The sequence below is a fragment of the Kribbella koreensis genome (assembly GCF_039525325.1).
Taxonomy (GTDB): domain Bacteria; phylum Actinomycetota; class Actinomycetes; order Propionibacteriales; family Kribbellaceae; genus Kribbella; species Kribbella koreensis.
The window spans coordinates 169,806-226,738 of the sequence record NZ_BAAAHK010000011.1; the positions used below are offsets into that span (position 1 = coordinate 169,806).

At 66.4% G+C, this 56,933-nt stretch carries 55 protein-coding genes, 2 tRNA genes and 1 pseudogene (2 of these 58 cut by a window edge); 20 read left to right on the forward strand and 38 right to left on the reverse strand.

Annotation, left to right across the window (positions count from 1 at the left end; genetic code table 11):
* The 10 genes from ABD116_RS22760 to ABD116_RS22805 all read right to left on the reverse strand — a co-directional run.
* Positions 1-171, reverse strand: partial view of a LuxR C-terminal-related transcriptional regulator gene (locus ABD116_RS22760; RefSeq protein WP_343973647.1) — the start only. It extends 816 nt beyond the left edge of the window; 171 of the gene's 987 nt are visible here — the first part of the coding sequence; it begins with the start codon at positions 169-171; the stop codon falls past the left edge of the window.
* A 129-nt stretch (positions 172-300) separates the two neighbouring features.
* Positions 301-711, reverse strand: a complete 411-nt coding sequence (locus ABD116_RS22765; protein ID WP_343973650.1) for a hypothetical protein — start codon at positions 709-711, stop codon at positions 301-303.
* A 431-nt stretch (positions 712-1,142) separates the two neighbouring features.
* Positions 1,143-2,084, reverse strand: coding sequence for an alpha/beta fold hydrolase (locus ABD116_RS22770; protein WP_343973653.1), 942 nt, complete (start codon positions 2,082-2,084; stop codon positions 1,143-1,145).
* Between the two features lie 195 nt (positions 2,085-2,279).
* A tRNA-Ala gene (locus ABD116_RS22775) sits at positions 2,280-2,355 on the reverse strand.
* A 79-nt stretch (positions 2,356-2,434) separates the two neighbouring features.
* The gene (gene sepX / locus ABD116_RS22780; protein WP_343973656.1) at positions 2,435-3,250 is read right to left on the reverse strand and encodes a divisome protein SepX/GlpR; all 816 of its coding nucleotides are present in this window, start codon (positions 3,248-3,250) and stop codon (positions 2,435-2,437) included.
* A 98-nt stretch (positions 3,251-3,348) separates the two neighbouring features.
* The gene (locus ABD116_RS22785; RefSeq protein WP_343973659.1) at positions 3,349-3,960 is read right to left on the reverse strand and encodes a GNAT family N-acetyltransferase; all 612 of its coding nucleotides are present in this window, start codon (positions 3,958-3,960) and stop codon (positions 3,349-3,351) included.
* Positions 3,960-4,448, reverse strand: coding sequence for a MogA/MoaB family molybdenum cofactor biosynthesis protein (locus ABD116_RS22790; protein WP_343973662.1), 489 nt, complete (start codon positions 4,446-4,448; stop codon positions 3,960-3,962). The genes ABD116_RS22785 and ABD116_RS22790 overlap by 1 nt, the downstream gene beginning before the upstream one ends.
* Positions 4,445-4,927 (reverse strand): cyclic pyranopterin monophosphate synthase MoaC, encoded by a 483-nt coding sequence (moaC, locus tag ABD116_RS22795; protein ID WP_343973665.1) that lies wholly within the window; start codon positions 4,925-4,927, stop codon positions 4,445-4,447. Before moaC ends, ABD116_RS22790 begins: the two co-directional genes overlap by 4 nt.
* Positions 4,924-6,150 (reverse strand): molybdotransferase-like divisome protein Glp, encoded by a 1,227-nt coding sequence (gene glp / locus ABD116_RS22800; RefSeq protein WP_343973668.1) that lies wholly within the window; start codon positions 6,148-6,150, stop codon positions 4,924-4,926. Before glp ends, moaC begins: the two co-directional genes overlap by 4 nt.
* Before the next feature lie 24 nt (positions 6,151-6,174).
* Complete coding sequence (locus ABD116_RS22805; RefSeq protein ID WP_343973671.1) at positions 6,175-6,627, reverse strand: alpha/beta hydrolase; 453 nt, start codon at positions 6,625-6,627, stop codon at positions 6,175-6,177.
* 27 nt (positions 6,628-6,654) lie between these two features.
* On the opposite strand from ABD116_RS22805, the gene ABD116_RS41840 reads away from it, so the two are divergent.
* Complete coding sequence (locus tag ABD116_RS41840) at positions 6,655-6,897, forward strand: ArsR/SmtB family transcription factor (protein WP_425552118.1); 243 nt, start codon at positions 6,655-6,657, stop codon at positions 6,895-6,897.
* On the opposite strand, the gene ABD116_RS22810 is transcribed toward ABD116_RS41840, so the two are convergent.
* Both ABD116_RS22810 and ABD116_RS22815 read right to left on the reverse strand, forming a co-directional pair.
* On the reverse strand, positions 6,857-7,327 hold the full coding sequence (locus ABD116_RS22810) for a GNAT family N-acetyltransferase (protein WP_343973674.1): 471 nt from the start codon (positions 7,325-7,327) through the stop codon (positions 6,857-6,859). The genes ABD116_RS41840 and ABD116_RS22810 overlap by 41 nt on opposite strands.
* Positions 7,320-8,708: a UTP--glucose-1-phosphate uridylyltransferase gene (locus ABD116_RS22815; protein WP_343973677.1), complete on the reverse strand. Its 1,389-nt coding sequence runs from the start codon at positions 8,706-8,708 to the stop codon at positions 7,320-7,322. The genes ABD116_RS22810 and ABD116_RS22815 overlap by 8 nt, the downstream gene beginning before the upstream one ends.
* A gap of 70 nt (positions 8,709-8,778) precedes the next feature.
* Here ABD116_RS22815 and ABD116_RS22820 point away from each other — a divergent pair, with 70 nt between their 5' ends.
* Positions 8,779-9,336: a 5-formyltetrahydrofolate cyclo-ligase gene (locus tag ABD116_RS22820; RefSeq protein WP_343973680.1), complete on the forward strand. Its 558-nt coding sequence runs from the start codon at positions 8,779-8,781 to the stop codon at positions 9,334-9,336.
* Here ABD116_RS22820 and ABD116_RS22825 read toward each other — a convergent pair whose 3' ends face one another.
* Complete coding sequence (locus ABD116_RS22825) at positions 9,337-11,886, reverse strand: penicillin acylase family protein (RefSeq protein ID WP_343973683.1); 2,550 nt, start codon at positions 11,884-11,886, stop codon at positions 9,337-9,339. It lies immediately after the preceding gene.
* A gap of 170 nt (positions 11,887-12,056) precedes the next feature.
* On the opposite strand from ABD116_RS22825, the gene ABD116_RS22830 reads away from it, so the two are divergent.
* The 3 genes from ABD116_RS22830 to mscL all read left to right on the forward strand — a co-directional run bounded on the left by ABD116_RS22830 (position 12,057) and on the right by mscL (position 13,645).
* Positions 12,057-12,410: an FmdB family zinc ribbon protein gene (locus tag ABD116_RS22830; protein WP_343973685.1), complete on the forward strand. Its 354-nt coding sequence runs from the start codon at positions 12,057-12,059 to the stop codon at positions 12,408-12,410.
* 55 nt (positions 12,411-12,465) lie between these two features.
* Positions 12,466-13,089 carry an SAF domain-containing protein gene (locus tag ABD116_RS22835; RefSeq protein WP_343973687.1) on the forward strand — a complete coding sequence of 208 codons (624 nt, stop codon included), beginning with the start codon at positions 12,466-12,468 and terminating at the stop codon, positions 13,087-13,089.
* Between the two features lie 148 nt (positions 13,090-13,237).
* Positions 13,238-13,645 carry a large conductance mechanosensitive channel protein MscL gene (mscL, locus tag ABD116_RS22840; RefSeq protein ID WP_343973690.1) on the forward strand — a complete coding sequence of 136 codons (408 nt, stop codon included), beginning with the start codon at positions 13,238-13,240 and terminating at the stop codon, positions 13,643-13,645.
* Positions 13,646-13,849: 204 nt separating this feature from the next.
* On the opposite strand, the gene ABD116_RS22845 is transcribed toward mscL, so the two are convergent.
* From ABD116_RS22845 to ABD116_RS22855, 3 genes are read right to left on the reverse strand one after another with little or no spacing between them, the layout of a single operon-like run.
* A complete protein-coding gene (locus tag ABD116_RS22845) occupies positions 13,850-14,368 on the reverse strand; it encodes a GNAT family N-acetyltransferase (RefSeq protein ID WP_343973693.1) in 519 nt (172 codons plus the stop codon).
* Positions 14,368-14,988, reverse strand: coding sequence for an alpha/beta fold hydrolase (locus ABD116_RS22850; RefSeq protein WP_343973696.1), 621 nt, complete (start codon positions 14,986-14,988; stop codon positions 14,368-14,370). The genes ABD116_RS22845 and ABD116_RS22850 overlap by 1 nt, the downstream gene beginning before the upstream one ends.
* A 15-nt stretch (positions 14,989-15,003) precedes the next feature.
* Positions 15,004-15,141 (reverse strand): hypothetical protein, encoded by a 138-nt coding sequence (locus ABD116_RS22855; protein WP_343973699.1) that lies wholly within the window; start codon positions 15,139-15,141, stop codon positions 15,004-15,006.
* 114 nt (positions 15,142-15,255) lie between these two features.
* Here ABD116_RS22855 and ABD116_RS22860 point away from each other — a divergent pair, with 114 nt between their 5' ends.
* The 5 genes from ABD116_RS22860 (at position 15,256) to ABD116_RS22880 (ending at position 20,225) form a co-directional block, all read left to right on the forward strand.
* A complete protein-coding gene (locus ABD116_RS22860; protein ID WP_343973703.1) occupies positions 15,256-15,864 on the forward strand; it encodes a hypothetical protein in 609 nt (202 codons plus the stop codon).
* A 195-nt stretch (positions 15,865-16,059) separates the two neighbouring features.
* Entirely contained in the window at positions 16,060-16,554 is a 495-nt protein-coding gene (locus ABD116_RS22865) for a SigE family RNA polymerase sigma factor (RefSeq protein ID WP_343973706.1), read from the forward strand.
* Positions 16,551-17,168: an META domain-containing protein gene (locus ABD116_RS22870; RefSeq protein WP_343973710.1), complete on the forward strand. Its 618-nt coding sequence runs from the start codon at positions 16,551-16,553 to the stop codon at positions 17,166-17,168. Before ABD116_RS22865 ends, ABD116_RS22870 begins: the two co-directional genes overlap by 4 nt.
* Before the next feature lie 200 nt (positions 17,169-17,368).
* Entirely contained in the window at positions 17,369-18,568 is a 1,200-nt protein-coding gene (locus tag ABD116_RS22875) for a chymotrypsin family serine protease (RefSeq protein ID WP_343973713.1), read from the forward strand.
* Positions 18,569-18,767: 199 nt separating this feature from the next.
* Positions 18,768-20,225, forward strand: a complete 1,458-nt coding sequence (locus tag ABD116_RS22880; RefSeq protein WP_343973716.1) for a tyrosine-type recombinase/integrase — start codon at positions 18,768-18,770, stop codon at positions 20,223-20,225.
* 28 nt (positions 20,226-20,253) lie between these two features.
* Here the strand turns inward: ABD116_RS22880 and ABD116_RS22885 are convergent.
* Positions 20,254-20,326: transfer RNA gene (locus ABD116_RS22885), tRNA-Arg, on the reverse strand.
* A gap of 311 nt (positions 20,327-20,637) precedes the next feature.
* Positions 20,638-22,593, reverse strand: coding sequence for an SIR2 family protein (locus ABD116_RS22890; protein ID WP_343973719.1), 1,956 nt, complete (start codon positions 22,591-22,593; stop codon positions 20,638-20,640).
* A gap of 237 nt (positions 22,594-22,830) precedes the next feature.
* On the opposite strand from ABD116_RS22890, the gene ABD116_RS22895 reads away from it, so the two are divergent.
* Positions 22,831-23,085, forward strand: coding sequence for a type II toxin-antitoxin system RelE/ParE family toxin (locus ABD116_RS22895; RefSeq protein WP_343973722.1), 255 nt, complete (start codon positions 22,831-22,833; stop codon positions 23,083-23,085).
* Between the two features lie 46 nt (positions 23,086-23,131).
* Here ABD116_RS22895 and ABD116_RS22900 read toward each other — a convergent pair whose 3' ends face one another.
* A complete protein-coding gene (locus ABD116_RS22900) occupies positions 23,132-23,446 on the reverse strand; it encodes a hypothetical protein (RefSeq protein ID WP_343973725.1) in 315 nt (104 codons plus the stop codon).
* Between the two features lie 618 nt (positions 23,447-24,064).
* Between ABD116_RS22900 and ABD116_RS22905 the strand changes: the two genes are divergently transcribed.
* From ABD116_RS22905 to ABD116_RS22930, 6 genes are all read left to right on the forward strand, one after another.
* On the forward strand, positions 24,065-24,511 hold the full coding sequence (locus tag ABD116_RS22905) for a hypothetical protein (RefSeq protein ID WP_343973728.1): 447 nt from the start codon (positions 24,065-24,067) through the stop codon (positions 24,509-24,511).
* Positions 24,512-24,904: 393 nt separating this feature from the next.
* Positions 24,905-26,041: a Gfo/Idh/MocA family protein gene (locus ABD116_RS22910; RefSeq protein WP_343973731.1), complete on the forward strand. Its 1,137-nt coding sequence runs from the start codon at positions 24,905-24,907 to the stop codon at positions 26,039-26,041.
* Between the two features lie 1,276 nt (positions 26,042-27,317).
* On the forward strand, positions 27,318-28,106 hold the full coding sequence (locus tag ABD116_RS22915) for a hypothetical protein (protein WP_343973734.1): 789 nt from the start codon (positions 27,318-27,320) through the stop codon (positions 28,104-28,106).
* A gap of 196 nt (positions 28,107-28,302) precedes the next feature.
* Positions 28,303-29,607, forward strand: a complete 1,305-nt coding sequence (locus ABD116_RS22920) for an AAA family ATPase (protein ID WP_343973737.1) — start codon at positions 28,303-28,305, stop codon at positions 29,605-29,607.
* An 11-nt stretch (positions 29,608-29,618) separates the two neighbouring features.
* Positions 29,619-30,290, forward strand: a complete 672-nt coding sequence (locus tag ABD116_RS22925) for a DUF4276 family protein (protein WP_343973740.1) — start codon at positions 29,619-29,621, stop codon at positions 30,288-30,290.
* A 243-nt stretch (positions 30,291-30,533) separates the two neighbouring features.
* The gene (locus tag ABD116_RS22930; protein WP_343973742.1) at positions 30,534-32,306 is read left to right on the forward strand and encodes a prenyltransferase/squalene oxidase repeat-containing protein; all 1,773 of its coding nucleotides are present in this window, start codon (positions 30,534-30,536) and stop codon (positions 32,304-32,306) included.
* Positions 32,307-32,505: 199 nt separating this feature from the next.
* Here the strand turns inward: ABD116_RS22930 and ABD116_RS22935 are convergent, their stop codons facing one another.
* On the reverse strand, positions 32,506-35,967 hold the full coding sequence (locus ABD116_RS22935; RefSeq protein WP_343973744.1) for an error-prone DNA polymerase: 3,462 nt from the start codon (positions 35,965-35,967) through the stop codon (positions 32,506-32,508).
* 64 nt (positions 35,968-36,031) lie between these two features.
* On the opposite strand from ABD116_RS22935, the gene ABD116_RS22940 reads away from it, so the two are divergent.
* Both ABD116_RS22940 and ABD116_RS22945 read left to right on the forward strand, forming a co-directional pair.
* Positions 36,032-36,382 (forward strand): hypothetical protein, encoded by a 351-nt coding sequence (locus ABD116_RS22940; RefSeq protein WP_343973747.1) that lies wholly within the window; start codon positions 36,032-36,034, stop codon positions 36,380-36,382.
* 19 nt (positions 36,383-36,401) lie between these two features.
* A complete protein-coding gene (locus tag ABD116_RS22945; protein ID WP_343973750.1) occupies positions 36,402-36,695 on the forward strand; it encodes a hypothetical protein in 294 nt (97 codons plus the stop codon).
* A 576-nt stretch (positions 36,696-37,271) separates the two neighbouring features.
* Here the strand turns inward: ABD116_RS22945 and ABD116_RS22950 are convergent.
* From ABD116_RS22950 to ABD116_RS22960, 3 genes are all read right to left on the reverse strand, one after another.
* Positions 37,272-37,823 (reverse strand): hypothetical protein, encoded by a 552-nt coding sequence (locus ABD116_RS22950; protein ID WP_343973753.1) that lies wholly within the window; start codon positions 37,821-37,823, stop codon positions 37,272-37,274.
* Positions 37,824-37,832: 9 nt separating this feature from the next.
* Positions 37,833-39,113, reverse strand: a complete 1,281-nt coding sequence (locus tag ABD116_RS22955; protein WP_343973756.1) for an ATP-binding protein — start codon at positions 39,111-39,113, stop codon at positions 37,833-37,835.
* Between the two features lie 181 nt (positions 39,114-39,294).
* The gene (locus tag ABD116_RS22960) at positions 39,295-39,858 is read right to left on the reverse strand and encodes a hypothetical protein (protein WP_343973759.1); all 564 of its coding nucleotides are present in this window, start codon (positions 39,856-39,858) and stop codon (positions 39,295-39,297) included.
* 193 nt (positions 39,859-40,051) lie between these two features.
* Between ABD116_RS22960 and ABD116_RS22965 the strand changes: the two genes are divergently transcribed.
* Positions 40,052-40,486, forward strand: coding sequence for a hypothetical protein (locus tag ABD116_RS22965; RefSeq protein ID WP_343973762.1), 435 nt, complete (start codon positions 40,052-40,054; stop codon positions 40,484-40,486).
* Between the two features lie 653 nt (positions 40,487-41,139).
* On the opposite strand, the pseudogene ABD116_RS22970 reads toward ABD116_RS22965, so the two are convergent.
* The 15 genes and pseudogenes from ABD116_RS22970 to ABD116_RS23040 form a co-directional block, all read right to left on the reverse strand.
* A pseudogene (locus tag ABD116_RS22970) lies at positions 41,140-41,337 on the reverse strand (sigma factor-like helix-turn-helix DNA-binding protein); the annotation flags it as partial.
* 62 nt (positions 41,338-41,399) lie between these two features.
* Complete coding sequence (locus tag ABD116_RS22975; protein WP_343973765.1) at positions 41,400-41,690, reverse strand: hypothetical protein; 291 nt, start codon at positions 41,688-41,690, stop codon at positions 41,400-41,402.
* A 309-nt stretch (positions 41,691-41,999) separates the two neighbouring features.
* On the reverse strand, positions 42,000-42,878 hold the full coding sequence (locus tag ABD116_RS22980; RefSeq protein WP_343973768.1) for a bifunctional DNA primase/polymerase: 879 nt from the start codon (positions 42,876-42,878) through the stop codon (positions 42,000-42,002).
* A gap of 35 nt (positions 42,879-42,913) precedes the next feature.
* Positions 42,914-43,135 carry a hypothetical protein gene (locus tag ABD116_RS22985; protein ID WP_343973770.1) on the reverse strand — a complete coding sequence of 74 codons (222 nt, stop codon included), beginning with the start codon at positions 43,133-43,135 and terminating at the stop codon, positions 42,914-42,916.
* Positions 43,132-43,488 carry a hypothetical protein gene (locus ABD116_RS22990; RefSeq protein ID WP_343973772.1) on the reverse strand — a complete coding sequence of 119 codons (357 nt, stop codon included), beginning with the start codon at positions 43,486-43,488 and terminating at the stop codon, positions 43,132-43,134. The genes ABD116_RS22985 and ABD116_RS22990 overlap by 4 nt, the downstream gene beginning before the upstream one ends.
* Before the next feature lie 2 nt (positions 43,489-43,490).
* Entirely contained in the window at positions 43,491-44,333 is an 843-nt protein-coding gene (locus ABD116_RS22995; protein ID WP_343973774.1) for a hypothetical protein, read from the reverse strand.
* A gap of 82 nt (positions 44,334-44,415) precedes the next feature.
* Entirely contained in the window at positions 44,416-46,158 is a 1,743-nt protein-coding gene (locus tag ABD116_RS23000) for a DNA cytosine methyltransferase (protein ID WP_343973776.1), read from the reverse strand.
* An 83-nt stretch (positions 46,159-46,241) separates the two neighbouring features.
* Positions 46,242-46,499, reverse strand: coding sequence for a hypothetical protein (locus tag ABD116_RS23005; RefSeq protein ID WP_343973779.1), 258 nt, complete (start codon positions 46,497-46,499; stop codon positions 46,242-46,244).
* 415 nt (positions 46,500-46,914) lie between these two features.
* Positions 46,915-48,759 carry a hypothetical protein gene (locus ABD116_RS23010; protein ID WP_343973781.1) on the reverse strand — a complete coding sequence of 615 codons (1,845 nt, stop codon included), beginning with the start codon at positions 48,757-48,759 and terminating at the stop codon, positions 46,915-46,917.
* A gap of 25 nt (positions 48,760-48,784) precedes the next feature.
* Positions 48,785-53,440, reverse strand: coding sequence for a MobF family relaxase (gene mobF, locus ABD116_RS23015; protein ID WP_343973784.1), 4,656 nt, complete (start codon positions 53,438-53,440; stop codon positions 48,785-48,787).
* A 238-nt stretch (positions 53,441-53,678) separates the two neighbouring features.
* A complete protein-coding gene (locus tag ABD116_RS23020; protein ID WP_343973787.1) occupies positions 53,679-55,115 on the reverse strand; it encodes a DUF2637 domain-containing protein in 1,437 nt (478 codons plus the stop codon).
* On the reverse strand, positions 55,112-55,861 hold the full coding sequence (locus ABD116_RS23025; protein ID WP_343973790.1) for a hypothetical protein: 750 nt from the start codon (positions 55,859-55,861) through the stop codon (positions 55,112-55,114). The genes ABD116_RS23020 and ABD116_RS23025 overlap by 4 nt, the downstream gene beginning before the upstream one ends.
* On the reverse strand, positions 55,861-56,049 hold the full coding sequence (locus ABD116_RS23030) for a hypothetical protein (RefSeq protein WP_343973793.1): 189 nt from the start codon (positions 56,047-56,049) through the stop codon (positions 55,861-55,863). The genes ABD116_RS23025 and ABD116_RS23030 overlap by 1 nt, the downstream gene beginning before the upstream one ends.
* Positions 56,046-56,714 (reverse strand): RRQRL motif-containing zinc-binding protein, encoded by a 669-nt coding sequence (locus ABD116_RS23035; protein ID WP_343973796.1) that lies wholly within the window; start codon positions 56,712-56,714, stop codon positions 56,046-56,048. The genes ABD116_RS23030 and ABD116_RS23035 overlap by 4 nt, the downstream gene beginning before the upstream one ends.
* Positions 56,711-56,933, reverse strand: the end of a protein-coding gene (locus tag ABD116_RS23040) for a hypothetical protein (RefSeq protein WP_343973799.1). 359 nt of this gene lie beyond the right edge of the window; 223 of the gene's 582 nt are visible here — the last part of the coding sequence; its start codon lies off the right edge, out of view — the gene reads right to left on this strand; it ends in the stop codon at positions 56,711-56,713. Before ABD116_RS23040 ends, ABD116_RS23035 begins: the two co-directional genes overlap by 4 nt.

Below are 56,933 nucleotides of genomic sequence, written 5' to 3' on the forward strand. Positions count from 1 at the left end.
CCCCACGTAGAAGGTGTCCACCCGGGCGATCTTGGCGCAGACCGCCCGCACATAGTCGTACAGACCGTAGTGATCGCCCCGGTAGAGCGATTGGATCTTGTGGTACGCCTCGCGCAGGATGATCGCCGTCTCGGCGTCCACCCGCAGCGGAGCAGGCTTGTCGGAATTCACCGGCCGCCGTCCCCCTAGCTAGTCCTTCCTTGCAAGCAGGACTATGCCGCCGTCACGCTCGGTTGCCAAGGGCTCGGCCGGGAACAGGGCAGATGCCAATAGCTGCAAGTGACGACGACGCCAGGTGGATCAGCTCAGTGTGTCGACCAGGTCGCGCACGCTCGCGACGGTCTTCTCCCCTCGCCCTGAGGCCAGCTTGGTCAACGCCGCGACCAGTTCGGCGTCACACTGCGCGACCTTCACCATCCCGTCGGCAGCGACTACTTTGAGTTCGCCATGGCCCAGCGCCCGGCTCCGGTGAATCGGCCGCACCGCGCCCGCCCGCAGGTCGAACACCAGACCGCCCCGCCGGCGCTCGACCTCCGCCCGCACCTGCCCGACCGCTCCACGCTCGCCGACGACGAGTACCGAAGCCATCACCGGCTGGATCCCACGAAACGGCGGCACCTCAGCCGTTTGCACCCCGACCCGCTCGGCCGTCTCCCGGATCGCCTGCAGATCGACGGGATCGATCACCACCACTTCCCGAACGGCCTCCACCGTTTCTCCTTCTCAGCCAAGACCGTTGGCGTGAACGCGGGGGTGGCGACCAGTGTGACCAGTCAGATGCGGACCGCCCGATGTACCGCCCCCAGTACACCCGGCGATCGATCGTTTGGAGTTCACCACCTGGTTGAACTCAACCGACCCTTACGACACATCCCCAACCTGGAGCCCTGCGCTCCCCGGCCACACCGTCCACCACCACCCACGCCCACGGTTCCGAGACCCGCTCGAGCGCTCAGACCACCCGTCCCCAGTGCCCCCACCGGAACAAGCAACCACTGAACGACCGAACCATCGGCCTCCTCCATCCCCCTGACGCAAAGACTGTCACTCTCCGCACTCCCCGCCCATCCCCCACCGAATGAGCCTTCAACCACCGAGCCCTCACCCCAGGGATGAGACCCCAAGCTCACCTCACCCGGGGTTTACCGTGCCAGCCATTTCAGGATCGCGCGGTTGGTCTCGTCGGGCTTCTCCTGGTGGATCCAGTGGCCGCTGTCGAGGTGGATCTCCTCGACGTCGGGCACGAATGCTGCGAGGTTCTCGGCAGGCGCCACGGTGTCGCGGTCGCCGTAGATCATCAGGGCGGGCTGGTGGATGATCGGGTCGACGCCGGCGAGCAGGTGCCAGTCGCGGTCGAGGTTCCGGTACCAGTTGATGCCGCCGGTGAATCCGGACTTCTCGAAGGCGGCGACGTAGACGGCCAGGTCCGAGTCGCTCATCAGGGGGTCTCCGACGGGAGCCTCCGCTCGGGCGAGATCGATCATCACCATCCCTGGCTGCGGCTCCTTGCGAGGCTCGTTCCTGCGGTACAGGTTGCGAAGAAACTGTGCCGGGTTCTCCTCGAAGACGGCGTCGGCGACGCCGGGATGCCGGTTGAAATGGACGAAGTAGTAGTCGCTGCCGAGCACCGCTTCCATGAACTCGATCCACGGGGTCTCTCCGCGCACCGGGTACGGCATGCTCAGGCAGATCACCTTGTTCACCCGCGCCGGATGCAGCAGGGTGAGACTCCACACGACCATCGCCCCCCAGTCATGGCCGACGAAGGTCGCATCCTCGTAGCCGTAGTGGTCGAGAAGTGCGACAAGATCGCCGGCCAGCTGCGCGACGTCGTAAGCGGCAACCTCGGCCGGCCGAGAGGAGTTGCCATAGCCGCGCTGGTTGGGTGCGATGACGTGGTAGCCCGCAGCAACGAGAGCAGGCACCTGATGACGCCAGGTGAAGGCAAGATCCGGCCACCCATGGCAGAGCACAACAGGCTTCCCGCCGTTCTGCCTACCTGCTTCGAAAACCTCCAACTCCACACCGTTGACAGCGATCAAGATGGGCTCGGGAAAGTCGCTGGGGTTGCTCAGTGATTTCATCCCGCCAACCTAGGCAGCCATACCGGCCACCTCATGACCGCTTCCTCAGAACTGTCGCGGCGTACCAACCCAACCCAACCCACGCAAAGGGGGGTGCGGGGTGGCGAAGCCCCCCGCCCGCGGCGCGAAGCGCCGCACAAACAACCAGGGCGACCCGCTTCACGGAACCTCGTGAACACAGATCGCCCATCGCCCTGGTGGAGCTGAGGGGATTCGAACCCCTGGCCTCCTCGTTGCGAACGAGGCGCGCTACCAACTGCGCCACAGCCCCAGGTTGTCGCTGATTGCCTTGCGACCGCGAAACTCTAACACGCGGGCGGTCGCTGTCTGAAATCGGTTTGGGGTGTGGATCAGTCGCCTACCGCCCGGCGGATTTCGGGTTCTTCCACCGGGGCAGGAGCAGGCTCCGGTACCACCGGTGCCGCCTCCGGTTCGGGGTCGGCGGTGCGGGCTGAGGAGAAGACTTCGGGGCCGGACAGGCTGATGGTGCGGACCGTCCGGTCGGGGGCCTTCTCCTTCATCACGTAGGTGGGCAGCGTCACAGGGACCGGGTCCCAGAGGCCGTCGGTGCGTGGCTCGGGCTTGGTCTCGGCAACGGGCTCGGCGACGACCGGGAGCTTCACCTCGATGGTCAGCTCCTGGTCCGGCGACAGCGGGGGCGCAGTCGCCGGGCCGCGGTCGTGGTGGGCCTCAGCCCGGGCACGGCGCTCGGCGGCGACGGCAGCCCGCTCACGCGCCTGGCGACGGAGCTGTACGCGAGTCAGCACGACGAAGCCGACGATCAGCCCCGCCGGTACCGACAACGTCCACCAGGCAAGCATCTGGAAGCTGGCCAGCGCCGTGACCGACAACAGCGAAAGGGTCAGGATCGACAGCACCCGCCGGCGGCGCATAGCGGCCACCCGGCGGGCTCGGTTCGGAACGTACCGCGCAGGCGGCGACGGATCCTCAGTCACTTCGTCAGGCGACTGGCCCGGAGGTCGCACGACATACCGGGACCTGGCTTGTACGTCGGTCGCCCGCGACAGCACGCGCGCTTCCGACGACGAGTACTTCTCCGCCGAGCGGCGTGCACTCGCCTCGTCGTTGCGCTTCAGCAGCATCGGGACGAGGTAGGCAGCCCACGCGGCGACGATCGCCACATAGATCAGCCCTGTCGTCCCCATGCGACGACGCTAAGACCCCGGACGGGTCAGGTCCGGTACGTGAGCCGGTGTGTCGCAAGAAGACTCGTGTGACTGGTGTGAATAGGCACGCAGCGTGATCAGGGTAAACGTGCTACCAGGCCGGGCCCGACTTCCTCGGCGTTCAGGGCGAAGATGCGATGGTCGCGCCACTCCCCGTCGATGTGCAGGAAGCGCGGCCGGTCACCTTCATAGCGGAAGCCGAGCTTCTCCACCACCCGCAGACTCGCCTTGTTCTCTGGGCGGATCGCGACTTCTAGCCGGTGCAGGCCGAGCGTGAACCAGCAGTGGTCGGCAGCGAGCGCCACAGCCGCCGGTACGATCCCCCGCCCGGCGTACTGCTCGTCTACCCAGTAGCCGAGGTTCGCCCAGCGCGCCGAGCCGTAGGTGATCCCGGAGACCGTCAACTGACCCACCAGGGGCCTCTTGGCCTTGGGACCGGCAGCACCGGCGTACGTGATGACGAAGGGCAGCATGCGTCCGTACCGCGCCTGGCGGTTCCAGTCGCGAGCCATGGCCCGGAAGGTGCGGGCACCGTCGTCGGCGCCGGGCGGTTGGGTCGCATCCCAGGGGCGGAGCCAGCTGATGTTCCGCTGGCGGGCAGCACTCCACTCGGGGCCGTCAGTGGCCTTGAGGGGTCTGAGTCCTACCTGCCCGTGTTGGAGTTCCACGGGCCAGTGCACTACGGCCATCAGTCCTGGTCCGTCCGGACGTGGTCGCCACCGCGCACCTGGTCGACCGCATGCCGCAGTAGCGGCTCCAGCACGATCAGCCCGTCCTTGACGCCACCACGGGAACCCGGGAGGTTCACGATGACCGTCTTGCCGGCCAACCCCGCCAGACCTCGGGACAGCGCGGCAGTGGGCACGCCCTGCGCGATGCCGTAAGCACGGATGGCCTCGGCGATACCAGGGATCTCTGTCTCCAGTACTGCGCGCGTGCGCTCCGGCGTCTCGTCTGTGGGCGAGATACCCGTACCACCGGTGGTCAGTACGACGTCGTACGCCGCGTCGACCGCCTTCACCAGCGCCTCGCCGACGGGAGCCCCATCCGGGACGACCGCGGGCCCATCGACGGCGAAGCCCCAGCTAGCGAGCCGTTCCGCGATCAGCGGCCCAGTGGTGTCCTCGTAGACACCAGCAGCAGCTCGGTTGGAGATGCTGATGACCAGAGCCCTCACGGCCGCTCCCAGTGCCCGGTCTTGCCGCCTTCTTTCAGCTCCACCCGTACGTCGGTCAGCACAGCCGCCGGGTCGAGCGCCTTCACCATGTCGATCACCGTCAGCCCCGCGACCGCGACAGCCGTCAGCGCCTCCATCTCCACCCCGGTACGGTCGGTGGTCTTGACGGTGGCAACGATCAGTACTGCGTCGTCTGCCACCTCCAGCTCGACCTTCGCTCCGGTGATGGCGATCGGGTGGCACAGCGGCACCAGGTCGGGCGTGCGCTTGGCCCCCATGATCCCGGCGATCCGGGCGACCGCCAGCGCGTCACCCTTCGGCACACCCTCGCCGCGCAGCGCCGCGACGACCTCCGCCGACACATAGACCTTGCCCGAGGCAACCGCTCGCCGCGCACCGGCCGACTTCTCCGAGACGTCGACCATCCGAGCGGCGCCGGTGGCGTCAACGTGGGTCAGCCCCCCGGCAGATTCCGTCATCCGGTCTCCTCGTCCAGCAGCCAGAGCTCTGCCTGGTCGCCGGCCCGGACAGAGGTGACGTCCTCGGGCACCACGATCAGCGCGTTCGACCGGCTCAACCCGCCGAGCAGGTGTGAGCCGTGGCCGCCGACTGTACTGGCCATCCAGCCCTGATCGCCGGAGGTGGCCGATGCCCGGACGAACTGCCGCCGCCCGGCCGGGGACGAGAACCCGTCCAGCACCACGCCCTGCACCGTCTGGCGGCGGTACGGCATCGCCCCCATCAGCTTGCGCAGCGCCGGCCGTACGAACACCTCGAACGACACGTACGCCGACACCGGGTTGCCCGGCAGCGTGAAGATCGGTACCTCGTCGTCACCCATCACGCCGAAGCCCTGCGGCTTGCCCGGCTGCATGGCGACCTCGGGGAAGTCGATGGTGCCGAGCTTGGTCAGCACCTCCTTGACCACGTCGTACACGCCCTTGCTGACGCCACCGGAGGTGATCACCAGGTCGGCGCGGACCAACTGGTCCGACAGCGTGTCCATGATCTTCTTCGGGTCGTCATCGACGATGCCTACCCGGTAGACGACGGCACCGGCCTGCCGAGCCGCTGCAGCGAGCGTGTAGCTGTTGGAGTCGTAGATCTGCCCATCTCCGAGCCGCGTACCCGGCTCGCGGAGTTCAGCGCCGGTGGAGACGACTACTACTCGAGGACGCGGCCGTACGGTCACCCGGGCGCGTCCAACAGCAGCCAGTACTGCGATCTGCCGCGGACCCAGCACGGTGTCCCGGTCCATGACCTTGTCGCCTGCCTGCAGGTCCTCACCGGCGTGGCGTACGGAGGCACCTAGCGACGGCTGCTGCGCGATGTGGACTCGCGCGGCTCCCCCGTCGGTCCACTCGACAGGTACGACGCTGTCGGCCCCGCGGGGCATCGGTGCGCCCGTCATGATCCGCACTGTCGTCCCTGGAGTGACCACAATCGGCTCAGCCCGCCCAGCGGCGATCTCACCGACCACAGGCAGAGCGATCGGGTTCTCCCGGGATGCACCGGCCAGGTCGGCCGCCTGTACGGCGTACCCGTCCATGGCGGAGTTGTCGAAGCCAGGGAGGCTCACTGGAGAGACAACGTCCTCACAGAGCACCAGCCCGAGCGCCTCCATCAACGGCTGCTCGAACGGCGGCAGTGGCCTCACCCTGCCGAGTACTGCTTCCAGATGCTCGTCAACACTCCGTCTCACGCAGAGGACTCTAGGCCATGCCCTCTAGTGCAGGAGGAACTCCGTGACGGTCTGCCGAACAGTGCCCGCTCCACTGACCTGCAGCGAGTGGCCGGCATCCGGTACTACGACGAGCCGTGACCCCGGGATGTCCCGGTGAGCCTCGAGGCCCCAGACCAGCGGCGTACCCAGATCCCGCTCGCCGTGCAGCAGCAGGGCGTTCACACCTCGCAGGGACAACCCACGCACCTCAGGGTCCTTCACCTTGGGCCAGTTCTCGCACATCACCATCTCGCCGTTGGACCGCGCCGCAGCGGCGTTGAACGGCCACAGCTGCTCAGGAGTCAACCTGCTGACCGCCCGATCGGCCTTGCGGGCCCTACTGTGCACAGGCGACTGAGCACCGCCCCACGGGAAGTCCAGGTCGAGACAGAGGGTCGCCGCCTGGATTCCCTGGCTGTACTCCGATGCCGGCGCGCTGCCGTCATCGGCCCGCACGCGACGGGCGACGCTCCCCAGGTCCCGGTGTCAGACGGCCTTGGCACTCGTCACCGCCTGATGGCCGCCTTGGAAGTACCCCAGCCGGGCCACACCCTGGCCGCCCGTCTCGGCCTGTCCAAAGCGACCGTGTCCTACCACCTGGGGCGGCTGCACAGCAGTGGCCTAGTTGAGCGCCGCCGTCTCGGCCGCGAGGTGTACTACGCCAGAACCCCCGCCGCGGACCGGCTCACGACACCGCTTCGGGATGCGCGCCCCACACCATCCTGACGTCCGGCACGCGCTCCTCGTTGTCGGCGCCGTCGGTACGCCGTACCTCCGTGAACCCGTGCCGCCGGTAGAACTCCTGTGCCCGGGTGTTGCTCTGGAACGTCCACAGGGCGAGTCCACCGGGCCGCAGGTCCTTGGCCAGGTCGACCAGCGTCGAGCCGACCCCCTGGCCGGCCACCTCCGGGTCGACGTACAGCTGGTCGAGGTCGTCGCCGTCCAGCGTCAGTACGGCGACGATCCGGCCGTCGTCCATCGCTACCCAGCTCTGCCCGTCCGGTAGCAGCACCTCGGCGAACCAGCCGCGCACTTGTTCCTCAGTGTGGATCGCCGGTGGCAACTGCGAGTCTTGTGCGTGCCGGGACCGCCACCAAACCGCTGCGGCCTCGTCCGTGTCGTACGGCTCCAACGGCCGGATCCAGACATCATCCACGGAGCTCGGTCCCGTCGGGGATCTCCCGGCGTTCACCGGCCGGCGCCTCCACCTCGACCTCGCCGAGCACCACCACATCCTTGCCGAAGGCAACATCACCGCGGACCTCGAGCCGGTCGGCCCGGACCAGCGACGGCGGTCCGGCCGCGAACCGTGCCTCGAAGTCGGCGAGGATCTTGAAGTACTCCGGATCGAGGTCGACGTACGGCTCGTCGCCCACGTGATGGGTGGTCAGGTCGCCGGCGTCGTTCAGCTGGTACACGTCGGAGCGCAGTACCAGCAGGTCGTTGGTCGTCTTGACCGGCTTGAACCGGCTCCGGTCGACGACCACCGCCTGCGAGCCCTCGAAGGTCTCGATCGCGGTGCCCATCGCGGTCTCCAGCTGGATCACCTTCGGCGAGGACGAGTCGGCCGGGTCGACGGTCTTGCGGTTGACGATGATCGGCAGGCCGAGGATGCCGTCGTGGCCGGCCATCAACTCGGCGAGCCGGTCGAGATCGATCCACAGGTTGTTGGTGTTGAACGTCTTGTGCCGGGTGATGTCCTGGAAGTGCTTCGTGTCGTCTGGAGGCACCTGAGCGCTGTCGCGCAGGATCAGCCGGCCGTCGGACTTGCGGACGGCGACGTGGCCGCCCTTGCGGTCCGACCTGGTCCGGCGGCAGACCTCCATCCCGAAGGGGACGTCGTGCTCGACCATCCAGGCGGCGATCCGGCCGTCGGGGGTGGCGCCGAGGTTGTCCGCGTTCGAGATGAACGCGTGCCGGAAGCCCTTCTCCCGGAGCGCGTCGAGCGTGCCGGAGGCGACCAGGGCGGTGTAGATGTCGCCGTGGCCGGGCGGGCACCAGGCGAGCTCGGGGTCGTCGGGCCACTCGGCCGGGGTGAGGTCGTCGGCGAGGAGCTTGGGCTCCATGTTCTGCTCGAAGTCGAGCGGGACGCCGTCCACCGGCAGGTCGGAGTACTCGCCGAGGATCGCCAGCGACTCCTTCTTGGTGCGGAAGGAGTTCATCAGGACCAGCGGCAGCGGTACGTCGTACGCCCTGCGGGTGGCCAGGATCTGCCGGGCGATGATGTCGAGGAAGCTCAGTCCGTCCTTGACCGGCAGCGCCGACTTGGGTCCGGTGACGCCCATCGACGTACCGAGACCGCCGTTGAGCTTGATCACCACCGTCTCGGCGAGGGCGGCCCGCCGCGACTCCTCGCTGGGATCGAGGTGCTCCAGATGGGGCAGTTCACCCACCGGATCGATGTCGTCCTCGCGGATCGTGCCCTGCTGGCCCGACTCGAACAACCGGTAGTAGTGCGAGAAGACTTTCACCGCGACGTCGGCGACTCCGGCCGCGCGCATCTTCTCCTGTGCCTGTTGGAGACCTGCCTCACTCATGACCCAACACTAGGGTAGGCATCCTCACCGCGACGTTAACTGCGTCACTATGCGTCTCTAGGATCACCCTGTGTTCTCTTCGAAGGCGGCATTGCGTTCGCAACTGTTGGCCGCCCGGCGCGTAACGGCCGCTTTGTCCGGACCTGGGCTGCTCGCGGTCGCCCGCGAACAGGTCGAGGTGGTCGCCGCGCGGACGATCGCGGTCTACGTCTCGATGGCCAACGAGCCGCAGACAGGCCCGCTGATCGACTGGCTGCTCGCCTCCGGCCGCGAGGTTCTGCTGCCGGTCCTGTACGCCGACAACGACCTCGGCTGGGGTATCGCCCCGGGCGCGGCCGACCTGGTCCCCGGTCGACTGGGACTCTCAGAGCCGCCCGTGGATCTCGGCGCCGACGCGATCGCCTCCGCCGAGCTGGTGATCTGCCCTGCGCTCGCGGTCGACCGTCGCGGCGTACGGCTAGGCCGTGGTGGCGGTTCCTACGACCGGGCGCTGGCCCGAGTCTCTCCCGGTACGCCGACCTGGGCCGTGGTCCACGACTCCGAAATCCTCGACGAGCTCCCGGCCGACCCGCACGACCAGCCCGTCAAGGCAGCACTCACCCCGACCCGGCTGGTCCAGCTCGGATAGCTAGTTGTCCTTCTCCGGTTTGGTGAAGGTCAGTGTGTGCTTGCGGGTCGCCTCGACGGCAGCGCGGGTGAAGGCCCACGGCAGCGTCTCGCCGCGCACCCACAGCTTGGTCTGGTCGATGTAGTTCGACGAGAACGCGTGCCCGGAGACGCCGGTCAGGTTGATCCAGCGCGACTTGTCGAAGTCGGACAGGTCGACCACCATCCGCATCGACGGCGTCGAGATCACCTTGTACCCCTCGGCCGCGTCCCACGAGGTCGCGTCGACGATCGACGACCCGCCGCCCAGCTCGTACGGGCCGCGGTTGAACAGCTTGTCGACCACGCCGATGCCCGACGTGCCCAGCGTCTGGTTGGTCAGCGTCAGCTTGTGCAGCCGGCCCCACTGCCAGTTCGAGGGCTCGCGCGCCATCTTGGTGGTGATCTCGGCCCGCGCGTTGACCAGGGCCTCGCGCAGGATGTCGTCGCGGCTCTCCCGCTGCGTGGTGTCGAGGTTGTCCCACCAGGTGCTGTTCGGCTGGGTGACCAGCGTCCGCATCACCTCGAACCAGCGGGACCCGCCGTCCGGCCAGGCGCTCTCCGGCAACTGGTCGTGAAAGGTGAGCTGGAGCAAGTTGCGCCAGACGACGTTGAAGTACGCCGCGGGCGCGGAGTCGGCCGGCTGGGTGAAGTCCCAGTTCCGAAGCGTGTCCTGGCCCTGCCGGTCGAACTCGTCGTTGATCTGGACGTGCAGCAGGTACGGCATCAACTGCTCGGCGTTGCGGTTCTTGGTGTCGAGCTGGATCGAGGCCATCGCGTTCGCGTCGAGCTTGCCCGCGGCCCGGACCCGCTCGAGGATCTGTTGCGCGCGGTAGCCGTAGTCCCAGTCGTCGGTCAGGTGGTACGGGTACGTCTCCGGCACGACCGCCTGGTTCGCCGTCACGATCACGCCGTCGACGGGGTCGGCCTCGGTCGGCATCGCGTCGAACGGGATGTAGCCCTTCCAGTGGTAGCGCGAGTCCCAGCCCGGCACCGGCCAGTCGCCGAACCCGGCGTTGCGGATCGGGACCCGGCCGGGCGCCTGGTAGCCGATGTGGCCCTCGCGGTCGGCGTACACGAGGTTCTGGGACGGGACCTCGAAGATCGAGGCGGCGGCCCGGAACTGGGTCCAGTTCTGGGCCCGGTTGATCGCGAACAGGGCGTCGGCGGTCCGGCCCGGGGTCAGCGCGGTCCATTGCAGGGCGACGCCGAACGCCTCGGGGCTCTTCAGCTTCTTCGCCGACAGCTCGCCGGCCTCGCGCTCGTCGTCGCCGACGTCGGAGATGATCGGGCCGTGCCGGGACTCCCGGACGATGATCGTCTCTTCCTTGTCCTGGCCGGCGACCTTGAACTTCTCCTCGCGCCGGGCCAGGCCGGTGCGCTTGTTGTCGTACATCACCGCGTTCGGCCCGGCGAACTTCTCCAGGTACAGATCCATCACGTCGGGGTCGAGGTTTGTGAAGCCCCACGAGATCGAGGCGTTGTGGCCGATCACCACGCCGGGCAGGCCGGAGAAGCTGAACCCGGACACGTCGTACGGGCACTGCGTGTTGACGTTGTTGCAGTGCAGGCCGATCTGGGTCCAGATGCCCGGCATCGTCGCGCCGAGGTGCGGGTCGTTGGCCAGCAGCGGCTTACCGGTGGTCGTGTGCTCACCGGAGACGACCCAGGAGTTCGAACCGATGCCGTCGCCGCGGCCGATCAGGTCGGGCAGGCCCTTGGCCACCTTGTCGATGGTGTCGAGCGACTTGAGCAGGTCCTCGGTCAGCATGCCGCGTTGCGGCGCCGGGGCCTGCTCGGAGGTGGTGAACGCGCCGCCCTTGGTCACCGCGGCCGTCGCGATGATCGGCTCGTTGCGATCGAAGGGGTAGTCCGGGTAGAGGCTGGCGATGTTGGCGACCGGGTACTTCGCCGCGAGCTTGGTGCGGGTGATCTCGTCGTCCATGTTGCCGCCGAGGTCCCACGCCATCGCCTTCAGCCAGGCCAGCGAGTCGGCCGCGGTCCAGGGCTCCGGGTGATAGTCGGGGCCGGTCGGGTCCTTCAGCGACAGTACGGCGTACTCGAGGCTGAGGGCGGAGCCCTCGTGGGTGTCGAGGTAGGCGTTGACGCCGCGGGCGTAGTCGTCCAGGTACTGCCGGGTGGTCGGCGTGAGCAGGGCGAGCTCTTTCTCCGCGACCCGTCGCCAGCCGAGCGTGCGGACGAACTTGTCCGTCTCCAGCGCCTTCTTGCCGAACAGCTCGGCCAGCCGGCCGGACGTCACGTGCCGGCGGAAGTCCATCTCGAAGAACCGGTCCTGGGCGTGTATGTAACCCTGAGCGGCGAACAGATCACCCGGCTTGTCGGCATAGATCTGCGGGATGCCGTTGCCGTCGCGGACCACCTCCACGTCCGCGTCGAGTCCGGTCAGCTCCACCGTCCCGTCGTAGCCGGGGAAGGAGTGGCGGACGACGAAGACGCCGGTCCCGGCCACCACCAGGAGCAAGGTGGCGAACACGATTCCGGACAGGATGATGACACGCAGCAGGCGACGCACGGACCAAACTTAGAGAATCCGGCCCCGCACCCCAAATGCCGCTCCCCGAAACCTGTGGACACAGAGCGGTCTAGACCGCCGATCCCGGGCAGAAGTTGGAATACTTCGGGCCCGTAACGCATTATTAGCAGTCGAGTAGTAGGAGTGCCAGCGGCCTGAAGGGGAATCACGTGCCGACGTACCAGTACCAGTGCACCGAGTGTGGTAACTCGCTCGAGGTCCGCCAGAGCTTCACCGACGACGCCCTGACGGTCTGCCCCGAGTGCCAAGGGACCCTGCGCAAGGTGTTCAACGCCGTGGGTGTCGTGTTCAAGGGCTCCGGTTTCTACCGCAACGACAGCCGCTCGTCGGGGACCAGCACGCTGCCGGCCAAGAGCGAGTCGTCCTCGTCTTCGTCGTCGGAGTCGTCGTCCAACGGATCGAAGGCGTCGTCCTCGGACTCGTCCAAGGGTTCGTCGTCGTCTTCTTCCGGCTCGTCGGGTTCGTCCGGGTCGTCGTCGAGCAGCAACACCAGCGCCGCCTGAACTTCCTTTGTGGACAACGGAAGAACGGGCTTCTTAGGCTCGTACCTTCCCTGGCATGAGCCGACTTCTTCTTCGTGACCTGCTGAAAGCCGTTCGCCGGCACCGCCGCCTGCTGGCCGGGGTGTCCGCGGCGGCAGCCGTGTACTGCGGCATGGCCGCCCTTTCCCCGCCACCACCACCGACGGTCGCCGTCCTGGCCGCCGCCAGAGACCTGGCCGGTGGCTCGCCGCCGACGGCGCGCGACCTTCGAACGCTGCGACTCCCTGTCGCCGTCGTGCCCGCCGGCGCCCTGCAGCCGGGCAGCGACGTCGCCCGACGTGTCCTCGCGGGACCGGTGCGCTCCGGCGAGCCACTCACCGACGCGCGGTTTCTGAGTCCTGCGTCACTCCCCGCCGGGCAACTGGCCTATCCCGTCCGAATCGACGACGCGGACCTGACCACGCTGCTCCAGGTCGGCGACCGGATCGACCTGTACGCCGCGACGAGCACTCCGGCCGATGCCGCGACTCCCCTGGCTGGCGCCGTGCGGGTGATCGCATTGCCCGCGGCGCGTCCGTCGTCAACCGGGACCTCGGGGGCGCTGGTCGTGATCGCGGCCGGGCGGGACGTGATCGGCCGGATCGCGCAAGCGACGGCGAATGCACGGATCAGCTTCGCACTGACGCCCGACACCAGCTGATCCATCGACTGGTCACTTATCGGACACGGGCGGTGGCGATCAGTGGCGGTGCGGCGCGGTTGCTCGCGATCCAGCGAGTGGAGTCCTACGTTTTGCGGGTACCCAGCCGAGGGTCCGCCCGGGCCCCGCATCGTGGAGGCACTGCACAATGATCGACGGCTTCAAGAAATTCCTTATGCGGGGCAACGTCCTCGACCTCGCCATCGCGGTCGTGATCGGCACCGCGTTCGCCACCGTGGTGAAGACAGTGGTCGACAACCTCGTGTCGCCACTGATCGCCTCACTCGGCGGCAGCAACGTGAACGGACTGGCCTTTCACATCGTCGACGGCAACGCCGCCTCGAAGGTCGACATCGGCGCGATCATCAACGCCTTCGTCGTCTTCTTCCTGACCGCGCTCGTCGTGTACTTCGTCCTGGTCGTCCCGATGAAGAAGATCCAGGACCGTCGCGCGGCCAAGGCCGGCACGCCCGAGGAGGAGCCGGAGCCGTTGACCATGGACCAGGAGCTGCTGGTCGAGATCCGCGACGCTCTGCGGGCCCGTCCGCTGAACTGACCGAGGTCATGAAGGTCCGGTCGGCTGTGTCCTCGCAGTACAACGCAGTCGACCGGACCGGCGGCCGCGGACCCGCAGCCCGGTCGGCTCCGGCAGTCCGGTCGGATCCGGCGGGTCATCGGCTCCGGCAGGGCAGCTGGCCACGGCGGGTCAATCGGCTCCGGCGGGTCAGTTGGCCACGGCAGGTCAGTTGGCCACGGCAGGTCAGTTGGCCACGGCGGGGCGGTTGGCTCCGGCGGGTTCGTCAGTCGTGGGGTATTGGAGCCAGGTGTAGTTGATGGGTTGGGGCTTGTTCCATTCGGCGGCTATGTCGTCGGGGACGGGCTGGAAGCCGGCTCGGAGGTAGGCGCGGATGGCTTGGGTGTTGTCGGGGCGGACGCGGAGGAAGATTTCGGCGTAGCCGGCGGACCGGGCCGGTTCCAGGAGAGCGCGGACGAAGTCGGTGCCGACGCCCTTGCCGCGCAGCGCCGGGTCGACGATGAGGCGGGCCAGCTCGACTTCGTCTTCTTCGTCGTCGAGCCAGAGTTCGCCGTACGCGACCGGGGTTTCGCCATCGAAGTACAGGTAGGCCCGGATGTCGTCGGCGATCGCGCGCCAGCTGGTCAGGATGTCGGCCGGGAACGGGTACTCGTCCCGCCCGGTCAGCAACGCGACCTCCTGCGCCGTCGTCGCCCAGCCCGCGACGAGTGCCGTGTACTCACTCTCGAACGACCGCAGCTCCATCAGGACTGTCTCCTCGCGGAAGCAGCCAGCGTCGCGGCCAGTTCGTCTTTGTGGGGTGGGAAGTATGGGGTGGGTGGTTCTGGGCAGCCGGGGAGTTCGCGACTGCCGGGGATCAGGCCCAGCAAGGCATCGACCGTCTTGCGTTGATGAGATGGATTCTCTGGCACCGAAGGGAGGACTGCCACTGGAATACCCAGGCGCGCAAGGTCTTCGTCCCGCACTCCACGCAAGGTGTCCGCAGCGAGCAATTCGTCAGCCACGGTTGATGATGCGCCCCTGGAGGTGAGGCCTGCGCGCGTGCGTTCGTCGGTCACCGGGTCGCCGCCCGTCGCCGGCCAGGCCAGGACGAGTCCTTCGACCAGCTCTGGGTACTCGATCGCCAGAAGGGCAGCCACCGAGCAGCCGTTGGAGGCGCCGACCACTACGACCGGTTCGTGCGGAAAGTGTTCACGCAGTATCGCGACTTCTTCGGCCCAACTGCCTGGCTGCTGGGGACGATCAGGCGCCAGGACGGTGACACCGCGCACCTCAAGTGCGGCGACGATGCCCGGAGTACGCCAGAAGCGTTCCGCGTCCATCGGTTCCCACAAGCCACCGTGGACCAGGAAAACCGTGCTCATCGACAGCGCAGCCGGTCAGTGATGCGGCGGGACCTCGCGCAGGATCCGCTCGTCGTCGTCACTGCTGAAGTCGTTCTCACCCCAGGTGCGCGGGTCGTCGTCCCGGGTCTGTTCGGGCAGCAGCGGCTCGTCGTCTTCGTACGGGCTCGTCATACGCTCATTTTACCCCGTGACCAGATAGACGCAGTGCCGTGACAGTTCTGCCACGACCAGTGAGATCCTCCTCGACCATGATGGGTTCCCTTGCCCAACCGGAAGGACCGAGTCGTGAGTGCATCAAGGACACGGGGCTTCATCGGGGCGACGCTCGTCGTGACAGTGCTCGGGTTTGCCGCCGCCTGCGGTAACGAGGACTCCAGCGGCGCCGGCGCCCAGCCCAGCAACCCGCCGACCACCCCCAGCACGCCACCAACAATGCCCACCGCCACCCCGAGCGGAACACCGAGCATGGACTGCCCGCAGACCATCACCGCCGTCCGGGACGCCGTCGGCAAGGCCGTCTGGGGCAAGGGGACCGCCAAGTCCCTGTTCCAGCCGGTCAGCGTCACGATCTGCCAGTACGACGCGCAGGCGACCGGCCAGGACTATGCGACCGTCACCACCAAGCGGACCGCGGCCCAGGCCGTCGACCTCTTCGCCTTGGTGAACAGCGCGAAGCCGGTGCCGAAGAAGCCGGCCGTCTGCACCAAGGAACTGGGGCCGACCTACGTACTGCGGTTCACCGACAACGACCGCGGCGTGCTCTCGTACACCGCGGAGGCGTTCGGTTGCCGCCAGCTGGTGGCGACCTCGTTCGAAGGACAAGGCAAGCCCGGCGAGCTCGCGTCGCCGCGGCAGGTCTCTCCCGAGCTGATCAAGGCGCTCGGCCTGCGCTGACCCTGCCCCGGACGTGCCCCCCGAAGCCGTCCGGGCCGGGGTCACCCCGCCCGCCTTGTGGGTTCCACCCGCAAGGCGGGCGGCTCGGCCTCCGCACCGGTGAGATCGAACTGTGTGTGAATCTCTGCAGCACCCTGGGTAGCACACTGCGTCTAATAGGTGTGAGGTGTTGTACGCCCAGTTGGGGAGTTGCGAGTGGAGTTCGAGGAGTACGCGTCCGCGCGCGGGCAGGAACTGGTGCGCCTCGGTTTCACCGTCTCCGGCGACTACCAGCGGGCGGAGGATCTGGCCCAGATCGCGCTGATGCAGGCGTTCCGGTCCTGGCGCAAGGTGCAGCGGGCCGACGACCCGCACCACTATGTGCGCCGGATCCTGATCAATTCCTATCTGTCGATGACGCGTCGCCGGTCCTTCACCGAGGCCCCGGCGGCCGACCTCGACACCGATCGCACGGTGCCGGATCCGGCCACGGACATCGTGAACTCCGACGACCTCTGGCGAGCCCTCGCCACGCTGTCGGCCCGGGAAAGGGTCGTCCTGGTGCTGCGCTACTACCAGGACCTGGACGACCGGACGATCGCCGACCTGCTCGGCATCAAACCGTCCTCGGTGCGCGCGACCGCGAGTAGAGCCCTCGCCGCGCTCCGCAGGACGAGGCAGTCCCACCGTGTTGATGAGAGGTTGTCGTGAGCAAGACAGAGCTGGAAACAGAGCAACTGGAGGACGGCCTGCGCGCCACTTTCGAGCGCGCCGCCGCTTCGGTGCCACCGTCCGCCGACCTGGTCGGCCGGGCGACCGTCGGCGCGCAGCAGGCGCAACGGCGTACCTGGCTGATCTCGGGGGCCGCCGCAGCCGCGGTGGCCGTGGTCGCCGCGGTCAGCTTCAGCCTGGCCGGTCCGTCCCAGTCGACTCCGCAGCCGGCGGGGAGCAACCCTGCACCGGCCGGTTCGAATGCTCAGGCTCCTGCAGCCACGGCCCAGGCCGTAGTCGGCACCTGGCGACCGGTGCATCTCAGCGGCTTCACCACCCTCAAGGCGGCCCGGCCGGACAACCCGACCATCACCTTCAAGGCCGACGGGACCTGGGTCGGCTCCGACGGCTGCAACGGGATCAACGGCACCTACTCGATCGGGCAGCGCGGCGAGTTCAGCAGCAAGTCGGGCAGTCAACGGATGGTCGGCTGCGACAACGTCCCGCACACCGCGATCCTGGCGGCCGCGAAACGGATCACCAGCGACAAGACCGGCCTGACGTTCTACGCCGGCGACGGGCGAGAAGTTGCGAGATACGCTCGCGCACGGTAGTCAAATTTGCTTGCGGACGGTGATCGCCTATTGACTATGAGCTGTCCCTGACCGGACGATTCACGGAGGCCGTCCACCGATTGGGGAGCTTAGTGCGACTCTCAGCTACCGTTCCGCTGCTCGCTCTTAGCTCAGTGTCACTGGTCACCGCATCACTTTCGGCCCTGCCGTCGACGGCTGCGCCGGGAGTACCGGCGACTGTGACGCAGGCCACGGTGTGCAACCACGCCGACCCGACGACGACGTCCTCGGACGCCGCCAGGCTGTCCCAGCCCGTCTCGGCCAGCGACTCACGACCACTCGGCCAGGCGATCGCCGAGGGCGTGACCAGCGCCGTGCGGTCGATCGAGCCGCTCGACGCGACCGGGCGGCCGACCTCGGGTCTTTCCTACGGGCTGAGCCAGGGCATCGTCGGCGTACTGGGGTCGCCTGAGACCGGCTACAAGGTCGTTGTGGACGACTCGGTGGTCGACGAGAAGAAGTACCAGGCAGCCGTCGCCAAGAACGTTCCGGCCGCGGGGCAGAAGATGCTCGGCCTCGAGCGCAGCTGCCGTTCCGCCCGCTCGATCGCGGACGCCTGGAACCGGATCAGCGCGCGTTCATGGACCGACGCGGCCAAGACGACGTACAGCGCGGACCTGGACCCGGCGACGGAGGAAGTCGTGGTCGAGTACGACAAGGCCTCGACGTCGGCTGCGTCGGTCGCGGCGTTGCAGTCGCTGGACGGCGTACGGGCATCGGCCGGTGGTCTGCAGCGGACGTCGCGGGTGAGCGACACCCCGACCGGCGGCCACTGGGGCGGCGCGATGATCAAGTCGGCGCTCAAGTTGTGTACCGCGGGCTTCTCGGTCGTCAAGCGGTCGAACGGCCAGCGCGGCTCGGTCACGGCCGGCCACTGCGGCGGCGTCGGCACGGTCTGGAACTCGGGTACCAACTACTACGGCACCACATCGGTGCGGACGAACTATCCCGACTACGACCAGTCCCTGCTGACCGGCAGCTCGTACGGCCCCAAGATCTGGACCGACGGCCCCGGCGACTCGGTCGACACCCGGACAGTCAAGGCCGCCGGCGACCCGGCCCTCGGCTCCTTCATCTGCCAGTCCGGCTACAAGAGCCTCTCGATGTGCCGGCTCACGGTGAAGTCGCTGAGCGCGAAGTACTGCGACACGGACGGCTGCACCACCTACGTCATCCGCGCGACCCGCGACAACGCCGTCGCCATCCGCGGCGGCGACTCCGGCGGCCCCATCTACACCACCTCCCCCGGCGGCGGCGCCACCATCCGCGGCCTCTCCTTCGCCGGCGGCGGCTGCACCGCCTCCAACTGCATCACCCTCTACGCCGAGCGCTACGCCTCCATCTCCGGCCACCTAGGCGTCAACGCACTCATCGGCTGACTCCGCTACCCTTGTCCCCGGTCCACACGTGCGCCCCCGTAGCTCAGGGGATAGAGCGTCGGTTTCCTAAACCGTGCGTCGCGATCGCGAGCTACTGCTAGAGATATCGCTCTGACCTGCGAAGACTCGACTGACGACAGCTTCGCATTTGATACTTGGGAACGGAAATGGGAACGGTCGACGCTTAAGCTCGGTTCCCATGGGGACTCCGAGGAAACAACGTGGGCACATCGAGGAGCGCTCGAACGGCACCTTCCGTGCCGTCGTCTCGGCCGGCACAGATCCGTTCACTGGCAAGCGCGTCTTCCTCAAAGAGACGTACGGCACGTACGACGAGGCCGAGGTGGGCCTGACCGAACTGCTCTACAAGGTCGACAAAGGCAAGGTCGACAAGGGCAAGCTCACCGTGATGGACGTGCTCGACAAGTACCGCGCGGTGGTTGACCCCAAGCAGAAGCGGCGCACGAAGGTGCGCCGCGACCAGCTGATCCGGGACTACCTAGAGCCCCGCTTCGGCGGCGACTTCAAAGCGGCCAAGGTGCGAGCAGAGATGCTTGAGAACTACTACGCCCTACTCCAGGTCTGCAGGTACAACGCAGAGCTTCGTGTGAACCACAAGGCGAAGGACCACACCTGCGAGCCGTTCGCGAATAGCTCGATCCGAGCAATCCATTTCATCCTCACGGCAGCCTTCAGCCGTGCGGTCAAATGGGAGTATCTGCCCGTCAACCAGCCGGCCCTCGCCGAACCTCCCGAGTTCGAGCAGGGCATGCCCGATCCACCAAGCCCCGAAGAACTTGCCCCGGTCATCAACGAGGGCTGGCGGGATCTCCCCTGGGGCATGTTCCTGTGGCTCACCATGCTGAGCGCCAGTCGCCGCGGAGAGATGTGTGTCCTCCGCTGGACCGACATCGACTGGAAGCGCGGCGTCATCATGGTCGAACGGGCCGGCGACCAGTACGCCGGCCAGGTCGAGGAGATCACCACCAAGCGGAAACAGCAGAAACGCCTCGGCCTGGACGCGTACACGATGGAATTGCTCACCATGTACCGCGAGTACTGCGAACGCCAGTGCAGACGCCTCGGCGTCAAGCTCCGTCGCGACGCGTTCCTGTTCTCCAGCCAGCCCGACTTCTCCGATGCCTTGAAGCCCAACACGGCGACGCAGCGATACCGCCGCCTAGCCAAGCGCAACGGTCTCCGCAGCACGCGCCTGCACTCGATCCGCCACTACTCAGCAACCGAATTGCTCGGCGCCGGCGTCGACCTCCGCGCCGTACAGGGCCGGCTCGGGCACACCCAGGGCTCAACAACCCTGCGGTTCTACACGGCCTGGCTCGAGCGGACCGACAACGCAGCGGCGGAGGTCCTCGCTAACTCGATTCCAAAGCCAGACTTCGCAGCCAGGACACCACGCCACGCCTGGGAGGTCCTCACGGCGACACTCCGCGCCGATATCGAATCCGGCAAATATCAGGTCGACTCCGAACTCCCATTCGCCCGCGACCTAGCCACCGAACACAACGTCTCGGTTGGCACCGTGAGCCGAGCGACAGCAGAACTGAAGAACCTCGGCCTGATCGAGGCGAAGCAGTACCGCCGAGCCAGGGTGATCCGGCAGTACATACCACCGGTGGCGGTCGACGAGGCAGGCTGACCGTCACGTCAGCCCTGGCCTCATTGGGTGCCCCCGGCAGGATTCGAACCTGCGGCACATGGTTTAGGAAACCATTGCTCTATCCCCTGAGCTACGGGGGCAACGCGCGGAGCCTAGCCTATCTGACTCTCTGGCATGAGGTGGCCCCATTCTCACCGCTTCAGCCGGGCACGGCGGCTATTGAACGGTGAGGGCACTGCAGAGCCCAAGCTATTTCAGCGCAAGCGGCTAGAACTGATTCCAGGTCGTGATGGCGTAACTGGCGATCCTCCGACGCGGCGACGCGTGGGCTGAGGGCGAAGCGAGAGCCCGCCTGACGCGGGCGAATGCACGGACACCAAGCGCGCCCGGAGAGTCGAGCCGCCAGCGCCATCTCATCGTCCTGTGGAACTGTCAGTGGATGGTAGACGGGTCACGTGCCGATCTCATCGACATAGAACTCGCTTGGAATAAAGCCGTTTCCAAGCGACCAAGCACGGGCGGCAGCTAGGCGCCCAACGGCCACATCTACGTCGGCCATGGTTGCTCGCATGATCTCTGATCGCCCTCCGCAAAAGCCAACCTCAACGAGTGGGTGTAGGTCTCCGTCTCGGATCAGTTCAGCATCCAGCTCGGCCGCGGTCACGGCTCGGTACGTGTCTAAGCGCGGCTCCGTGACAAACAGGTGGACCATGTCGCGCGGCACCAATGCTGATCGCTCAGTCCTTCGCTGAGACGCGGCGGCGTCCAGGTCAGTGATCTCGTCCTGACTGGGAGGCGGCGTGACTCCCGAGGTCGGTTGCGCCCGCATTGCTTGTATCTCCCGGTCGTCTGCAGCACCTTCGCCTTCGCGGCCGAGGCCCTTCAGAACCTCGAAAGTCGATTGGACAAGTCGTAGGTACTCAAAGCGTTCGAAGGCAGCGGAGTAAGCAGCTGCTCCGAGACCGAGCAGATCTTCGAATGTAGGTCTGAGCAGGCAATGAATTTCACCGTGTGACCGCGGTAGTCCGAGAGTGAGCTGAGGAGTTAGGTACTGGGCGATCACGACTCGCTCTCCGGAGATTCGGTTCACGGTGGTGGGAATGGTGAGCAGCCGCCTCGTTAGGTCGTATCGGCTGGCCGCAACTGATGCGATCCCTGCCGCGTAGAGGATCGCGGTGGCTGGAAACATGCGCAGATGGATGAGAGCCGTCGAGCCACTAACAAGTGGCTGGACGCTGAACCGGCCAATCTCGTCGAACCACCACTTGTCTACCGAGGAGTTGCCCCAGTACGCGCAGGTGGCGACGAGGGTCAGCGGGACCTCCATGGCGGCGTTTAGCACAGCGCGACGCCTGGCGTGCTCGGCCTCCACTCCGACCATATCGAACACAGTTGTAGTCAGCACTTCGCATGTGCGCAGACGCTCAAATTCCGCATGAACGACATCGTGAAGCGGTACAGCTACTTGTGCGCCAGCAAGTGCCCGCTTAGCGGAGGCCGCAGCGACTGTTGCGGTCAGTGGGTGCCTTTTGGCGGTGTCACGGATAGCTTGGCAGGCGTCTGCCAGCGCCCCAAAGAAGGCATCCGCAGTTGTGCGGGCGACAACCGCCTGCCGCTGCGCTCGAACCTGCTCCGCAAATTCGCCCATGGCGAACGGCTCTACCCAGTACGTCGCGTAAAACCGCGTTGAGTTGCGGGAGACGGCATCACGTAGGGCTGGGTCCCACGCGGCTGACCAGCCGGCGCAGATCAGGCCATAGTCGCGGAGAACACGGTCTAGCAATCCATCTATCTCGGGCCGGTAGGTATCCAGCTCCTCAGCGGTGTTCAGCATCGCGGTCGGATTCAAGTAGTCGCCGTGAAGATGAATAACGACACACTGAAGCGTGTGGATCGGCGCGAGACCCTCGATGTCACCAGGTGACGCCACGATCGTCGGCTCGACACCTTCGTCACGAAGCGCAGCTTCGATGAGGCGATCGAAGTTGAGGGTGAGGATTACCTTGACGAGTCCATTTTCCACGAGGCGCGCGATGGCCCGGTGCGCCGGCGACGGCTGCTTCAAGCCAGCGTCTCGTTCTTCAATGGTCGGTTCGAAGAAACCACGCAACAGCGCTTGCCGTTCGGATTGAGTGCTCGCTAGCGAGCTCAGCAAATCACCATAGGTGGATGGCTTCCCGAACTTTTCGGAGTACCAGGCGAACGCGTCGTCGGGTTCCTCACCCAGCGCTGCTGCCAATCGCTCGATGAGCGCCTCCTGCACTCCCCATGCTGATGGCAAGCCGCTGCTGACTGAAACTCCAGCACCTATGAGCAGTGCATAGGCGGCAGGATTGGATGTGAGGGCAAAGGCGGCCGTCAGATGTGGTTCGACACCAAGATCCTGCTCGGTCACTGATTCACTCATGTCTCCGCCTCATTCACATCACCACACGCAAGTGTTGAGGACTGTATCGCGGAGGCTGCTGGCTTCGTCCACTCCCCAATCACGCTGTTCCGTCAACTTGGCACGGACTCAAGGGTGGCGCGAACCAGACATCGTGGCGGGTCAAACCGACGTTACGAGGAGGACGCTCAGCGTCGCATCCGCCCTCTAGCAGCGCTTCTAGCAACACGAACACTCGCACCACACTCGAAATCCACCATGAGTTTCGAGGATTTCGCACCACGTGCCACGAAGGAGCGGCAGCATTGGACGCCCCAACCGGGGAATCCCGAAGGCCTGGACCAGCTGTTCCACACGGTCGACCTGCTCGCCGACGAACCGCGGCCAGAAGGTACGACGGGGTATAGGACGCCGGACCGCCGGCGGTTGCGCAGTGGGCGCTACCGCGTGCTGTACGACGTCAACGACAACACCGTGACGGTCGTCGTGATCCATGCGGGTCGCACCAGCTGATCGAGGGCATGATGTCACGCCGACCGCTTGCGGCCGATGTAGCAGGCTAGGGACGGACGTGCTTGCAGAGTCCGCCCTGGCGGTAGCCACCAGGTACTTCGGCTCCGACCGTGGACCAGAACTGGCGCGATTCACCGAGATGTCCGCCGAGGGTGTGCCAAGCCAGACCGGGGAATTCCGCACGCAATGCGGCCAGGCCAGCGCTCGCCAACCCCGCTCGCTGATAGCGCGGGATGGTGTACGGCTGCTCGACCCAGCCCAGGCCACACCGACGACACACCCGGTAGTCGACGGCAAACACAAACTCGCCGTCACGGTTGGCCGCGTCCTCCAGGTTGGCTGCACGCTGGCGCCAGCCCACTCGCTCACTGGAGGCGGTGTCCTGCCACGGCGTCGATAGCCGTGGAACCTTAGGCCAGTCGGTGGGTAGCCCAAACCGCCCTCGGCTGATCCAGCGCAGAAACTCCCGCATTGGCTCACGCCCAGGCACTCGGCCGACTTCGGCCGTTGAAGATACGAGCTTACGCACCGCGCCCCAGTCGGGCTCGCCGCCCGAATCGCTGTCACTCGTGGAATCCATCACCGAAAGCTATACGCCAGCGACGACAGGGGCAGTGTCCTGCTCGCGGCGAGTTGGGACGGACTTCTAATCCGTTGGTCGCAGGTTCGAATCCTGCCGGGCGCGCCACCTAACTGCGCAGGTCAGACGCCAGCTCTACCTCGGAACCCTCCATGAACATCGGCTCGCGTGGGGCCATTCGTGGTGCGAACTAGGGTCGAAGCGAGTCATCTGGAGTTGCTGTTCGCTCTATATAGGGCCCGCTACTCATATCGGGCCCGCTACTCGGCATAGTTCTGCGGCGCCGAAACGCACCGCAGCACCACCTGGAAGCCCAGCTGAACCCGGCACGCAGCGACGCTGCCACGCCCAACCGTCATGGACGACGCCCGACGCGGCCTCGTACGCCACAATGTCCCTGTGGGGGTAGCAGAGTGGCTGGAGAATCACGCCGATCGACTCGCTGAACGGTCGCGATGGCGAGCTGATGTCGCAAAATTGGTGGTGACGTTCACGACCGGCGTCGCAGCGACCGTGGTCGGTACCGCGCTCCAGGTTGCACCGACCAACAAGACCGACCGGGTAGCTACGTGGCTGCTGGGTGGAACTGTCGTCCTCGCACTTGCCGTCCTGGTTCTGGACCGTCTGCGGGAGCCTGACCATGCCGCTGTTCTCGCAGAATCTGCCATCCACGGCTGGGATGAAGCGACGCTGATCGCAGAACTCCGTGTAGAGGTTCTTGCGACTGCACAATTCAATCACCGCTGGCTGGCGGTCGTGCGAGGAGCCCTTGCCGTCCAGGTATCGACTGCCATCGGGGCTGGGACGTTGGCAGCGATCTCTCTGCTGCGTGAAGTTGGACCGTAGACTCGTTGTATGAGAGGCCGCGGATCACGCGCAGGTGCCCGAGGACCGTTCTGGATCCCCGGGGAAAGACGCACGTGGCAAGCCGCCGTAACGACAGCCCGTGAGATGCTTCGAGCGGCGGACGACGCCACTAGACGCTCCGCCCCTACAAACTCTCCCCCAGCCGCACCCAGCCCAAAGGGGCAGCCAGCCGATGGGGATGCTTCCAGCCCTGGCAATGTCGAGCCAACTGTGCACGCCGCGGCAGATGCTTCGACAGAGTCGGCCGATCGGCCCGTCGGCGCCGACCTGCGATCGGACGAGTCCGGGGAACCAGATCCGACACTGCCAGAGGACTCCGAGCGGGCTGGCCAGGAACAGGCCGAGAACCTCAGCGGCGACGATAGTCCATCGTTGCCGATCTCCGAGACCTCAACGCAGCAGTCGGCGGCGCCGGCCACCAATCGTGCTGGACTGCGCGTGGGCGTGGTGGGGTGCGGGTACTGGGGCTCGAAACACGTCCGCGTACTGCACACCCTGGAAATGGTCGGCACCGTCGCGGTGATCGACCCAAACCCGGACCGTGCTCTTCAGCTGTCCCGCAACTACCCGGCACTGGAGGCGTACAAAGATCTGGACGAGGCGATACCGCACGTCGACGCGGTGATCATCGCCACGTCGCCGAGCACGCACAAACCGCTTGCACTGAAGGCGATCGCGGCCGGCGTGCACGTGATGGTGGAGAAGCCGCTGGCGACCACCGCCGCCGACGCCCGCGAGATGATCGCGGCCGCCAAGGCGGCGGGCGTGGTGCTGATGGTCGGCCACACCTTCGAGTACCACTCGGCGGTCTGGCAGCTGCGCGAGATGGTGCAGAACCGCGAGCTCGGTAAGCTGTACTACCTGGAGACCGCGCGGTTGAACCTCGGTCTCTACCAGCGCGACTGCAACGTCTTGTTCGACCTGGCGCCGAACGACGTGTCGATCGTGAACTACGTGCTCGGTGACATGCCGGTCAGCGTCCAGTGCTGGACTTCGCGGCACGCGAACCCCCAGCTGGAGGACGTCGCCTACCTACGGCTGCACTACATGGACCCGGACGTGACGGCCAACATCCACGTCAGCTGGCTGAACCCGGACAAGGTCCGCAAAGTCACGATGGTGGGCAGCGAGAAGATGGTCGTCTTCGACGACCTGGCCACCCAAGAGCGGATGAAGGTCCACGACAAGGGTGTCTCGCGGCCACCGCGGCTCGTTGACGAGCTGACCGAGCCGCCGATGTCCTACCGGTACGGCGATGTCGTCTTGCCGCACCTGGTGATGAACGAGCCGCTGATGGTCGAGGACGAGCACTTCGCCGAATGCATCCTGACCGGGCTGACCCCGCTGACCAGCGGCGCCAACGGCCTGGCCGTGGTCGAGGTCCTCGAGGCTGCGCAGATGTCGGCCCGCGAGGGTCGCGAGGTGCTGATCGAGGAGATCGCCGGCAAGCCCGAGAAGGGGAGCGCCGATCAGCACCGCGAGACCATGTCGCGGTTGCGCGGTAGGTAGGGGTGTGTATCCCGACCGGGACGCGCCACTCGCGCCCTGGTCAAGTGCGCTTCGTGCGCCGCGATAGCAAGGCCGCTGCACCTGCTGCGATGCCCCCTCCGGCTGTGCTGGCTTCCCCATCAGTGCATCGTGCCAGCCTCACCACCGGGCTGGCAGCAGATAGAGGGAATCGGGGGTCTCTATCAACGCCGATAAGATTCGTTACGTCGGGCTGACAGGAGTAGCCGCAATCTCTCAGAGGGAGCCGCTCACCGCGAAGCCGGCCAACCAGCGCGCCTGCGGTGTCAGGGACGACGGTGCGGGACAGAACTCGAGAGCCCGACCAGAAGATTATGAGAGCCTCCGTCATCGCCACACAGGCACTCATTAGGCTGCGCTACTTCGCGAATCACCCGCATGAAGCGACCCTAGCAACACCACTTGACATGATTTCGCACCATGCACCGCACCACACTCACGGCCCGTCTTGGGGCGTGCATCCTCGGCGCGGCAGGCCTACGATCCCGACTCGAACTGTTCCGCGACCGCCTTTGGTGTAGCTCTCTTGCTCCCATCGCGCCGGCAAGCTGAGTCTTCGGACAGGACTCATGGCTGTCTTCGATCGGGCCGTCACCGCTCACCCAAAGATCGAGCACGTCGGGCGGCTGTCGCGAGAACCTCGCCTACATCGGCAACAGTCGCCATCCTCTGGGCAGTTATCTGCGTGCCTACGGTCCACACGATCTCGACTTCAGACGGCCCAGACCAGCGAAACCTCCAAGTGTTGGCTTGCGAACGCCGGCGGTCCAGAATGCATCCCCCAAGAAGCTCGACGGCGTGGAGTGTTTGGACGCACGCGCGGTCCGCACGTGAGCTATTCCAGCTGCGCTGGTCTGTCTGATCTTGCCTGCGACGCTGACCGAACGCGTACCTTCAGCACGGTGACCGGATTCCTCGAGTTCAACATTGCTGTCCCGCCGCGGTGATCGCCCAGTTCACTACACGCGCTGGCACAAGCGACGCGGGACCCGCACCGTCAAATCCGCCTAGTCGAAGCGGAGTCTCGAGTATTTCAACGGATGGCTTTGCGGGCGGTGGTGGGGTGTATCCTGCATCTGTCGCATGTCGACGACGTCGGAATGAGCGTCATGGCTCTTCCGAGGACGCAACTCCTGAGGCCGCCACAACCGAGGCGGTACCGAGGTGGTCCCTGCTCCCGCCTCGCGGGAGCACTCAGGTCTCCCCCCAACGGGGTGTCGGCAGGTACACAGGCGTGGCCTACGAGATAGTCAGCTACGTGACCACAATCGTCGCTTGGGCCGGAGTTGACCAACGTAAGGTCGCCTCGGTATACATCGCCAGCGACAGTCGCATCTCCTGGGGGTCGCACCAATGGAACCAAGGGCGTAAGACCTTTGCTGCGACTGGAACGCCGCACATTTTCGGCTACTGGGGAGATGTCCTGTTCCCTTCGATCGCGCTGCCGACAGTTTTGGATGAGCTCGAAGCAGGCGTGATCCGCCCCAGGGGCTCGGCTTTCGGTGAGATCGGCAGTAGCATTCGGCGCCTGTGGAACGACTACCCGAAGCAGGAGCAGAGAGATCTCGGGATAATCATGGCAACCCGGCGCCGCGACGCCATGATGTCTGTCTTCGAACTGGCCGTGATGACATACGAAGCCAAGACCGACACCTGGCACATCGACGACGTTGAGATGCCAGACCGCTCCTCGCGGCTGCACATCGCCGGCACTGGCGCATACGAGGTCCGCAACGCCGAGAATCTATGGCAGGAGAGCAGCCATAAGAGAACGAGCCGAGCCGTCTACAGCGCCTTCGCTGAGGCACTGGCGCAAGGGAAAGATCGGAACTCAGGTGGCGGCCCCCAGCTGGTCGGACTGCGTCGGATCGGGCCCGGCATCCGCTTTGGCATCTTCCACCAAGGCCAGCGGTACATCGCCGGCGCGCGCATCCCCCAGGCATCGGCAAGATCAGCCGAAGTCGAGTGGTTCAACGAGCTGTTCGAGCGAGTTGACGGCGCGAACGGACGACTCTTGACGAACGCTCAACGCCATGCCCCCCGTTGATCCTCCGGCGTGTCAGCCACCGACACTCTCGTCCTGCGACGGCTTACCTGACCAGCTAGTTTGGTCACGGAACCGTCGAGGAAGTCCCGAAGCAGAGACAACTGGGTCGAGGCGCGCGACCCCAACTACGGTCAAAGCAACCCCACCATCACCGCGATCCTGGGGTTGAACCGCCGCGATGCGATAGCGTGGCGACGTGCACATCACGCGACTTAGGTTCGACGCCTTCAAGTCACTCCACCGTGTCGAGTGCAACTTGGATGGATTCACGGTACTGACGGGTCCAAATAATGCTGGCAAAAGCAACTTGGTCGATGGGATAAATTTCCTACGGGAAACCTTCGAGTATGGCTTGGAAATAGCAGTTGCCCGAGCGGGCGGGTACGACAACATCGTATATCGCAACGGCACCCAGGAGAGTTCTGTCGGGCTCGGAGTCGAGGTCAGGCTTACTGATGTTGAAGCTCTGATGTACTCGCGGAGGCACCACCGACCCGACAGCGGGTGGGATTCGGACGGAAGCGAATACACAGTAGAGCTCCGCTTCACTCTCGCGCGCGCCGGCGACGAACAACTCCCGAGTGGCTTCGTAGTCCTGGACGAGCATATCACCTTCCGCGATTCCGAAGGAATCGTTCTAAGAATGTCGCGTGACGCTGAAGGAAATGTCGCGTTTCGCCGAAGCGCACGGATGCGCGGGCGGCGGACACCCTACGCTGACTTGCTATACCCATTGTCTGACAATTCATTCGTCAACTTTATAAAATCTCGACCCACTCGCCAAACATTTCTCAGCCTCGCTGAGCTTAGATTCGGCGGTCTTATTAGCGAGATCTTCGAGCGGCTTGCCAGCAGTCGCGTATTTCAATTGTCACCGCATCAGAGCAGGCAAACGGGAGTGACGACACCGAACGCACATCTTGACCGGCATGGCACAAACCTGCCTTCTGCAGCTGACTACATGCGAAGAAATAGCTCGAAGTCCTGGCGGCGCGTTCAAACAGCGATGAGATCAGTTCTTCCCGAACTTGAAGAAATAAAAATCTCATACACTGATGACAAGCGGCTAGCACTGCATTTTCAGGAACGTGGGAAATCAAAGGCCTGGAACGCGAATGAAGTGTCGGATGGAACAATTCAAGTCTTGGCCCTGTTTGTAGCACTCTTCGATGAACGGTCACCGTTTCTGACCGTCGAGGAGCCAGAGAACGCGCTTCACCCCTGGGTTCTGCGCCAATTCATCGATCTCTGTCGCGAAGCTGCCGACAAACAGATTCTCCTTACCACTCACTCTCCCGTGGTGATTGACTACGTTCCCCCGGACGCCTTGCGTCTGGTTTGGCAGCGCGATGGCAAAACGTCAGTTGCTCGCGTGACTGATTTGAACCCAGGCCTCCTTCGACTATGGAAGGATGGCGAACTTCGTACCTTCGATGCATACGACGCCGGGCTTTTCGAGGAATACGTTCCCGAGCGATTCTTACCCGAAGCACCGGAATAGGAGCGACCTGAGTGAGGATCGCAATATTAACCGAAGGAGACGGCGAGTTCAAAGCACTTCCGCGCCTCTACCCACAGCTTCGTGAAGCCATCCCCAGATCCACCATTCTGCGGCCGCTAAAAGTGGCCACCACACCTTACGCAGCCCCGGGGACCATCGCTCAACAGTGCATCTCTCGGCTTACAATCGCCAAGTCTCAACAAGCCGACCGCTTCATCCTCCTTCTCGATCGCGAACAGCAGGACAAGTGCTCTGGGGTTATCGCCGATAGCATCTCTTCGCAAATCATCAAGAAGATTTCACTGCCACCCAAGTCCCTATACGTGGTATTGAAGGACCGGACCTTTGAGAATTGGCTGATCGCCGATCCAGACGCTCTGAGATCTCAGCGTGCCCGATTCCGGCTGACCGTTGCATTCGAACGGGCCGCCGGCCGGGGCGGCTCCGATCGAGCCGATGCCCTGTCACTCCTCAAGGCCGTTGCCGTGGGGAGTGATTACGACAAGATTGAGGACGCCGATAGGATCTGCGCACGCCAGTCCATCGGGAAGGTCGCTTCCAACAGTCGAAGCTTCCGTCATTTTCTGCATGCCATCGGTCATCCCGATTATCAAGATCAATGCCGGCAGCCGGTGCGAGTGGATGATACGCAACCCGCTTCCCGCCGGGCACGCCGCGGGTAAGCGCCATCTTCGCCCTTCGGTTGCCACCCGCGCTCGGAGCGGCTTCGTAGCGCGCGATACCGGGCTGCCCCTGGCAGCCAACCAGTGCCGCAGTCCCTTGCTTCCCGGCTAACGCAGCGATCTGACACCCTACTGGTGTCTCGATGGCCGGGCCCTTTGCGGTGCGAACTCAGGTCAAGCCGAGTGAATCAGAGTTCCTGCGTGACGACCCCAACCGGCGGCTCGGCCGATATGCTGTCATGCGTGAGCCCTCTGATCCTGCCCTTCGACCAAGCATCATTTTACAACTTGGTAGCGGAGCTACTGGCCGGAGAACTGCTGTCTCGCGTATTGAAGCGACGGAAAAGATCTACTACTTACCTTGGGCTAGTAGCGGCGGCCGCAAGCGTTTCAGCTGAACGTCAAGGAATCCTCGTGCCGCCCGATCTACTGGAAGATCTATTGAAGAATGAGGATTTTTGGGCAGCCCTGGCAGCCAACAACACAGATCTAGCAGTGGATCTTGTCAATCCCGTCATTGCCGGAAATGGGAGTCTGAGCGGCTCAGGCATGGCCGCAGCCGTCGTAGTCGGCGAAGTACTCATCGCGGCCGACTCGGAACTGCCTCCAGAACAGCGTCTCCATCTCGCTCGAATAGAGCAGGTCAGAACCATACTGGACGAGGCGTCAAGCTACCTAGCAGGCATCCAGGAGGAACTGCGGCAAGGCTTTGAGCGGGTGGTACAGCTCGTTGAGGGATCGGCGGACGGAACTATCCAGCGACGCGAGCTCCCAGCGACACCACTTGCCCATTCTGCCGATTCGACACTAGTTGCCCGAACATGCCTTACGGAATTATTGGCTTTGCAGCAGCCCTGGGGGGAATGGTCGGACCGGCGGACTGAGCTCGAGAGCGTCATTGCGGAGCGCCGCCACAGAGGTGACACGTCGATCCCCAAACCGAACGTAGCGCGAACACTATTTGCTCTTGAGGCCCTCGACCGATTCGATGATTCGCACGTCGATCATGCGCGCGACCGGGCTCTGACGTGGATGACATCAAACCTTTTGGATGGATGGTTCTGGGAATGGAGCCAGGGACAGACCGAGCATTCAGAGACGAGGATCCTGGAAGCCCGACGGCGGGCAGACGTGCGGCATACCGCGCAGGTCCTTACCGCACTCTGCCGCTGGCAAGATCGGCGAGACCACCTCGACGCGATGGCAAGAAACCTTGTCGCCTCTCAGTTACAGCCGAGTGGTCTCTGGCCAAACAACGCGCGCGGTGCGACACCTCGGATACTGGCGACCGTCTACGCGGTGGAAGCTTTGGCCAGCATCGTAGGCAATGTCTTTAGGCTTCCTGTCGCCGACCTGCTAAACCGCGACGAAGAGCGAGCCGTTCGCAGATCGTTAAGGCACGGCATCGACGCCTTGATACAGGCCAGTGATCGCGGTGGAGGACTTCTCGGGACGGAAGGGACCGATGGCAGCCCATACCTGACGGGCCTCGCCCTCTTTCGGCTCGGCAGACTTTCGCAGCCGGGGTCGGAGTTGGCAGAACTCTCTTCGACGCTCGTCGATGGCCTCCTCAGAACGACCCAGGTCTTCGGATGGGAGGACCGATCTGTTCCACCTGCATTGCGAGCAGCAACTCGGCGGCGTACGACATTGCGGTGCGCTGCTGGATTGGCGCGTCTCGACGTTGCTGGCTTTCAGGTATCAAGAGAACTTCTACAACATTCACTATCGCTTGTGGAATTCTATGTCATTAACGCAGAAGAGCAGGGCCTAGATTCGCCCGATTACGCTTGCGGGCTAATCGGCATACTGGCAATGCTCCAGGATCTCGACTTGTCGCCAAGCCTGGGTAAGGTGATCACAGAGGCAATTAGCAAACAAGTCACCTACAAAGCAGGCTGGGCAGAGGAGATCGAAATCCTTCTCGAGTCCTGGCACCCATTCAGGGCACTCAGCGTTCCGGGCTACATAGATGTTTCAGCTGAGTACCTTGATCGCCTACACATGCTGAAATAGCGTGCACCAGCCCGCATTAGATGCCTTTCTTCCCAGTCAGCCGGAGGCGCAGGGACCATATCGCGCGTCTCGCGTCCACACCTTGCCGCAAAGCGGTAGACACGAGACGGGTTGTCTTTGCGCATCGAGAGAATCGGCCAGGTAGTCGCCTATCGGACGTGCCGGCCGTCGTGTGAACCTAAGTCATTCGAGCCTGGGGTCACCGGAAGTCGCGTGATTTGGTTTTGGCGGCGAGTGGGAGCGGTTGGAGTTTCTCGGCGTTGAGGTTGACGACTTGGCCGGTGCGTTGGATGCGGCCGGTGACGATGACTGCGGCTGCGCCGCGGGCGACTTTGGCGTTGTGGTTCCAGGCGCCGATGGAGATGACGATGTTGGACATGCCGGTCTCGTCTTCGAGGTTCATGAAGGTGACGCCGGAGGCGGTGGCGGGGCGTTGGCGGTGGGTGATGACGCCGGCGACGCGGACGCGGGAGCCGTCGTCGGCTTGGCGGAGGTCGGCGGCGGACAAGATACCTTGCGCCTTCAGCCAGCCGCGGATGCGCTGGACGGGGTGGGCGGTGGGGGTGATGCTGGTGGACCACAGGTCGGCCATGTCGGTCTCTATCTCGCTCATCCCGGGCAGCGTCGGCGGTGGGCCGGCGGCGGTGATGCCCGGGAGCCGGTCGGGGCGTTCTTCGGCGGCGGCGCCGGCTTGCCAGATGGCTTGGCGGCGGTCGAGGCCGAAGGAGTCGAACGCTCCGGCGGTGGCGAGCGCGTCGACTTGTTTGGCGGTGATGCCGGTGCGGCGGACCAGGTCAGCCATCGATTTGTACGGGCCGCCGGCATCGCGCTCGGCGACGATCTTCTCGGCATCCTTCTCACCGATCGAGCGCACGTCGGCCAAGCCGAGCCGCACCGCATAGGCAGCATCGCGGCGATGCGTAGCAGTGCTGAACGGCGCATTGAGGTCGAACGGACCGACGACAGGTTGCGGGTCTACCAGGCAACCCGGATCACCCGTCGGGCCGGTGAGTTGCTGGCCGTCGACCAGGGGTTCGAGGTTGGCGTTGATGCCGGAGCGGTCGAGGTCGGGGCGGCGGGTCTCGACGCCGTGGTGGCGGGCGTCGGCGACCAGCGATTGGGGCGAGTAGAAGCCCATCGGCTGCGCTCGTAGGAGCGCGGCGAGGAAGGCGGCTGGGTAGTGGAGGCGGAACCAGGTGGAGGTGTAGACGAGCAGGCCGAAGCTGATTGAGTGGGACTCGGCGAAGCCGAAGTTCGCGAACGCTTCGATCTTGTCGTAGATCTCGCCGGCCAGGTCTCCGGTGATCCCGTTCGCCTTCATACCCTCGAACAGTTTCGTCTTGAGCGAGGAGATTTTCTCGATGCCGCGTTTGGAGCCCATCGCGCGGCGCAGTAGGTCGGCCTCGTCGCCGTCGATGCCGCCGACGGCCATCGCCATCTGCATCAGCTGTTCCTGGAACAGCGGCACACCCAGGGTCCGCTCGAGGACGGGTTGGAGTTTTGGGTGGAGGTAGGTGATGGGTTCTTGCCCGGTGCGGCGGCGGATGTAGGGGTGGACGGCGCCGCCTTGGATCGGCCCGGGCCGGATCAGCGCGATTTCGGTGACCAGGTCGTAGAACCGGCGCGGCAGCAACCTGGGGAGGGTGGCCATCTGGGCGCGGGACTCGACCTGGAACACCCCGACCGAATCACCGCGGCAGAGCTGGTCATAGACGCCGGCTTCTTCCTTCGGGATGGTGTGCAGCGACCAGGCCTCGCCGGTGTGCTCACGGACGAGGTCGATGCAGTACTGGAGGGCGGCCAGCATGCCGAGGCCGAGCAGGTCGAACTTCACTAAGCCCATCCAGGCGCAGTCGTCCTTGTCCCACTGCAACACCGTCCGCTTCTCCTTGCGGGCGTGCTCGATCGGCACCACCTCCCCCACCGGCCGCTCCGTCAGCACCATCCCACCCGAATGGATCCCCAGGTGCCGAGGGAACTTCAGCAACTGCGTCGCCAGCGCGGTGACCCGTTGCGGGATGTCGCCGTCTCCCCCGCCGCCAGCAGCGATGTCTGCCGACCAGCCGTCGACGTTCTTGGACCAGGCGTCTTGCTGCCCGGTCGAGTAGCCGAGGGCTTTGGCGGCGTCGCGGATGGCGGACTTGGGCCGGTAGGAGATGACGTTGGCGACCTGGGCGGCGTTGCGGCGCCCGTACTTGCCGTAGACGAACTGGATCACTTCTTCGCGCCGGTCGGAGTCGAAGTCGACATCGATGTCGGGTTCCTCGGTGCGGGTCGCGGCCAGGAACCGCTCGAACGGCAAGTCGTACAAGATGCTGTCCACCGCGGTGATCTCCAGTGCATAGCAGACTGCCGAGTTCGCGGCTGATCCTCTGCCCTGGTAGAGGATCTGCTTGTTGCGGGCGAACCGGCAGATGTCGAACACGATCAAGAAGTAGCCGGGGAAGCCGCGCTCTTCGATCACATCCAGCTCCCGGTCGAGTCGCCGGTAGGCGTCGGGGCGTTGCTCGCGGGTGCCGTAGCGGGTCTTCGCGCCGGTATAGGTGAGGTGCCGTAACCAGCTCATCGGCGTTTGCCCCTCGGGCACATCCCGCAACGGCAGCTTCGGTTTGGCCCGGCGTAGATCGAACCCGAGCTGGGCGGCCAATGCCACCGAGTACTCGACGGCGCCGGGGTACCGGCGGAACTGTTGCCGCATCTCGGCGCCGGAGCGCAGGAATGCCATCCCGGCTGGCGGCAGCCAGCCGTCCATCGCGTCCAGGTCACGGCGTGCTCGTACTGCGGCGAGCGCGGCGGCGAGCTGGTGGTCGCGCGGGTTGGCATAGTGCACGTTGTTCGTCGCCACCACCGCCAATCCCCGTCCACGGGCTAGGTCGGCGAGGATCCGGTTGCGGGTCGAGTCAGTCGGCAACTGGTGATCGATCAGCTCGACCACCACCCGGTCAGTGCCGAACAGCTCAACCAGCCGCTCGAGCTCACGATCGGCGGCGGCCGAACCCTCTGCCGCTCCCCCAACCTCCAGCGCCTGGCGTACGGCACCTTTGCGGCAGCCGGTGAGCACGACCCAGTGGTCGCGGCCGCGGGCGGCTAGCTCCTCGAGGTTGTAGACGGGTCGGCCTTTCTCGCCGCCGGCCAGCTGGCCTTCGGTGATAGCGCCGGCGAGCCGGTGGTAGCCCTCCTGGCCCTCGGCCAGCACCAGCAGATGAGCGCCTTCGGGGTCCGCGACACCGTTCTGCGGCCCCAGTAATCCCAGCGAGAGCTCGGCACCGAATACCGTCGGCACACCATGCGCGGTCGCCGCCTCAGCGAACCGGGCCGCGCCATAGAAGCCATCGTGATCGGTCAGCGCCAAGCCGTGCAGGCCGAGGTCGGCCGCGGTCTCGACCAGCCGCTCCGGCTGGGACGCACCATCGAGAAATGAGAACGTCGAGTGCGCGTGCAACTCGGCGTACGGGACCGCGTCCGCGCGGAGCCGCGCCGCGCGATCGATCGGCGACTCACCGTCAGCGGTGGGGACGTACGGTCCACGATGCTGACTCCACGCCGGTGAATCACCGCCATCACCGGCCGCGGGCCGGCCGCCGTCGCTGCCGGGTCTCGACCGGTTCGACAGCCGCCGCTCCAGCTCCGACCACTTCACCGGCGGATTGTTGTAGCCCATCGGATGTTCCTCCCGTTGACACCGAGACTAGAACATATGTTCGAACATCGGCTATCGTGGGCCCATGCTTGGACGGTTCACGGTGCGCCCCTCAGACGCCGGCGACGGCACCTACGGCGTATGGGACGGCGCGGTCAACGGCTGGCGCGTGGCCAACCTCGACAAGGCCGCCGCCGAGCAAATGAGGACCGATCTCGATCTGCAGTTCAACGCCCACGGGCCACGTCCGGAGGAGCAGATCCGCTCCGTCGACCCGCCCCAGCCCGTCGAGCACCTGACTGCCTGGGAACCGGGCGAGTTGGACGCGTGGATCCGCGAGGGCGGCCAATGGCTCGGGCGCGTCCGCGACCGCGACGGGCACCTCGCCTGGATCCCGCAGTCGGACCTACGGCCTGCCGGACAGGAGACCCCGTGATGGCAAGGAGTGTGACCTGATGGCAGGTGGACCGACGATCAGGCTCGACGGCGGACCTGGGCACGGCCAGATCTACTTCGAAGCGGAGTTCCGCGATCGGATCAAGGCCGCGCAACGGATGCACCGCACCGAACCGGACGAGGCCGGCTGGGCACTCGGCTACGCACCCGGCGGTCTCTCCTCGGGCGGGGGAACGCTCTGGACCTGGCGAGGAGTCAACTGCCATCCTGCCGATCTACGCGACCCTGACTTGGCCCCTTACGGTGGCGTGTTCGCCGCGGAACTCCACTCCGCGCCTGGTGCTGCCGCATAGCAGACCTTTCGCTTGTTGAGGCATTGGACCCTGCGGGTAATTCGGCATGGCCTACAACGAGTTCACGTGATCTTGCTTGTGGGCCTCGGCCGCTACCCCTTGACCCGCCATGCGCCGCCAGGTAGCCGTTCGTCGGCCCTTCTCCGCGGTCGCAGCGATTCGCGATCGCGGCGCGGTCATGGCAAACTTGTCGGCGCCGTAGTAGACGCAGGACATGAGTTGCACCGTGGAAAGGTGCAACTGATGAGTAGTGTGCAGGCGTGGGCTTCGGGGCGTCCGGTGGACGCGGCGGTAGCGCTCGTGCTCGTAGTGGGGATCCCACTTACGATCATCGTCGTTGCTGTTTGTGCGATCGCGTGGCGATCGCTCACCCTCCCCCCAGATGACCAAGTTCATGTACGGAAGTTGATCAGGCTGATCGGTCAGATCATCAGTGACCTTGTTCGCTGGGGCGGGCGCCGACCTTGATGTGCGGAGGCCCTTGCCAGGGCGACGAACCTGGCAAGGGCCTCGGCCGTTTAGTCGCCCCACCGGCGCCGTCTAAATGCCAGGAGACGACGCCTGGCTTGGGCCCTCTCAGCCGCGCAATATGTCGGTGAGGAATGCTCCAACCTTGGTTCGCTCGGAAGGTGTCAGTACCTCCGTGAAGCCGGCGGGAGCGTGGAGCCGGTCGAGGTATCCAAGGAACGCTCGGAGGATCTCAATGCAGTCGGTGACGTTTTCGCTGAGGCCGCCCTCGGCGGCGCGCTCGTCGGCGGTCTGAAGTGCGGCGCGGGCCAGATCGGCATTCCATCCTGCGTCGGCCCTCCTCTCGCCGCGGGTGACGTAGCCGTAGCGTGGTTCCATCCACTGCTCGGCGCGGGCCGGGTTGGGTCCGAGGGATTCGATGTACGCCGCGACCTGCCCGCTTTCGGCAGGGCTGAGGAACTGTTGCAGGCGGTGCGGTAGGTGGAGTTCTTCGGCGTAGAAGACGACGGCTTCAGTACATTGGACGACCGCGACGAGCTGGTCGTCGCCCGTCTCGATGGCCTCGTCGAGGGTGTCGTGGGGGTAATCGAGCGCGACGACCAGGTCCATATCGATGCTGTCGATGCGGGTCTGGCGCTCGGTGGTGTTGGGATGTGTCATCGGAGCCACCTATCGCTCGATCGCCGGGTGAGAACGGTTAGTGATGCTGGGCTGGGTCTCGGACCGCGGCGTTGCAGCGGTCCCGGGAGAGCCTATCTGCCACGTCGGACCAGACTCGAGCATGTGACCTGCAGTGCCAGCCGGCGGCCGGTTCCGCAGCACCCACGCTTCGGTGCCTGGGTCGTTGAAAGCGATCCGCCCGCCAGGAAACTCCTGAATGACATCCTTGCGGACCAACTCAGCGACGGCCTGCTCAATCTGCTCGCGGTGCGGCCTGGGCACATGTTCTTGGAGGCTTAGCAGGCTTCGTGGCTCTGTCCCGCCGCGAGCGGCGAGGGTCTGGGTGAGGGCCTGCTCGGGAGCGGTGAGCTGGCGCCAGGTCCGGGTGTGCTCGCCGCGTTCGAGGTGAGCGGTCGCAGCAGCAATCCCGTGCTCGGCAGCCGCCGCGTTGATCCGGTCACCAGCGGGCGCGGCCTCCCACGCTTCGTGCGCAGCGAGCTGGAGACGTCGCGGATGCCCCTGGGAGAATTTGACCAGGCTTTCGAGGGCTGCGGGGTCGAACCGTACGCCGCGCTGTGCTGCGGTCTGTTCCAACACGTGCGCCGACTGCCGGGGCGTCAACGGACCGAGACGGTGAGCGGCGAACATGCCGTGCTCGTCTGCGCGGGCTACGCGTTCCTCGCCTGCAGGTGAGGCGAAAGCCACCACCCCGATGGGGTGACCTGCCCGGGCACAGTCCACCAGCCCCTGGCACAGCTCACGCACTTCCCGCGGCGACCACTTCTGCAAGTCGTCGATCACGATCACGGCAGGCGTCGCTGTCCGTCGCGCATGCTCGCCGGCCTGCACGAAATTGCGAGCGATGTCCGCTTCGGGGGCCCGTGGGAGGCCGAGATCCGAGGAGACGCTCGGTCCCTTCAGTCCCACCGAAACGCTCGGCCGCTTGAACACCGACTTGAGCCGCCCGAGCTGGGTCCGCGCAACAGCACCGAAGCTGCGCATCGACTCGCCATCCATCGCCTGCCGCAGTACCGCGCCGGCCTTCTGCCGGCCATCCCACTCAACCACCGCCACCCGCAGGGACTGATCGCTCAGCACCCCTAGCGCGGCGCGCGCCACCGCGGTCTTCCCGATCGCCTTGGACCCCACGATCAGCAGGCCGTTCGACGACTGCACCTGGGTTGCCGCTATCCGCGAACTGAACCCACGCATCAGGTCGAACTCGACGACACGCCCGCTCGGCGCTGCCGGCGGATCACCCGGTCGAGGCGTGAAAGGACTCCCCAGCATCCTGTCTCCCTCGTCGACCACCGATCAACAAGACACTACCGAGAATCCGCGCCGATCATCTCGAGCCCTGTGGAAAACTCTCCTGCGTTGCACGAACTTGCAACAACTGTCCTCGCGAGCGAGCCGTGTGAGCCAGGCTCAACAGCGCTGGACTGCCGGCGCCGTCTGGCATCGCTGTCGACTACAGAGGGCGGCTCGATACGGCGTCGAACCACTCGTCCTCGTGGTGGTTCGCGGTGATCTGTTGAAATGCGCGGGCAGCCGTAGTCGCGTCGGGCCGGTTCTTGGTGGGAGATTTAGAGGCCAGAAGCACCGACATCGCCGCCGCAAGCGACTTGAAGGTGGCGTACTGCTGGACGTCGTCCGACCGCCACTGCACCGGCTCATCTGCGCGTATCGCCCGGCGCAGGGACTTGAATGCTTGGCGGAGGGCGCCGAGTATGGCGATGTCGTCATCGCCGAGAACGCGCTCAGCCGCGACCTTCGCGAGCAGCGACTCCACCTCACCCTCCATCGCCGTAGCGCGCAGCAGACAGTCCCACTTGGCGTTCTCGGGCTGCGTGAACGGGGCGGTGTGGCTGCCCTTCATTGCATTCCAGGTCTTCCAGATCGCGATCGCCTCGCCGTAAAGGCGCTGGAAGTCCCTGGCCGCGGTCAGGTTCAGTTCACGATTCTTCTTGACCTGGTCCCAGTGGTCTGTGATCCGAGTGGTGATGAACCAGCCGGCGCCGAGCGTCGTCAGCACGCTCACCAGCGAAACGGTGACAGATTGGATGATCGACATGAGCCCCTCGCGTCCGGCCGCAAACCTAGCGGGTGATGGTCAGTGCTGAGCTAGCCCAGGGTCTGATTATCCGCGTTATGTTAAGTGGCCGCGCTGCTCGCAGTCGGCGGGCGCGGCACAACAAGTGTCGGCGGGTGGTGGGATCGTTTGTGGCATGAGGATCACAGAGCGGCATCTGGAGGAGATTCCCCAGACGAACTTGCGGATACCGGTGCGTGAGTTCGCTCGTGTCTGGTTGCGGGCCGAGATTCGCTACGACGCGTCTGAGGCAGCCGGTGAGCCCGAGAACGGGTACCTAAGCGGGGTGTGCGCGACGTGCGAGTGGCTTGCAGGCGTGTACATCAAAGTGCCGAATCGTGACGGGGTACCACAGATGACCCTTCGGCCGGCACCGCTGACGACTGGCTACGGCTACGTGAAGGCCTACGAAGAGCTGATTGCCGCGGAGACGTCCGCCGCTGAGCAAGTTGTTGCAGCCAGGTTGCCTGGTGAACCGGGTTTCCCTGACGGTGTGCTTGCGACACTGTTGTGGGCCTGGCGGCGGTCAGGTGTGCCTCCCATAGAAATCCCACAGAAGCAAACTCGCTGAGGTTCGTAGCTCAGCATCGTTGCCGCTCGTCGCAAACCGCTGGCGCATTGTTCGTGCGCCTGTATAGGCATGCAGAAATCAATGGTGCTTTAGGCAACGACCCCGCAGCAGCCGCGAGGCGAGCATCGCCCGGCGCTGAATCTCGGTTACGGCCAGTCCGCTGGAGGCGGCGTTCGCGACCGAGGATCTCGATCGGGTTTAGTCGACGTCGCAGCGAAGCCACCAGCAGTCCAACGTCAGCGACTCTCAACCGGCCGAGAGCACTCGATTGCGGCTCCTGGACAGGTACCTGAAGCAGGTCGCCGAGACCAGCCATCAGCCGGAGCGTATCGAATTCGCCCGATGGCAGATCATGCAGGCGGCTGAGTTCGTCGATTGCTGTTGCGCTCCTTCTGTCGTGCACGGTATGCGGCCTGCCGGCACGCATCGGAACAGTAGTCCCGCGGTCGACCGTTCCACACGGTTGCAGTTGTGCGGCACGGGCAGCTCTTGCAGACTTGCAGGGAGGAATAGTCAGGATCAGTCCATCCGTGGCGGTCGCAGTAGACCAACGGATCCTGGCCGGCGCTCCCGAGATCTAGCTCCTCCCGAACCCTCCGCATCGCCCGCTCACGGATGTGTTCTGGCATTCGACCGAAGTCCTCAGGCGAAAATAAGACCTTGCCCTCTGCTCCGCTCCGCAGCTTCGACATGGTCTTTGACTCGATCTGACGGATCCGCACGCAGGTGACCCCGTAGACCCTGCCAATCTCTTCCTGCGTTCTCGGCCGAGCAGAAGCCAGGCCGAAACGCATCGTCACGACGCCAAGCTCGCGCGGAGATAGTGTCTTGAGAACCTCCAGCAAGAGTTCCAGCGCTTCCTCAGGGTAGGCACGGCGAGCCGTTGGATCGCTTGGACTCTGCCCTCGCCTCTTCATGGTCGCTCCTTGGCTTCCGTTTCATCCACTCGGGCACCGACATCCATCGGTGGCGCACCACCTACAGCATCCCCTGCGGCCTCGTTGACCTGGAGGGGGCCGGCGCTGCGGACGTTCAGATGAGGAAGATGGTCCGCCAGTCGCCTGAATATCGCCACTGACTCCTTGAGGACGGCGGGCACATCCTCCTCCTTTGCCTGACACAAGGCGACGGTGACAACAACGCCTGCCACCAGTACCAGTAGCAATAACGGTGACAGCAGCAAGAACAACTGAGATGTGGACATGGTGAGCAGCCTCCGGGCACGACGAAGAGCCCCGACCGCGGGCGCGGGCGGGGCTGCAGATGGGCAACAAAAAAGCCCTCAGCCGAAGCGGCTGAGGGCTTGTGGGCACAGCTGTGCCTGAACATGAGGAAAATACAGTTACTCAGTGGCGCGTGTCAACCCGTCACGCACGCTCAGCCGCCTGATGAGACCAGTGGGGGTAGTTTCGTAACGCCTGTCGATGCCCCAACCGTCTCCACGCCTGGAGGTGCATGTCCGGTGCATCTGCTCAGCCATGAGAGGCGTGCGGTTCTGTCGTGGCGAGTCGGTTCAGCGGCGACTGCGTGGGTTTCGGCTTCCTGCGGTCATTCCTGAGGTGATGGTGCGTTCGGCCTCGTTCCTGGGCAGGCCGATCCGGCCGGCCGCCGAGACCAGCTCGTCGCGGGTGGTGTGCTCGTCGAGCATGTCTGCGCCGATAAGTTGGCCGAGTGCGAACGCGGCGGAGTTGAGGGCGTGGTTACGTCGGCCTTTGGTCGCGGCCAGCAACTTGTCGAGTTCGCTGGTCAGCGCCGCCAGCGCATACGCGTCGGTGTGCCTGGACACAGGGACGGGCCTGCGTCCTGGGTCCACGGCCTCGAGAGCTGCGAGGACCCGGGCGATCCAGTCCGGCAACGACTGCGGTGGCAGGGATCCGGTGCTCGTGTACTGGCGCCCCTCTATTCGCGATCCGGCACCGACGACGTACCCGCCGTGGCCTCTGGTGTCGACCTTCCACCCGATCCGGCCGGCAGTGTTGGGGAGTTGTCGATCGCTGGGCTGCTGGAAGTACAGGTGTCGTCCTCCCGACGGTGTGGTGACGGTGTAGGTGGTCGGCACGGACGCCACGTGATCAGCGGCAACCAGCACCAGCACATCGGCACCCGACACGGCTCCTCGAGAAACCCACTCCACGGGCGGCAGATCGTCAGGAGTCTTCGGCAGGTCGAGATCCACGACCAGCAGCCCGGACGGGCCGGTAGCGACACCGATGTTGTACGGGGCTCGCCGCCAGGTCCTGGCGATCGTGAGGTGGTTGGTCGTCGCGGCGGCTTCCCAGTCCTTGGCGACTGCGGGCACCTTGCGACCTGGCGCCAGCGGGAACACGAACAGTCCTTGATCGGCATGCCAGTGCGCTGCCCGGCTGAGCATCTGGTGCGTGGCGTCGGTCACGGGCTGTGGTTTGCGTCGCCGCCTGGTCGGCAAGCTCACGGCTCGACCTCCTTGGCAGTGGGGTGGACTCTTTCAGACTGGACCCGTTGCGGCGCCTCGGCGTCTGGTTCGCGCAGCTCGGCGTAGGCCCGGACTCCGAACGAGCCGCGGTTGGCGTAGGTGCGGTCCCCGCCGGCGACCTCGAAGTGCTCGCGAAGGTGCGCTAGGAGGCGGGCGATCTGGTCGGCCTCTCCGGACAGCCTGACCTTGATCGTCACTCCTGAATGCCCTTCACGCTTGTGGCGTCGGTGTGGCTGGTCAGGGCACGGTGGCTGGGATCGCCGTTCCACAGGACCCGCAGCGGGCCGTGCCCGGCGACCGTTGCCAGGTCGACGATGTGGGATGTCGAGGGCTCGCCCTGGATCGGCAGCGTGCAGGCGTAGGGGTCGCCGTCCTCGGTGAAGTACAGGACCCAGATATCGGCGTTGCAGTCGAGCAGCACCGGTGTGGTGCCGTTGGCTTCCCAGACCAGCCTTTCGAGTTCGTCGCCGTCGGTGAGTACTGCGCCGTTGGGGATCTCGTCTGTCGCAGCTTCTCCGGGTTTCGTGTCCTGGTTCGGTGTGCCGGCCATGATCAGTTCTCCTTCGAGGTCGCTGCGGGGACGCTGTAGTGGGCGAGTTCGGGGATGCGCAGGTGTGGCCAGTGGCCGTCGACCAGGAGGGTGTCGACGAATCCGGGCGACCAGTCCGGCAGGGTGTCGCTGCCGGGCAGCAGCGTGTTTTCTCGGGCGTGCTGGTAGAGCCTGCTGGCCAGGTCGCTACCCCACCCATCTGTCCGGCCGCGGGTGTCGCTGGCAGTGACGAAATGGACGGTGACACTCAGCTCAGTGGGATAGCCCAATGGATCCTCGGTCCGCAGCTGCTCCCACCGTGCCGCGACCGTGGCAGCGAACCGCTGTTCGTACTCGGCGGCGTCGCTGTCTTCGAGATCGATCAGCGCAATCTCAACGTCTTCGATCTGTTCCAGCTCGTCATCGGTCAGTTGGTCGCGCGCCGGCGTCCAACGATCTCCGAACAGCGTCTGGCGGATGTGGGCCAAGCTGGCTTCGTAGGTCTCGTAGATGCTGAGTTCGTCGAGTTCGTAGGTGCTGCTGGCAATGATCTCGACCGGTTCGGTGCGGTACGTCATCAGGAACTCGTCGTCGCAACCGACCGTACTGCTCAGCATCCGACCTACCACGTCGGCCTCCCACGAACCTGACCGTGCCTGGATCACGGCGTAGCTGCTGCCGAGGTTGGCGGCCACCGTGGCGAGCACGTGAGTCACGAACTCGGCTCCGTCGCCGCCGCGTTCTTCGTTGTTGATCGCGCGGATCGCACGGGTAATCGCGGTGTGGGCGACCTCGAAGTCGTCTAATACCACCGGGTTACTGCTCGGGTTGCCTTCGTCCCTGTTGCTGGTGGGTGGTGTGGTCATTTCGGGCTCTCCTTTATGTGGTTGAAGAGTGGGGAGGGTCGCCGGTCGCTGCGCGACCCTCCCCTGCGGTCTTGGTCTGGGGTCAGGCGGCGGTCGCGTAGCCGTAGCCGAAGGAGGCCGCGACGGCGTGGATCAGGTCACGGGCGCAGGGCGGGGTGACGGCGTTTCCGGCCATCTTCACGAGGTCACGATTGCTCGGCAGGTTCCCTTTCGCGTTCACGACGTCCCACCTGTAGGTGGGGGCGAACGCCATCCCGCCCGCGACCTCGCCTGGCGTGAACATGCGTGCCGAGCATTCGGGCACCATCGCCTCAGCCTGCTTGAGGTCGGCGGGTGTCACTCTCGGGCGGCCACCGCGCGGCGCGGCCTGGATCAGCGACTGGTGCCCGGCGGTGGTGAGGGTGCGCATGTATTCGGTCACGGGTGTGGTCATCTCCGCGCCGCCGGTGTTGTTGCGGTGCACGAGCGCGTACCGGTCGACGGTGGTCAGGGTCCCGATCGGCAGTGTGGCGGGTTTGGCGTACTCGGCGTTCCCGTAGTACGGCGAGACCAGCGCGTAGGCGTCACGGGTGGTCAGGGTCCGCAGCGGTTCACTGGTCGGGCGCGCGTCGTCGTTCCACGATCCACCGGCCGGGGTGACCAGGGCGTGATGGTTGCCGCTGGCACAGAACGTCGCGGCGGGCTCCATGACTGTGCGGGCATCCGACCCGCCACCGCGCAGCTCGGCCACGAACGGTGTCACCATCGCGGTCTCGGCGCGGGTCGTCTGGGTCCGCAGCGGCTCCCACAGTGGCGGTGCCGTCTTCCCGTCGCGGCCCTCCACCGGCACCGCGAGCCCCTTCGACTCGGTGGTGTGGAGGGTGCGCAGAACGTCGTCGGTCGACCAGGCGCGGTAGTAGGCATCCGGGTCACCGAAGCGGGGGTGGTTCGGGTCGGCGGCGTCGTACTGGTTCCCGGTGGCTTCGAAGTGGAACGGCCCCCAGTAGCGGGCGATCCCGGCCGCGATCCGGGCGCGGGTCTTGGGCTTCAACCGGTCACCGATCAGCTTGCCCGGCAGCGTCCAGTCGATCGCGGCAGCAGCGGGCAGATAGCCCGGCTCGACGACCGTGCCGCACGCGGCGTGCACGTAGACGTAGGTCTGGCGGTACCGGCCGACGGTCTTGCCCGGCTTGAACGCCTGCCGCGACTCGACCATCTTCACGCACCGGGTGCAGTACGCCTGGGGCCGCAGCACAGCATCGAGGTCCGGGGCGGGCGAACCTGCCAGCCAGCAGACGATGTAGATCCGGTCCCTCGACTGTGGCGCCGGCGCACCGAACGCCTGGGCGTGCATCGAGTTCAACGACACGACCCGGAACCGGTAACCCAGCTTCATCAGGTCTTGGCGCCACACCTGCCAGGCCAGCCGGTACTTGGGCTGGGTGGCAATGTCGACCACGTTCTCGATGATCATCGCCCGGTAGCGGTGGTGCTCGGCGAACTTCAGCACGTCGAACATCAGCAGCCGCGACCGCTGCGCGGCCTCGTCCGACAGTGGGTCCTCGAACAAGCCCTCCTCGATCGCCGGGAGCGCTTTGCCGTTGGCCTGCGACCATTTCGTGCATTCCGGCGAGGCCCACAGCAGGTCGGTGCGCGGGAAGTACCGGGGGTCTTCCTTGTGCAGGTCGGCCGTGGAGTGGTCGGTGTCGGGGTGGTTCAGGTTGTGCACGGCAACGGCCAGATCCCAATGGTTCGCGGCGATCCGCACCGACACTCCCGGTACCTGCACCGCACCGGAACTCGATCCGCCCGCACCGCAGAACAGGTCAGTCAAGGTCAAAGTCATGTCCAGCTCCTCCTCGTGAAGGTTGGTGCGGGGAGCGCTATGGGTGGGTGGTCCTTCACCACGGCGCTCCCCGAGTCGGCGGATTAGTTGGCGGTCTCGGTGTGCTCGTAGAGAGCGAAGTCGGCCTCGTCGGGGTCGTTGCCGGTGAACTCACGGCCGCAGCAGCAGAGGCTGCCGAACATGCCGTTCTCGTAGGGCTGTTCTTCCGGGGTCACATCGCGGTGCTGGGTCGTGGTGGCCATCGTGTTCACCAGCCCGACCGGGTGAAGAGCTTGGTGCGGGTCTTGCGGGCCGGGCGCGGCTTCTCGTACAGGTGGCGGCAGCAGAGGGGTCCTCCGCACAGGAGGTGCTTGCTTGGGTTGCACCATGGCTGGCATGGGGTGGGGGTTCCGGCGGGCTTGTTCTTGGTCATGGTGTGCTCCCTGGCGCCTGGTCGCTGGTGGGTGTTGTGTTGGCGGCAGCCCCGTTCTTGGGGGCCTGCCGGCTACTGCCGCCTAACAGGCCGTCCAAGAGGCTCCGCGCGAATTGGTGCCGGCCGTTGTCACGTGGTGGACAAGTGCGAGGGAGCGCAGCGACCGGTGAGCGAAGCGAGCGCCGCCGTCCTCCAGGTGAGAACTGCCGGGACCAATTCGGGTGGAGGGGGACGGTCTGTTAGCCGCCCGCCATACCCGCGCCAGGCTGTTCTTGCTCCGGCCCCCTAGGGCCGGGTCGCTCTCCCGCCCGCCAGGGGCGGGAGAGCCTGGGCAGCGCTTCGCGCTACAGGCCGGCGGCCGGGTCGTCGGCCTGCGCCGCGGCCGTGTCCTTGTGGTGCTCGTTGTCGGTCTGTGCCGCGGTGTCGTCGCGGTGCCAGCGCGCCAGCTCCTCATCGCGCTCGTTCGCAGATGCCTGCTGCGCGGCGTCGAGCTGCTGCCGCGCCTGATCGACGACACACTGGGCACGTGCCGCCGCGACCGCACATGCCGTCGTCTCGGTCACCGCAACCGGCTCATCGGCCGTCTTCTCATCCGCCGGCTTCTCCGCGGCCGGTGCAGCCTCGGCTGCCTCGATCGGTTCCGAGACTCCGGCGCCGTCCGTGACGGCGTTGTTGTTCTCGCTGTTGTCGTGGCTGTGCTCGGCGGCCTGATCTCCGACTTGGCTGGCTTGTTCCTGGCCCTGGTGTGAGCCGGGAGCTGCCCAGTCCCCGTACGGCGGGCGCTCCCGTTCGGCGGTTGGACCGCTGCCGGCCTTCCACGCGGCCTCTTTGTCCGCGTCGGTCAGCGGGTCACCGAGCCAGCCTTTTCCCCGCAGCTCCACGGGCACCGGGTCGTCGGTGTCATCGGCGGCGTCGAGGTTCTCGGTGTTGTCGAGGTCGCCGTAGTGCTGAGCGGCTTCATGTTCCATCCAGTCCTCGAAGTGTTCTTCGCGGGACTTCTCCACGAACTCATCGCCGTCACCGGACGACGACTCGTCGGCAACGACATCATCGGTGACCTGGTGGTCGGTATCGGCCGGTGTGTCGGTGAGATCGTCGCGGGCCGCAGGGGCTGCGTCCTCGAAGATCACGCGGGCACGGCCGGTTTCTGGATCGGTGCTCAGCCGTACGGTGCTGCCGTCGGTTGCTCCGTCACGGGTCATCCGGGCCACGGCTGCGTCGATGTCTTCGCGGCGGTAGGGTTCGCGGCCGGCCTGTCGGGCCTGTCGTAGCAGCTCGCCGTGCAGCGACTCGAGGTCGAGCCACGCCGACGGGAAGTCGGTCTCGACCTCGGCCATCCCGTAGGCGTGCTGCACGGCCCGCTCGATGCCGCGTTCACGCTGCAACCGTGCCCCGGCCTCGTAGTCGCTCTCTTCCGTGGCGTTGCTGGCCTGCTGACCGTCGGCGCGTTCATCGTGCTGCTCGTCGGGCAGGTCGGGCGGAAGTTGGAGGCCGTAGCGGTCGAGGAGGTTCTCCATGTCCGCCTGCGCGGCGGCGCGGGACTGCTCGATGGACGCCTGTCGATCGGTGGCGTCGATCGCGTGGCTCATGGCCCACCACTCTTCGTTTTGCGCGTGGTCGGTGATCTGGTCGGCGACGGTTCGCAGCCGACCGGCCGTGTCGAGATCACCGGCCGCGACCATGGCGTCGGCCTGCCGCGCGAGTCGCTGAATGAACTCGCTGTGGCCTAGATCGGGCGGCGTTCCGTGCTCCAGCCACTCCTCAGCACTGGCCCACGCGTCATCGCCGCCGGCAGCGGTGCAGGTGTCGGTGTAGAGGCTGCCGAGGCCGGCTGTGCGGGCGAGCTGGTCGGGGTCGGACCGAAAGACCTGCGCCGCCTTGGTGTGGTGGCGCAGGTGCGCCCGTCCCTTGGCCCTCCACTCTTCAAGGGCTGACGGTAGATCGGCCGCGGTGATCTTCTGCTGTGCGAGGTCGTCGGCGACGTAACCAAGCTCTTCCCCCATCTCGCGCCAGACCGACTCGTAGTAGGAAGCCGTCAGCGAGTCGGTTGCGGTCTCGGCGAGCGTCCGCAGATGGTCAAGCTGGTCGGTGAAAGGCGCCAGCTCGTCGCCTCGCTCGGGCGTGGTCGCCTGTTCTGTGGGCCGGATGAGCTGGGTCAGTCGCTGCGTCCAGCGGGGTCGGTCGGTCATCGTTTTGCTCCTGTTCTGAGTGTGATTAGTCGTCGTACCGGTCCATGACCGGGCCGGCGTGGTGTGCTGTGTGGTCGTGGCTGGCAGTTGCGGTGGCCTCACTGGCGCGGGCCTGGTCGTCGTCGTGCCAGCGGGCGAGTTCCTCTTCGCGGGCGGCCTCGTCGGCCTCGTGGTGCTGTTCGGTCGTGCTGCGGTGCTGAATCTCGATCAGCGCCCGCTGCGCCCGTCGTGCCGCCTCGGCGGTTTCCTCCGCGCTCGGCACCCGCGGGGTATCGGACTCAGCGACCTTGTCTTCTGTCGATGCGATCTCGCGAACGTCGGCCGGTACCTGGCTTTCCCGTGCCGCCTGCTGCTCGGCCGGGTCGGCCGACCGCTGGACGGCTCGGTGGTCGGTACCTTCGTCCGTGTCAATGCCGTCGGCAACGATCTCGGCGTCGACGAACTCGGCCTCGTTGACCTGTTCGGCCGGGCCGGTGGCGAGTTGGTCGTCCACCAGTTCGGCCTCAACGAACTCGTCGCCGGGCTGGGCGGTCGCCAGATCGCGTTCGCGGGCTTCAGCGACCTCGGTCAGGTCGTGCTCGTCGAGGAACCGCAGATCGTCGGTGTCGTCTCGGTCCTCGGTTTCGAGCTGGTCAAGCAGCTCGTCGCTGGTGGGGCCGGTGTCGGTGTTGTCGATGCCGCGTTGCTGCAGCTCGTCGGCGGCGCGCATCGCGGCGGCCTGGGTCTCGGCGGTGTGGGCCAGCCACACCGCCCGCGCGTCGTCGGCTTTCTGCAGCTCGGTGGCGCGCAGGTCGAGCGCCTCGGCCAGCGCTTTGGCCTGTTCGGCCTCGGTACGTAGGTGCGCGCGGGTGTCCTCGTCGGGGCTCGCATCGGCCTCGGCGTTGCGCAGGGTCGCGGTGCGGCGCTCCTGCTCGGCGGCCTGGCGGGTTCCGGCCAGTTCCTCTCCGACATAGGGCGGCGCCCAGGCCTTCTCGCGTTCGTAGGCGCGGACCCGGACGCGGAGCTGGCCGGGCGACATCTCGGCTTCGGCGCGGTCGGCCTCGGGCCGGCCGAGCGCGCGCCAGGCGGTCCGCCACGACGCATACGCCTCGACCTGCCCTGGCTTGGGCGGTGGGCCGAGCGCGTCGTCGGCGGCGTCGTGTCCGATCACCTCGCGGTGTGCGGCGACCTGGGCGGCGCGCTTGATCCAGTCGGCGCGCAGCGGGTCGTCTTCGGCGGGAAGCGGGCCGAGGGCTTCGGCCCACTGAGGCTGCTCAGTCGCGACCTCAGCGCCGAGTTCTTCCGCGCGGGCATCGGCTTCGCGGGCCAGGTCGGCGAGATAGGAGGCCCATTGCGGGTCGTCGATCTGCGGGAGCCGCTCCGCGTAGGTCTCGCCCACGGCGTCCAGCACAGTCGCTTGCTTGATCCGGTCCTGGATTACGAAGCTGACGTTGCGGGCGTCGTCGAGACTCCGCTGCTGGATGGCCTCGGAGAGGACCTGGCGCGGGTCCTTGCCTGCGAGTTCCACCTGGCGCAGCAGGCTCGCCAGTGTCCCGGCACCGTCGTCGGTGGCCAGCGCGTAGCGCTGGTCTTGTGTGAGGACTCCTGCGTCGGTGAGTTCGTCGAGCCACCCGGCCGTGCGGCCTGCGGTCGCGAGGGCGATCCCGTCGGCCAGCAGCTCGGCCGGTGTCCGCAGGCGCTGTGCTTCGGCGGCGGACTCGGCCGCTGTTTGCAGTGCCGACAGTTGCGGGTTGTCCAGCTCGAACGTTGCCCGCAGCACCGACAACGCCGACCGCTGCGCGGCATCGTTGGTCTCGCCGAACTCGGCCTCGGATGCCAGTGCTTTGGTCACCACATGCGCGGTGTTGCTAGCCCGGCCGCGGGTCATCGCAACATACAGCGCGTGCAGGGAAGTGCTCTGGGTCGCGACCAGATGGCTGGTATCGACCGTCATGCCTTGGGAGGAGTGGACGGTGGCGGCGTAGCCGAGAGCGACGTGCTCGCGGACATAGCTGCCGGGCAGATACATCTCTCGGCCCGGCGCGCGCGTCCGGGTCCCCTGGATCAGCGGCACGACCCGCAGCCCGCCGTCATCCAGGACCGCGTCCACCACGAACTCATCGCGGTTGAACGCTGCTCGGATGTTCCCGAGATACCCCTTCAAATGCCACGCGTTGAGCCGGGTCTGGATCAGGTCGCCACGCCCCACCCGATTGCCCGACGACGCCAGCGCCACGGTGCGGTCGTCGTCGACCTGGCCGTGGGCGACCAGGCGGGCGCGTAGCTGCGCGGACAGCTCGGCGGCTTGCTGGTTCGTGTCGACGATCAGCAGCGTGTGCCGCCCGTCGAGGTGGTCGGCCAGCCACGCGTCGGCCGCCGATCGTTGCGCGGACTCGATGTGGCCGCCGTCGAGGATGCGGCCCTGCTTGTGATAGTCCGCCAGGACCGCTGTGTCACCGTTGCGCAGCCGCAGCGACGCCGGCCCCTCCCAGGGCTGGGCAAAGCGGCGCGTCTCGACCAGCTCGTGGGTTGGCGCGTTCTGCGTGACCAGCTCCATGCCGCCACCGGCACCGACTGCGGCAAGCTGCCGGTGATCGCCGACCAGCAACAACTTCGCATCGGCATCGGCGCAACGCGCCTGGATCTCGGCCAGGTCGGTGGTGTTGGCCATCGCCGACTCGTCGACCACCACCAGGTCACCGGCGCGCAGCCGCCACGCCTCCTGCTCGGGGCGCGCGGACTCGTCGGCAAGATGCTGCTGGGTCTGCAACCAGCGGGTGATGTTCATCGCGGTGACGCCGTCGGCGGCCAGTACCTCGGTCGCGACCTGGGACGCGGCAAGTCCCACCATCCGGTGCCGCTGCCCCTGCCACAGGGCCGGGTCCTCCCACGCTCTCGCCAATGCGCCTACGACACGGGACTTGCCGGTGCCTGCGGGACCGACCAGCGTCTCGACGCTCGCGCCGGAGGAGAGAATGTTGCGCACGGCCTCGGCCTGGTCCTCGCCGAGCTTCAGCCCGTCCTCGGCCATTTTCTGCACGAACACCATCGCGTCGCTCCACGCCATCGCTGCTGCTCCGCGCGCGTAGCCCGCGGTCGCAAGCTGTCGCTCAGCCCGCACATGGTCAGGTGTCACGTACCGGGCCGCGCCCGGCGCCGAGTACGCCGAGGACCCGTCGGAGCGGACCAGCTCGGTGGGCAGCGCGCCGGCCTGGCCCCGGTTCTTGGTGTCGACCTCCTGCGCCATGGCCAGACCGCGTTCGGTCAGCTTGTCCAGCAGCCGAGCGACCTTCGCGGGCTTCATGGTGCCGAGGTTGTCGGGCAGCGCGTCGCTGATCGCTCGGGTCAGATCGGCCGCGCGCCAGGTGGCGTGCTTGGACTGCACGTCGGCCAGCGCCAACTCGAGGACCTTGGTCTTGTTGACCCGACCTGGCAGCCATTGCCGCCGCCGGGTGGCGAGCACGTCGGCGGCGACCTTGCCGAGTCCCCCGCGGACCTCGGCACGCAACTGCGCGTCCCAGCGTTGCAACCGGGCTTCGTAGGTTTCGCCGTCGTGCGACTTCGCCCGCCGGGTCGCCAGTGTCGCGGTCTCCTGCAACCGGGCGAGTTCGAGGTTGTTGGGTTCGCGTCCGAACTTCTTCTCGAACGCGGCCACCAGCGGCGCGGTCTTCTTTGTGATCGCCCGTCGGCGTGAGCTGAACAGATCCATCACGGCCTGGTCGACGCCTGCGATCTCGCGCGACTTGCCGTCCGGGCGCATCACGAACTGGACCCCGAGCGCGTTCACGAGGTGCTGTTCCATCACCCGCTCACCGACGGCCGCGGCGGCCGGGCGGACCCGGTGCAGTGCCTTGGAATCGAGGGTGCGCCACTTCCCATCGGGTCCCTGAACGCGGTTGAGGATCGCGTTGTGGATGTGCAGCTGCGGGTCGTGGTCGCGCGAGTCGTGCTGGAAGAACGACGCGATCGTCCAGTCGCGGGTTTCGGCCCATCGGCCGGCCGCGCCGCCGTGGTGCCCGACGCGGGTGTATCCGGCGTTGTCCTGTAGATACGACAGGGCGGCGCTGTTCCCGGCCCAGATCGCATCTTCGACGATCTGCCTCCGCTGACCCCACTGCACCGCCTCGGACTCAGCTACCCGCACCGCGGTGCGGTAGCGGTGCACCGCAGGCCGGTCACCGGCCCGCTGCGCCTGTGCGAGTGCACCGCGGGCCGCCTCAGCCGCACCGAGCGCCTGCACTTCCTCGGCCTCGAACGCCGTGTGCAGCACCGTGATCGATTTCTGCGGGCTGAACGTCGCGTCGTGGAAGGACACGTTGTTGCGTACGGACCGGCCCGCCTCAGCCCGCAGCTCGTTGCGGCGCTCCGCTGATGCACCGGGCTCCTTGGCCAGTGCAGCCGCGTACACCTCGGCCTCGGTCTTGTACGCCCGGCCCGTGTGGCCGAGTGTGTCGGCGTCGTCCCACAGGGCGGGGTCACGGAAGCGCTCGTCGCGCGGGTCGAGGTAGCGCTCATACAGCGCGGTCATGTCCTGGTTGTCGACCTCGCCGGACAGGCCGAGGGCCGCAGCGCCTCGCCCGGACCAACGGCCCGGCGGTTCGCCGGCCGCGACCGCGCCGGTGTAGTAGTTCTCCCGGCCGGTCGCAACCGACCCGGTCAGATAGCTGGCGCTGTGGCCGCTGTGGATGCCCATCACAGCCATGCCGCACCGCCTGCCGTGATCGGACCGACGGGGCCAGAATCCGTCCTCGGGCGCAGGCCGACCAGACGACGCGAAGCGGAGTCGATGCTCCACTTGATCGTGATGCCTGGGTGTGCATGATCGATCTTTGGGGTTGGGTTTGTGCTGCTGGCTGTTGCGAGGACTGTTGTCGAGCTGCTCGGTGCTGAGATGACGGCTTCGTACTGACTGATGGTCGATTGCTCCTTGGTGGGTTGGGTCATCGGTTGCTGCTCGTTTCGAGATCGATTTCGGTGGGGTCGTCGAGTCCGGTGTCGGTGCCGGTTTCCCCGGCAGCCGTGACGAGCAGGAGCTGCCCGCGCGTCTGCGGCCGCACCTCCCCCGCCCCATCAGGCGCCGCTGCGGGGGTCGGGTCGACCCACCCCGCCAGCTCGGCCAGCCGCCGCGCTCGTCCAGAGCCGACCCCGAGCGCGCGGCGGATCTGCTGCTGGCTCAGAGCCGCGCCGGCGTGCTCGGCGTCGGCGATCTGGCGCAGCTCGACCAGGAGCTCCTCGTCGGTCGGTGCAGCCGGGCTGTGCGCCTCGCAGTGACCCGAGCAGCCCGAGACGGTTTCTTTACCGGGCTGGGTCTGGGCCTGCACCGGGCTGGCTGCACCGGGCTGGTGAAGCGACCGGGCCAGGCTGGGTGCACCGGGCTGCGTCGGTTGCTGGGCCGGGCTGGTCTGGAGCGCACCGAGTAGGTAGGCGATCAACCACACCGGTGCACCGGGCCGCTCGGTGCGGGTGTCGTCGGCCGCCGGGTTCTGCTGCGCGGCGGGGCCGGTGAGGCCAAGGGCGGCGGAGTCGACCAAGGCGAGCAGCTCGCCAGGGGTCAGCCGCCCGGCGGTCGGAAGGAGCGCGGCAAGCTCGCTGGCCGAGAGTAGGCCGTCCCGGATCGTTTGCAGGCACGCGGTCCGGGCCGCGCGGGCGGCGTCCAGTGGCCACAGCTTGTAGCTCGGGCATAGCGTCGCCAGCCGTGAGGCCATCCGCACGACCTGCTGCACGAGCGCCCGCGCGGCCGCCGGGTCGTCCGCGCCGGTCCGCGACAGGTGCAGCCACACGCGGGTCGTGATCACCGGGGACGTGAACCAGGTCAGCGCCGACAACCTGGGCTTCGCGGGCTGCGCGAGCTTCATGTGCAGACGCAGCAGGTGCGCGAGCATCTCGACCAGCACGGCGTAGGCCAGTGGCGCGAGCGCGTGTGCGAGAGCGTCGGCGATCCCGGTCGCGGTGTCGATGTTCAGCCACACCGTGCCACCGATGAACACATACGTCGTGACGAGTGCGCCGGGAATCCGCCAGCCGCGCGTCAACGCTGCCAGCCGTAGCGCGGTGCAGGCGATGATCATGCCGTCGGCAACCAACGGCACCAGCGGGCTGTCGAACTTCACTGAGACCGCGCTGAACGACCGCGTACCACCGATCCCGGCCACGCCGAGCGCAGCCACGATCGCGACCACGATCAGCACGCTGCGGGTCGTCAGCCGCCCGGCCGCGACGGCGGCAGTGATGCCCCGGAAGGTGCGGCGGGTGAGCCAGATCGCCAAGACGATCACAGCGACGGCGACCAGCAACGCGGCCGCGCCGGCCACGATCATCGGCCAGGTGATCGTGCTCGGGTCGGTCAGATCGGGCAGGGAGAATCGCGTCGGGTTCATCGCTGGCCTCCAGCGGTGTCGGGGACGGCGGCCAGGGCGCCACGGCGTCCGGCCTTGATCTGTGCTGCGGTCGGCTCGGGGCCGGTCTGGTGGCGGTCGGTGGCCCACCAGGTCACGAACGGGTCGGCTTCGGCCGCGAGCGGCACGGTGACGGCGGACTGTCCGGCGTCGTCGCGGTGCTTGAGCACGTCGCAGCTCGGCGCGTATTCGCTGATGCGGCGGGTCACTCCGGGGCGTTGCCGGTCGTGCCAGTCGCCGACGAGCTTGTTCGACGCCTCCGGACCTTCGTAGGCGGCGGTCCATGCGTCCATCAGCCAGACCAGTTCCTCGACGATCTCGGGGTGCCACAGCCAGCACGGCGGCAGTTCCTCGCGGGCGGTGGCGTAGCGCAGATAGACCAACCCCATCCACGGCAACAGCTCGCTCAGCACCGCCTCCACCGCTGCCGCGTCGCCCTCGGGCAGGCGCAGCCATGACCGCACCGGCTCGGCCTCGCCGTCGCCGGAGGCCTTGGTCTTGGCGGGTTTGGCGGTCAGCCGAGCAAGCAGATCCTCGAACGACGTCACCGTGTTGCCGAGCGACTCGACCGTGCGGGCCAGGGCCTTCAGGTCAGCCTTGGCCGCGGTGGACTTCGCGGCCTGGTTGAGCGTGTAGACGTCACGGCCGAGCGAGTCGACCGTACGGGCGAGCCCGGCGACCGCTGCCAGGGCGGCGGTGCCGGGGTCTTGCTCGTCGTCGTGGCGCATCAGTCGTCTCCTTCCTCGTAGAGGGCTTCGAGCCAGTCGGCGAACTCGTCCGCGTCAATGGCGACCAGCCCGGTCTGGCGGCCGTGCTCGTCGTAGGCAGGCACCGCGCGCAGTCCCGCGTCGTCCAGCTGCTGGCAGCCGTAGTAGGCGCGCAGCTCGTCACCGGGTGACCCGGCCGGGGTCGTCATGCGACACCTCTCTCGTCGTAGGTCCAGTCCTCATCAGCGCCGGCGTGGGCCTGCTCGGCGTCTCGCTGTGCGGCGTCGTCGGCGTGCCAGCGCGCCAGCTCTTCGGCCCGCTCGTCGTGCTGTTGGGCGACGTCGATGCGGCCGGCTGCGCGGGCCAGCGCCTCGGCCGCCCGGCTGGCCGCCATCGACGCGTCCTCGGCCTCTGCGCCGGCGGCGGTGTCCCAGGCCTGGACGGTGCGCCACCCGTCGGTACCGCCCGCGGTGGGGGCGATGCCGGCCTCGTGGCAGTCGCCGCACAGCTGGTCGGTCGTGCGCACGAAGTGGTCGACCGGGCCACACCCGGCACAGACCTTCCTGGCCGCCAGCGCCTTCTCGACCGCCGCGAGCTGCTTGTCGCTCGGCGTCCGCTTCGCCTTCGCCAACGCGTCGACGTACAGCCACGCGAACCGCTGATCGCGCTTCCACGTCAACCGCGCGAACGGCTCCTGCCCGCCGCGGCACAGCCCCCGTTCCCGCAGTTGTCGACGCGTCGACAGCCCCGCCGGGGCCTGACCGAACTTGAACTCCGGCAGGCCGTTGCGCACCCGGCCAGGCCACCGCCGCCCATCCGGCAGCACCACCCATTCCGTGCCCCGGCTGCTCACCTGGTCATCGCGGCCGGTCATGACGTGGCCTCGATCCAGCCGCCGTCGGCGATCGAGCGGCTCTGAGTCGGGAACGGCACGACGATCAGCAGTTGTCCGGCCAGGACACCGTCTGTCTCCACCTCGGCGAGGTCGTAGCCTGCGGCAACGAGCGTCGAAGTGGCAGTGCGGTCGTCGAGGCGAACCAGCAGGACCGGTTCGCCGTCGCGGTCGAGCCGCACGTCGACGACCATGCCCCCG

What these genes read in the sequence shown, in the direction of transcription:
- ABD116_RS22770 (WP_343973653.1), bottom strand. Translation starts at nt 2,084, where the DNA reads ATGAAATCACTGAGCAACCCCAGCGACTTTCCCGAGCCCATCTTGATC.
- sepX (WP_343973656.1), bottom strand. Translation starts at nt 3,250, where the DNA reads ATGGGGACGACAGGGCTGATCTATGTGGCGATCGTCGCCGCGTGGGCT.
- ABD116_RS22785 (WP_343973659.1), bottom strand. Translation starts at nt 3,960, where the DNA reads ATGGCCGTAGTGCACTGGCCCGTGGAACTCCAACACGGGCAGGTAGGA.
- moaC (WP_343973665.1), bottom strand. Translation starts at nt 4,927, where the DNA reads ATGACGGAATCTGCCGGGGGGCTGACCCACGTTGACGCCACCGGCGCC.
- ABD116_RS22815 (WP_343973677.1), bottom strand. Translation starts at nt 8,708, where the DNA reads ATGAGTGAGGCAGGTCTCCAACAGGCACAGGAGAAGATGCGCGCGGCC.
- ABD116_RS22835 (WP_343973687.1), top strand. Translation starts at nt 12,466, where the DNA reads ATGAGCCGACTTCTTCTTCGTGACCTGCTGAAAGCCGTTCGCCGGCAC.
- mscL (WP_343973690.1), top strand. Translation starts at nt 13,238, where the DNA reads ATGATCGACGGCTTCAAGAAATTCCTTATGCGGGGCAACGTCCTCGAC.
- ABD116_RS22845 (WP_343973693.1), bottom strand. Translation starts at nt 14,368, where the DNA reads ATGGAGCTGCGGTCGTTCGAGAGTGAGTACACGGCACTCGTCGCGGGC.
- ABD116_RS22850 (WP_343973696.1), bottom strand. Translation starts at nt 14,988, where the DNA reads ATGAGCACGGTTTTCCTGGTCCACGGTGGCTTGTGGGAACCGATGGAC.
- ABD116_RS22855 (WP_343973699.1), bottom strand. Translation starts at nt 15,141, where the DNA reads ATGACGAGCCCGTACGAAGACGACGAGCCGCTGCTGCCCGAACAGACC.
- ABD116_RS22880 (WP_343973716.1), top strand. Translation starts at nt 18,768, where the DNA reads ATGGGGACTCCGAGGAAACAACGTGGGCACATCGAGGAGCGCTCGAAC.
- ABD116_RS22890 (WP_343973719.1), bottom strand. Translation starts at nt 22,593, where the DNA reads ATGAGTGAATCAGTGACCGAGCAGGATCTTGGTGTCGAACCACATCTG.
- ABD116_RS22895 (WP_343973722.1), top strand. Translation starts at nt 22,831, where the DNA reads ATGAGTTTCGAGGATTTCGCACCACGTGCCACGAAGGAGCGGCAGCAT.
- ABD116_RS22935 (WP_343973744.1), bottom strand. Translation starts at nt 35,967, where the DNA reads ATGGGCTACAACAATCCGCCGGTGAAGTGGTCGGAGCTGGAGCGGCGG.
- ABD116_RS22940 (WP_343973747.1), top strand. Translation starts at nt 36,032, where the DNA reads ATGCTTGGACGGTTCACGGTGCGCCCCTCAGACGCCGGCGACGGCACC.
- ABD116_RS22945 (WP_343973750.1), top strand. Translation starts at nt 36,402, where the DNA reads ATGGCAGGTGGACCGACGATCAGGCTCGACGGCGGACCTGGGCACGGC.
- ABD116_RS22950 (WP_343973753.1), bottom strand. Translation starts at nt 37,823, where the DNA reads ATGACACATCCCAACACCACCGAGCGCCAGACCCGCATCGACAGCATC.
- ABD116_RS22955 (WP_343973756.1), bottom strand. Translation starts at nt 39,113, where the DNA reads ATGCTGGGGAGTCCTTTCACGCCTCGACCGGGTGATCCGCCGGCAGCG.
- ABD116_RS22965 (WP_343973762.1), top strand. Translation starts at nt 40,052, where the DNA reads ATGAGGATCACAGAGCGGCATCTGGAGGAGATTCCCCAGACGAACTTG.
- ABD116_RS22975 (WP_343973765.1), bottom strand. Translation starts at nt 41,690, where the DNA reads ATGTCCACATCTCAGTTGTTCTTGCTGCTGTCACCGTTATTGCTACTG.
- ABD116_RS22990 (WP_343973772.1), bottom strand. Translation starts at nt 43,488, where the DNA reads ATGGCCGGCACACCGAACCAGGACACGAAACCCGGAGAAGCTGCGACA.
- ABD116_RS22995 (WP_343973774.1), bottom strand. Translation starts at nt 44,333, where the DNA reads ATGACCACACCACCCACCAGCAACAGGGACGAAGGCAACCCGAGCAGT.
- ABD116_RS23000 (WP_343973776.1), bottom strand. Translation starts at nt 46,158, where the DNA reads ATGACTTTGACCTTGACTGACCTGTTCTGCGGTGCGGGCGGATCGAGT.
- ABD116_RS23010 (WP_343973781.1), bottom strand. Translation starts at nt 48,759, where the DNA reads ATGACCGACCGACCCCGCTGGACGCAGCGACTGACCCAGCTCATCCGG.
- mobF (WP_343973784.1), bottom strand. Translation starts at nt 53,440, where the DNA reads ATGGCTGTGATGGGCATCCACAGCGGCCACAGCGCCAGCTATCTGACC.
- ABD116_RS23020 (WP_343973787.1), bottom strand. Translation starts at nt 55,115, where the DNA reads ATGAACCCGACGCGATTCTCCCTGCCCGATCTGACCGACCCGAGCACG.
- ABD116_RS23025 (WP_343973790.1), bottom strand. Translation starts at nt 55,861, where the DNA reads ATGCGCCACGACGACGAGCAAGACCCCGGCACCGCCGCCCTGGCAGCG.
- ABD116_RS23030 (WP_343973793.1), bottom strand. Translation starts at nt 56,049, where the DNA reads ATGACGACCCCGGCCGGGTCACCCGGTGACGAGCTGCGCGCCTACTAC.
- ABD116_RS23035 (WP_343973796.1), bottom strand. Translation starts at nt 56,714, where the DNA reads ATGACCGGCCGCGATGACCAGGTGAGCAGCCGGGGCACGGAATGGGTG.